This window comes from uncultured Sulfitobacter sp. (assembly GCF_947497275.1).
Taxonomy (GTDB): domain Bacteria; phylum Pseudomonadota; class Alphaproteobacteria; order Rhodobacterales; family Rhodobacteraceae; genus Sulfitobacter.
Genome location: NZ_CANMFS010000004.1, coordinates 226073 through 281573, shown reverse-complemented (window position 1 = coordinate 281573; position 55501 = coordinate 226073). Strand labels below are relative to the sequence as shown.

Annotated in this window: 60 protein-coding genes and 1 pseudogene (2 of these 61 cut by a window edge); 30 read left to right on the top strand and 31 right to left on the bottom strand. The window is 58.5% G+C overall.

Going from position 1 to position 55501, the window contains the following annotated elements:
* Both Q1A06_RS10725 and arfB read left to right on the top strand, forming a co-directional pair.
* Positions 1–507 (top strand): annotated as a pseudogene (locus Q1A06_RS10725) (hypothetical protein); its annotated part reaches 12 nt to the left of the window's first position; the annotation flags it as partial.
* A 63-nt stretch (positions 508–570) separates the two neighbouring features.
* The gene (gene arfB / locus Q1A06_RS10720) at positions 571–990 is read left to right on the top strand and encodes an alternative ribosome rescue aminoacyl-tRNA hydrolase ArfB (protein ID WP_299563307.1); all 420 of its coding nucleotides are present in this window, start codon (positions 571–573) and stop codon (positions 988–990) included.
* Positions 991–1050: 60 nt separating this feature from the next.
* Here the strand turns inward: arfB and Q1A06_RS10715 are convergent, their stop codons facing one another.
* Positions 1051–2175: a precorrin-3B synthase gene (locus Q1A06_RS10715; protein ID WP_299562853.1), complete on the bottom strand. Its 1125-nt coding sequence runs from the start codon at positions 2173–2175 to the stop codon at positions 1051–1053.
* 108 nt (positions 2176–2283) lie between these two features.
* Here Q1A06_RS10715 and Q1A06_RS10710 point away from each other — a divergent pair, with 108 nt between their 5' ends.
* Positions 2284–2610, top strand: a complete 327-nt coding sequence (locus Q1A06_RS10710) for a hypothetical protein (RefSeq protein WP_299562851.1) — start codon at positions 2284–2286, stop codon at positions 2608–2610.
* Here the strand turns inward: Q1A06_RS10710 and Q1A06_RS10705 are convergent.
* Positions 2607–3008, bottom strand: a complete 402-nt coding sequence (locus tag Q1A06_RS10705) for a Fur family transcriptional regulator (protein WP_299562848.1) — start codon at positions 3006–3008, stop codon at positions 2607–2609. The two genes, Q1A06_RS10710 and Q1A06_RS10705, sit on opposite strands and share 4 nt — an antisense overlap.
* A 147-nt stretch (positions 3009–3155) precedes the next feature.
* On the opposite strand from Q1A06_RS10705, the gene Q1A06_RS10700 reads away from it, so the two are divergent.
* From Q1A06_RS10700 to Q1A06_RS10685, 4 genes are read left to right on the top strand one after another with little or no spacing between them, the layout of a single operon-like run.
* The gene (locus tag Q1A06_RS10700) at positions 3156–4055 is read left to right on the top strand and encodes a metal ABC transporter substrate-binding protein (RefSeq protein ID WP_299562845.1); all 900 of its coding nucleotides are present in this window, start codon (positions 3156–3158) and stop codon (positions 4053–4055) included.
* Positions 4052–4912, top strand: a complete 861-nt coding sequence (locus tag Q1A06_RS10695; RefSeq protein WP_299562842.1) for a manganese/iron ABC transporter ATP-binding protein — start codon at positions 4052–4054, stop codon at positions 4910–4912. The genes Q1A06_RS10700 and Q1A06_RS10695 overlap by 4 nt, the downstream gene beginning before the upstream one ends.
* A complete protein-coding gene (locus tag Q1A06_RS10690; RefSeq protein WP_299562839.1) occupies positions 4909–5766 on the top strand; it encodes a metal ABC transporter permease in 858 nt (285 codons plus the stop codon). Before Q1A06_RS10695 ends, Q1A06_RS10690 begins: the two co-directional genes overlap by 4 nt.
* The gene (locus Q1A06_RS10685; protein ID WP_299562835.1) at positions 5766–6596 is read left to right on the top strand and encodes a metal ABC transporter permease; all 831 of its coding nucleotides are present in this window, start codon (positions 5766–5768) and stop codon (positions 6594–6596) included. The genes Q1A06_RS10690 and Q1A06_RS10685 overlap by 1 nt, the downstream gene beginning before the upstream one ends.
* Positions 6597–6602: 6 nt before the next feature.
* Here Q1A06_RS10685 and pncB read toward each other — a convergent pair whose 3' ends face one another.
* A complete protein-coding gene (gene pncB / locus Q1A06_RS10680) occupies positions 6603–7895 on the bottom strand; it encodes a nicotinate phosphoribosyltransferase (protein ID WP_299562832.1) in 1293 nt (430 codons plus the stop codon).
* Between the two features lie 54 nt (positions 7896–7949).
* Positions 7950–8543, bottom strand: coding sequence for a bifunctional nicotinamidase/pyrazinamidase (gene pncA, locus Q1A06_RS10675; protein ID WP_299562829.1), 594 nt, complete (start codon positions 8541–8543; stop codon positions 7950–7952).
* A 93-nt stretch (positions 8544–8636) separates the two neighbouring features.
* Between pncA and Q1A06_RS10670 the strand changes: the two genes are divergently transcribed.
* The gene (locus Q1A06_RS10670; protein WP_299562826.1) at positions 8637–9527 is read left to right on the top strand and encodes a rhodanese-related sulfurtransferase; all 891 of its coding nucleotides are present in this window, start codon (positions 8637–8639) and stop codon (positions 9525–9527) included.
* Positions 9528–9530: 3 nt separating this feature from the next.
* On the opposite strand, the gene Q1A06_RS10665 is transcribed toward Q1A06_RS10670, so the two are convergent.
* Positions 9531–10754 (bottom strand): MFS transporter, encoded by a 1224-nt coding sequence (locus Q1A06_RS10665; protein ID WP_299562823.1) that lies wholly within the window; start codon positions 10752–10754, stop codon positions 9531–9533.
* A gap of 129 nt (positions 10755–10883) precedes the next feature.
* Here Q1A06_RS10665 and Q1A06_RS10660 point away from each other — a divergent pair, with 129 nt between their 5' ends.
* The 5 genes from Q1A06_RS10660 (at position 10884) to Q1A06_RS10640 (ending at position 16775) form a co-directional block, all read left to right on the top strand.
* Positions 10884–11729, top strand: a complete 846-nt coding sequence (locus tag Q1A06_RS10660) for a flagellar motor protein MotB (RefSeq protein ID WP_299562820.1) — start codon at positions 10884–10886, stop codon at positions 11727–11729.
* A 118-nt stretch (positions 11730–11847) separates the two neighbouring features.
* Positions 11848–13149 carry a flagellar hook-basal body complex protein gene (locus tag Q1A06_RS10655; RefSeq protein WP_299562817.1) on the top strand — a complete coding sequence of 434 codons (1302 nt, stop codon included), beginning with the start codon at positions 11848–11850 and terminating at the stop codon, positions 13147–13149.
* A gap of 58 nt (positions 13150–13207) precedes the next feature.
* Positions 13208–14647, top strand: a complete 1440-nt coding sequence (gene flgK, locus Q1A06_RS10650; protein ID WP_299562814.1) for a flagellar hook-associated protein FlgK — start codon at positions 13208–13210, stop codon at positions 14645–14647.
* 44 nt (positions 14648–14691) lie between these two features.
* Complete coding sequence (locus tag Q1A06_RS10645; protein ID WP_366523517.1) at positions 14692–15654, top strand: flagellin; 963 nt, start codon at positions 14692–14694, stop codon at positions 15652–15654.
* A gap of 50 nt (positions 15655–15704) precedes the next feature.
* A complete protein-coding gene (locus tag Q1A06_RS10640; protein WP_299563304.1) occupies positions 15705–16775 on the top strand; it encodes a flagellar basal body P-ring protein FlgI in 1071 nt (356 codons plus the stop codon).
* Positions 16776–16822: 47 nt separating this feature from the next.
* Here Q1A06_RS10640 and Q1A06_RS10635 read toward each other — a convergent pair whose 3' ends face one another.
* The 5 genes from Q1A06_RS10635 to fliF all read right to left on the bottom strand — a co-directional run bounded on the left by Q1A06_RS10635 (position 16823) and on the right by fliF (position 20862).
* Entirely contained in the window at positions 16823–17494 is a 672-nt protein-coding gene (locus tag Q1A06_RS10635; RefSeq protein ID WP_299562808.1) for a hypothetical protein, read from the bottom strand.
* 126 nt (positions 17495–17620) lie between these two features.
* Positions 17621–18355 (bottom strand): flagellar type III secretion system pore protein FliP, encoded by a 735-nt coding sequence (gene fliP, locus Q1A06_RS10630; protein WP_299562805.1) that lies wholly within the window; start codon positions 18353–18355, stop codon positions 17621–17623.
* Entirely contained in the window at positions 18355–18639 is a 285-nt protein-coding gene (locus Q1A06_RS10625; protein WP_299562802.1) for a FliM/FliN family flagellar motor C-terminal domain-containing protein, read from the bottom strand. Before Q1A06_RS10625 ends, fliP begins: the two co-directional genes overlap by 1 nt.
* The gene (locus Q1A06_RS10620; RefSeq protein WP_299562799.1) at positions 18632–19237 is read right to left on the bottom strand and encodes a hypothetical protein; all 606 of its coding nucleotides are present in this window, start codon (positions 19235–19237) and stop codon (positions 18632–18634) included. The genes Q1A06_RS10625 and Q1A06_RS10620 overlap by 8 nt, the downstream gene beginning before the upstream one ends.
* On the bottom strand, positions 19234–20862 hold the full coding sequence (gene fliF, locus Q1A06_RS10615; protein WP_299562796.1) for a flagellar basal-body MS-ring/collar protein FliF: 1629 nt from the start codon (positions 20860–20862) through the stop codon (positions 19234–19236). Before fliF ends, Q1A06_RS10620 begins: the two co-directional genes overlap by 4 nt.
* A 120-nt stretch (positions 20863–20982) precedes the next feature.
* On the opposite strand from fliF, the gene Q1A06_RS10610 reads away from it, so the two are divergent.
* The 9 genes from Q1A06_RS10610 (at position 20983) to Q1A06_RS10570 (ending at position 30701) form a co-directional block, all read left to right on the top strand.
* A complete protein-coding gene (locus Q1A06_RS10610) occupies positions 20983–21477 on the top strand; it encodes a flagellar basal body-associated FliL family protein (RefSeq protein ID WP_299562793.1) in 495 nt (164 codons plus the stop codon).
* Between the two features lie 12 nt (positions 21478–21489).
* Entirely contained in the window at positions 21490–21915 is a 426-nt protein-coding gene (locus tag Q1A06_RS10605) for a hypothetical protein (protein WP_299562790.1), read from the top strand.
* On the top strand, positions 21912–22589 hold the full coding sequence (locus tag Q1A06_RS10600) for a hypothetical protein (protein WP_299562787.1): 678 nt from the start codon (positions 21912–21914) through the stop codon (positions 22587–22589). Before Q1A06_RS10605 ends, Q1A06_RS10600 begins: the two co-directional genes overlap by 4 nt.
* A gap of 66 nt (positions 22590–22655) precedes the next feature.
* Positions 22656–23525 (top strand): flagellar motor stator protein MotA, encoded by an 870-nt coding sequence (gene motA, locus Q1A06_RS10595; protein WP_299562784.1) that lies wholly within the window; start codon positions 22656–22658, stop codon positions 23523–23525.
* Positions 23522–25810, top strand: coding sequence for a hypothetical protein (locus Q1A06_RS10590; protein WP_299562781.1), 2289 nt, complete (start codon positions 23522–23524; stop codon positions 25808–25810). Before motA ends, Q1A06_RS10590 begins: the two co-directional genes overlap by 4 nt.
* 556 nt (positions 25811–26366) lie before the next feature.
* Positions 26367–28445: a flagellar biosynthesis protein FlhA gene (gene flhA, locus Q1A06_RS10585; RefSeq protein WP_299562778.1), complete on the top strand. Its 2079-nt coding sequence runs from the start codon at positions 26367–26369 to the stop codon at positions 28443–28445.
* A complete protein-coding gene (locus tag Q1A06_RS10580) occupies positions 28442–29215 on the top strand; it encodes a flagellar biosynthetic protein FliR (protein WP_299562775.1) in 774 nt (257 codons plus the stop codon). The genes flhA and Q1A06_RS10580 overlap by 4 nt, the downstream gene beginning before the upstream one ends.
* Positions 29212–30297 (top strand): flagellar type III secretion system protein FlhB, encoded by a 1086-nt coding sequence (locus Q1A06_RS10575; RefSeq protein ID WP_299562773.1) that lies wholly within the window; start codon positions 29212–29214, stop codon positions 30295–30297. Before Q1A06_RS10580 ends, Q1A06_RS10575 begins: the two co-directional genes overlap by 4 nt.
* Complete coding sequence (locus Q1A06_RS10570) at positions 30294–30701, top strand: hypothetical protein (RefSeq protein ID WP_299562770.1); 408 nt, start codon at positions 30294–30296, stop codon at positions 30699–30701. The genes Q1A06_RS10575 and Q1A06_RS10570 overlap by 4 nt, the downstream gene beginning before the upstream one ends.
* Before the next feature lie 5 nt (positions 30702–30706).
* Here the strand turns inward: Q1A06_RS10570 and Q1A06_RS10565 are convergent, their stop codons facing one another.
* The 9 genes from Q1A06_RS10565 to Q1A06_RS10525 are packed head-to-tail and all read right to left on the bottom strand — an operon-like array spanning position 30707 to position 35337.
* Positions 30707–31267 (bottom strand): flagellar basal body-associated FliL family protein, encoded by a 561-nt coding sequence (locus Q1A06_RS10565; RefSeq protein ID WP_299562767.1) that lies wholly within the window; start codon positions 31265–31267, stop codon positions 30707–30709.
* 12 nt (positions 31268–31279) lie between these two features.
* On the bottom strand, positions 31280–32014 hold the full coding sequence (flgH, locus tag Q1A06_RS10560; RefSeq protein ID WP_299562764.1) for a flagellar basal body L-ring protein FlgH: 735 nt from the start codon (positions 32012–32014) through the stop codon (positions 31280–31282).
* Between the two features lie 3 nt (positions 32015–32017).
* Positions 32018–32437: a flagellar basal body P-ring formation chaperone FlgA gene (gene flgA / locus Q1A06_RS10555; RefSeq protein ID WP_299562761.1), complete on the bottom strand. Its 420-nt coding sequence runs from the start codon at positions 32435–32437 to the stop codon at positions 32018–32020.
* Complete coding sequence (gene flgG / locus Q1A06_RS10550; protein WP_299562758.1) at positions 32437–33222, bottom strand: flagellar basal-body rod protein FlgG; 786 nt, start codon at positions 33220–33222, stop codon at positions 32437–32439. Before flgG ends, flgA begins: the two co-directional genes overlap by 1 nt.
* Positions 33223–33244: 22 nt before the next feature.
* Complete coding sequence (locus tag Q1A06_RS10545) at positions 33245–33961, bottom strand: flagellar hook-basal body complex protein (protein WP_299562755.1); 717 nt, start codon at positions 33959–33961, stop codon at positions 33245–33247.
* A gap of 2 nt (positions 33962–33963) precedes the next feature.
* Positions 33964–34233, bottom strand: a complete 270-nt coding sequence (locus Q1A06_RS10540; protein ID WP_299562752.1) for a flagellar biosynthetic protein FliQ — start codon at positions 34231–34233, stop codon at positions 33964–33966.
* On the bottom strand, positions 34233–34523 hold the full coding sequence (gene fliE / locus Q1A06_RS10535; RefSeq protein WP_299562749.1) for a flagellar hook-basal body complex protein FliE: 291 nt from the start codon (positions 34521–34523) through the stop codon (positions 34233–34235). Before fliE ends, Q1A06_RS10540 begins: the two co-directional genes overlap by 1 nt.
* Positions 34524–34551: 28 nt before the next feature.
* Positions 34552–34944, bottom strand: coding sequence for a flagellar basal body rod protein FlgC (flgC, locus tag Q1A06_RS10530; protein ID WP_299562746.1), 393 nt, complete (start codon positions 34942–34944; stop codon positions 34552–34554).
* 9 nt (positions 34945–34953) lie between these two features.
* Entirely contained in the window at positions 34954–35337 is a 384-nt protein-coding gene (locus Q1A06_RS10525) for a FlgB family protein (protein ID WP_299562743.1), read from the bottom strand.
* Positions 35338–35418: 81 nt separating this feature from the next.
* Here Q1A06_RS10525 and Q1A06_RS10520 point away from each other — a divergent pair, with 81 nt between their 5' ends.
* Positions 35419–36756, top strand: a complete 1338-nt coding sequence (locus Q1A06_RS10520) for a FliI/YscN family ATPase (RefSeq protein ID WP_299562740.1) — start codon at positions 35419–35421, stop codon at positions 36754–36756.
* Here Q1A06_RS10520 and Q1A06_RS10515 read toward each other — a convergent pair.
* From Q1A06_RS10515 to Q1A06_RS10490, 6 genes are all read right to left on the bottom strand, one after another.
* On the bottom strand, positions 36753–37541 hold the full coding sequence (locus tag Q1A06_RS10515) for a DUF1217 domain-containing protein (RefSeq protein WP_299562737.1): 789 nt from the start codon (positions 37539–37541) through the stop codon (positions 36753–36755). The two genes, Q1A06_RS10520 and Q1A06_RS10515, sit on opposite strands and share 4 nt — an antisense overlap.
* Positions 37541–37945, bottom strand: a complete 405-nt coding sequence (flbT, locus tag Q1A06_RS10510) for a flagellar biosynthesis repressor FlbT (RefSeq protein WP_299562734.1) — start codon at positions 37943–37945, stop codon at positions 37541–37543. Before flbT ends, Q1A06_RS10515 begins: the two co-directional genes overlap by 1 nt.
* Positions 37946–37960: 15 nt before the next feature.
* Positions 37961–38314, bottom strand: coding sequence for a flagellar biosynthesis regulator FlaF (gene flaF, locus Q1A06_RS10505; RefSeq protein ID WP_299562731.1), 354 nt, complete (start codon positions 38312–38314; stop codon positions 37961–37963).
* A gap of 74 nt (positions 38315–38388) precedes the next feature.
* Positions 38389–39231 carry a flagellin gene (locus tag Q1A06_RS10500; protein ID WP_299562729.1) on the bottom strand — a complete coding sequence of 281 codons (843 nt, stop codon included), beginning with the start codon at positions 39229–39231 and terminating at the stop codon, positions 38389–38391.
* A 228-nt stretch (positions 39232–39459) separates the two neighbouring features.
* Positions 39460–39813, bottom strand: coding sequence for a flagellar biosynthesis protein FlgN (locus tag Q1A06_RS10495; protein WP_299562726.1), 354 nt, complete (start codon positions 39811–39813; stop codon positions 39460–39462).
* Positions 39806–40021 carry a rod-binding protein gene (locus Q1A06_RS10490; protein ID WP_299563302.1) on the bottom strand — a complete coding sequence of 72 codons (216 nt, stop codon included), beginning with the start codon at positions 40019–40021 and terminating at the stop codon, positions 39806–39808. Before Q1A06_RS10490 ends, Q1A06_RS10495 begins: the two co-directional genes overlap by 8 nt.
* Positions 40022–40541: 520 nt before the next feature.
* Between Q1A06_RS10490 and Q1A06_RS10485 the strand changes: the two genes are divergently transcribed.
* Positions 40542–42074 (top strand): flagellar hook-length control protein FliK, encoded by a 1533-nt coding sequence (locus tag Q1A06_RS10485; RefSeq protein ID WP_299562721.1) that lies wholly within the window; start codon positions 40542–40544, stop codon positions 42072–42074.
* 12 nt (positions 42075–42086) lie between these two features.
* Positions 42087–42761 (top strand): flagellar hook capping FlgD N-terminal domain-containing protein, encoded by a 675-nt coding sequence (locus Q1A06_RS10480; RefSeq protein WP_299562718.1) that lies wholly within the window; start codon positions 42087–42089, stop codon positions 42759–42761.
* On the opposite strand, the gene Q1A06_RS10475 is transcribed toward Q1A06_RS10480, so the two are convergent.
* The 5 genes from Q1A06_RS10475 to Q1A06_RS10455 all read right to left on the bottom strand — a co-directional run bounded on the left by Q1A06_RS10475 (position 42758) and on the right by Q1A06_RS10455 (position 48123).
* Entirely contained in the window at positions 42758–44089 is a 1332-nt protein-coding gene (locus Q1A06_RS10475; protein WP_299562715.1) for an FAD-binding oxidoreductase, read from the bottom strand. The two genes, Q1A06_RS10480 and Q1A06_RS10475, sit on opposite strands and share 4 nt — an antisense overlap.
* A complete protein-coding gene (locus tag Q1A06_RS10470) occupies positions 44086–44904 on the bottom strand; it encodes an ABC transporter permease subunit (RefSeq protein ID WP_299562712.1) in 819 nt (272 codons plus the stop codon). Before Q1A06_RS10470 ends, Q1A06_RS10475 begins: the two co-directional genes overlap by 4 nt.
* Positions 44901–45776: an ABC transporter permease subunit gene (locus Q1A06_RS10465; RefSeq protein ID WP_299562709.1), complete on the bottom strand. Its 876-nt coding sequence runs from the start codon at positions 45774–45776 to the stop codon at positions 44901–44903. The genes Q1A06_RS10470 and Q1A06_RS10465 overlap by 4 nt, the downstream gene beginning before the upstream one ends.
* 61 nt (positions 45777–45837) lie before the next feature.
* Positions 45838–46965 (bottom strand): ABC transporter ATP-binding protein, encoded by a 1128-nt coding sequence (locus tag Q1A06_RS10460; RefSeq protein WP_299563300.1) that lies wholly within the window; start codon positions 46963–46965, stop codon positions 45838–45840.
* 72 nt (positions 46966–47037) lie between these two features.
* Positions 47038–48123, bottom strand: coding sequence for a polyamine ABC transporter substrate-binding protein (locus Q1A06_RS10455; RefSeq protein ID WP_299562706.1), 1086 nt, complete (start codon positions 48121–48123; stop codon positions 47038–47040).
* Between the two features lie 250 nt (positions 48124–48373).
* On the opposite strand from Q1A06_RS10455, the gene Q1A06_RS10450 reads away from it, so the two are divergent.
* From Q1A06_RS10450 to Q1A06_RS10430, 5 genes are all read left to right on the top strand, one after another.
* Positions 48374–49771, top strand: a complete 1398-nt coding sequence (locus tag Q1A06_RS10450; RefSeq protein ID WP_299562703.1) for an aspartate aminotransferase family protein — start codon at positions 48374–48376, stop codon at positions 49769–49771.
* A 203-nt stretch (positions 49772–49974) separates the two neighbouring features.
* Entirely contained in the window at positions 49975–51075 is a 1101-nt protein-coding gene (locus Q1A06_RS10445) for an ABC transporter ATP-binding protein (protein WP_299562700.1), read from the top strand.
* Positions 51076–51198: 123 nt separating this feature from the next.
* Positions 51199–52305, top strand: a complete 1107-nt coding sequence (locus Q1A06_RS10440; RefSeq protein WP_299562697.1) for an extracellular solute-binding protein — start codon at positions 51199–51201, stop codon at positions 52303–52305.
* Positions 52306–52468: 163 nt separating this feature from the next.
* Complete coding sequence (locus Q1A06_RS10435) at positions 52469–54112, top strand: ABC transporter permease (protein WP_299563296.1); 1644 nt, start codon at positions 52469–52471, stop codon at positions 54110–54112.
* Positions 54113–54123: 11 nt separating this feature from the next.
* Positions 54124–55302 (top strand): ABC transporter permease, encoded by a 1179-nt coding sequence (locus Q1A06_RS10430; RefSeq protein ID WP_299562694.1) that lies wholly within the window; start codon positions 54124–54126, stop codon positions 55300–55302.
* On the opposite strand, the gene Q1A06_RS10425 is transcribed toward Q1A06_RS10430, so the two are convergent.
* On the bottom strand, positions 55299–55501 hold the 3' portion of the coding sequence (locus tag Q1A06_RS10425) for a lytic murein transglycosylase (RefSeq protein ID WP_299562691.1). Its footprint extends 1033 nt past the window's final position; 203 of the gene's 1236 nt are visible here — the last part of the coding sequence; the start codon falls outside the window, past its right edge; its stop codon occupies positions 55299–55301. The genes Q1A06_RS10430 and Q1A06_RS10425 overlap by 4 nt on opposite strands.

Genomic DNA, 55501 nt, shown 5'->3' with positions numbered 1-55501 from the left:
CTCTCGGAATTGAGCCAAGAACGCGGCATCAATCCCAAGACAGTCGCCAAGTGGCGCAAGCGCCGGGCGGTTTGGGATCAGAAGACCGGTCCAAAGGAGCCGCGCTCAACGGCTTAACGAGGAAGAGGACGCCACGATCGTGGGGTTCCGACAGCACACGCTCTTACCGCTGGACAGCTGTCTCTATGCCCTTCGACCGTCGATCCGCCATCTGACCCGGTCGGTACTACATCGGTGCTTTCAAAGGCATGGCATCTCTCGCTTGCCAGATGTCGATGGTCCCTCTCACACATGCAGGCACGTGTTGCCGGGCAGTGGACTAGCCGAAGCGACAGAAGTTCAAGCGGTACCCCATGCACGCACCTCACCGACTTCATGGACGCATACAACTTCGCACGCAGGCCAAAGACCCTCAACGGTCTCACGCCCTACGAATACATCTGGAAAATCTGGACTTCACAGCCAGATCGATCCATCCTGAATCCGATCCACCAAATGCCGGGACTGATCATCTGCGGTGAAAGGCAAACGTCTCTTCACCTCACGCGGTTCCGCGCTATGATTTCATCCATGTTGCACATCAACGACAAGATCATCATTCAGGGTTGGGAGCTGACCGAAAGCTTCATGCGCGCTTCGGGCCCCGGTGGCCAGAACGTAAACAAGGTATCCTCGGCCGTCGAACTGAGATTTGAGGCAGCGACCTCACCGTCGCTGCCGCCTCCGGTCAAGACCCGGCTGAAGCGGTTGGCGGGACGTCGTTGGACCAATGACGGTGCCCTGATCCTGCAGTGTGACGAGACGCGCAGCCAGGCCCGTAACCGCGACATCGTGCGCGACCGGCTCAAGGATCTGATAATATCGGCTCTGACCCCGCCCAAGCGCCGCATCGCTACCCGTCCGACGCTCGGCTCGAAAAAGCGGCGACTGAAACAGAAGAAGGTGCGTGGCGAAGTGAAGGCTCTCCGCGGGCGCGTGGACCCGGATTGATCATTGCTGTCGGTTTACCGTCGCACTGTCCAGCCTTGGATCGTGCAAGCCCGGAAACGTTCAGATGGCGTTGTTCAAATCCGATGGAGAAAGCCCGGTTCGCACAGGCGTGTCAGCAGCCGTACCGTTTTTGATCATATCATATCCGGTTTTCGTCGCCGTGATGGTCACCGGCGCAGGACCGGGATGCGCGCAACCCAACGCGCAACCGGAAATGTGAACCGTCTGGATCGACCCCAGATCCGGTGCGAGGCGATGGCCAACGCTTCGTGTCTCATTCAGCGCCCGCGGGCAATGCGGTGCGCCCGCACAGGCGGTGATGCGCAGAAGAGGGTGCGACGGATCACTGATCAAACCATCGATTTGCGGCAGTTGTCGCGCGCTCTCTACAAGGATCAGCCGCCACGGCGTGAACCGCAGACCGCCGTGTTTCGCAAGACTCGACAGGGTATCGACCCCCATCTGTCCGAATGCCAGTCCGAGAAGCGCGCCGTTGGGTGTCCCGCCGGGGGCGGGCACATAGTCGCTGGTTTGGCGCGGCACGAAGTGTCCCTGTGGCGCCGTCCCCGCACCGATGAGCGATTTCATCTTGGGAGCCCGCCCGCGGTTGTCGGCAAACCAGCGCGCCAACGCCATCGCCTCGGATACCGCCGTTTTTTCGGAGACCGGCTTGCCCGTTGTCATCCCATCAGCCACCAGAACAAGACCACCGCCCGCATCGCATTCCAGCCGTATATCGGCGTCGGCGCTTTGCAGGACGGGCTTGCGGCCCGTATCGACGGCAAAACCGAACGCGTCCGGCAGATCGGGCGCGTCGTCATTGACAAGTGCGTGGGTAAGTTCCGCCGCCAGCGCCTCGGTTTCGTCGCCGGGCTGCCAGAACGGCATGACAAGGATATTGCGCAGCCGTTCGATGCGGGGCGTGGCGTCCACCAGCCCCATTGCGCGCAATCCTTCGATCAAGCCGCGATAGCTCTGTTCCCGCACGCCTCTGATCTGAAGGTGCCCACCACTGGACAGATCGAGAAAACCATTGCCATGAGCGGCGGCAAGCGAAGCGATGCCGTCGGCCTGCGCGCGGCGCAGCCTCCCGTTGTAGGGGCGCAGGCGAACGACCAATCCATCGCCAGAAACCATCGGGTGCAGTGCACCGGGGTATCTTTCACTTGCGTCAGACCCGCTCATTCCGCCGCTTCCCTTGCCGTTAAAGTTCGTATCACACCACAGCGTGCGGCGAAATGATCGCGCGCACCCCTCAGCGGCATTCAAGCCGTTCGCTGCGATAATAGACACATGCGCACCGCTGTTGCGCGTGGTATCGAGTTCATGCGCGAACGTCCGTCGCGCCAGCTATGCGATAGCGGCAGGAATGTCGAGATACCATCCCCACCTGATGATCGCGTCGGCGCGCTGGCGCTGGTCATTGCGTCAGTCTGCGCTCATGATGCGGCATTATGGATCATGGCGATGGGCGGTTTCGGTATCCCGCTTGCGTTCGTCCTGGGATGGTTCTTCTACGACGAAGCGCCCTGGTCCGAATTGTTCCCCGGCGCTCTTTTAATCATCGCCAGCGGTCTGATCATAGTCTGGCGCGAGCGGCGGCTGCGGGCCGTTCGCTAGGAGCCTTTGCGCTTGCGGCAATATAGTTCGAGCCGGTGATGCACGACTTCATATCCCAGTTCACGCGCGATCTCGTCCTGAAGCTGTTCAATCTTGTCTGATTGAAACTCGATGACCTCACCGCTGTCGACATCCAGAATATGATCATGATGTTCCTCGTGCGTCGTCTCGAACCGGGCGCCGCCGCCCTCGAAACTGTGACGGTGCACCACGCCTTCGCTTTCCAGAACCGACAGGGTTCGGTACACCGTAGCCAGCGAAACCGAAGGTTCGACCGCACGCGCACGATCATGTAGTTCGACCGCATCCGGATGATCATCGGCGTCGGCGAGCACACCCAAAAGCGCGATGCGCTGTCGGGTGACACGTATTCCCGCCTTGCGCAGTGCTGCGCTCATCTTTTCGGTCCTGTCACTCTCGCCGCCCATAATCCGCGCCCTATATTCTCATCGACAGTTTATCTTTGAGAATCGTTATCATTCTTATTTACAGTTGTGAATGGTTCTCATAAGCATTTTCAATCTGCACTTCACGAGGAAACCGACATGTTCCGTTTTGCGACCAGCGCAAGAACCCTGATCATCGCAGCCAGCCTTGCCGCAACGGGCGCCGCCGCGACGGCGCAGGAAAAGTTCAAGGCGATTACAACGTTCACCGTGATCGCGGACATGGCCCAGAACGTGGCGGGTGATGCGGCCATCGTGCAAAGCATCACAAAGCCGGGCGCGGAAATACACGGATACGCGCCCACTCCGCGCGACATCATTCGCGCGCAGGATGCGGATCTGATACTGTGGAACGGTCTTAACCTCGAACTGTGGTTCGAACAGTTTTTCGGCAATCTCAGCGACATTCCGTCTGTCACCTTGAGCGAGGGCATCGACCCGATCAGCATTTCGGGGGGCGAGTATGACGGCAAGCCGAACCCCCACGCATGGATGAGCCTGAGCTCCGCGCTGATCTATGTCGACAACATCCGCGATGCGTTTGTGACCCATGATCCCGCGAACGCCGACATCTATGCCGCCAATGCCGAAGCCTACAAACAGCGGATTGCCGAGACGATTGAACCGTTGCGCGCGCAGATTCAGGCGGTGCCGGAGGCACAACGATGGCTGGTGTCCTGCGAAGGGGCGTTCGGATACCTCACCCGCGATTTCGGGATGAAGGAATTGTACCTCTGGCCTACCAACGCCGACAGCCAGGGTACGCCGCAGCAGGTGCGCCGCGTGATCGACACGGTACGCGAGAACGAGGTGCCGGTGGTCTTCTGCGAATCCACCGTCAATCAGGCGCCGGCAAAACAGGTCGCGCGCGAGACTGGCGCCGCCTATGGCGGAATGCTGTACGTCGACAGTCTGACAGAAGCGGACGGGCCGGTGCCCACCTATCTCGACCTGTTGCGCGTCACCACGCAAACCGTCGCTGCCGGATTGACCCGATGAACACCGCGTCGGGCATTTCAGCGCGTGACGTCACTGTCACATATCGCAACGGGCATACGGCGCTACGCGATGCCAGCTTTGAGGTGCCGCAGGGCACCATCACGGCGCTTGTCGGGGTAAACGGCGCCGGGAAATCGACCCTGTTCAAGGCGATCATGGGGTTTGTTCCGGCTGCGCGCGGCGAGATCACCGTGATGGGAATGCCGGTAAAGGAAGCCTTGGCCAAGAACATTGTGGCCTACGTTCCGCAGTCCGAAGAGGTGGATTGGTCTTTTCCGGTACTGGTGGAAGACGTGGTAATGATGGGCCGCTACGGCCACATGGGCTTTTTCCGCCACCCCAAGAAGGCCGACCACGATGCGGTGACCGAGGCACTGAGCCGGGTCAACATGCTGGAGTTTCGCCACCGTCAGATTGGCGAGCTTTCCGGTGGGCAGCGCAAGCGGGTGTTCCTCGCCCGGGCGCTGGCACAGGAGGGGCAAGTGATTTTGCTCGACGAGCCCTTTACCGGCGTCGATGTGCAGACCGAGGATGCGATTATCGATTTGCTGCGTGAAATGCGCGATGAGGGTCGCGTGATGCTGGTTTCTACACATAACCTCGGTTCGGTACCGGAATTCTGCGACCGCACGGTTCTGGTGAAGGAAACCGTGCTTGCCTATGGCCCGACCGAAACGACGTTTACCCATGACAACCTCGAAGTCGCGTTTGGCGGCGTCCTCCGACACTTTGTTCTTGGCGGAGCGGATCTGCACGATGATGACGATTCGCGGCTGATCAGGGTGATCACCGACGACGAGCGCCCTTTCGTCGTGTACGGCGAAGAATCGCAGAAAGAAAAGGAAAAGGAAAAGTGATCGACACGCTGCTTTTGCCGTTTTCCTACGGTTACATGTTCAACGCGATGTGGGTCAGCGCACTTGTCGGCGCCGTATGTGCATTTCTGTCGGCGTATCTGATGCTCAAGGGTTGGTCACTGATCGGCGACGCGTTGAGCCATTCCATCGTGCCGGGCGTCGCGGGGGCTTATATGTTAGGGTTGCCGTTCGCGTTGGGGGCCTTTGCCGCCGGTGGACTGGCGGCCGGTGCGATGCTGTTTCTCAACCAGCGATCGGGGCTGAAGGAAGACACGATCATCGGTCTGATCTTTACCTCGTTCTTCGGGCTGGGGTTGTTCATGGTGTCGTTGTCGCCCACGTCCGTTTCTGTGCAGACGATCACGATGGGCAATATCCTTGCCATCACACCGGAGGACACACTGCAGCTGGCGATCATCGGTTTCGTGACACTGGCCGTGCTGATGGCCAAGTGGAAAGACCTGATGGTCACCTTCTTTGATGAAAACCACGCGCGTTCCATTGGGCTGCGGCCCGATCTTCTGAAAGTCGTGTTCTTTACGCTGTTGTCGGCGTCCTGCGTTGCGGCGCTCCAAACGGTCGGCGCGTTTCTGGTTATCGCGATGGTCGTAACACCGGGCGCTACGGCCTATCTGCTGACCGACCGTTTCCCGCGTCTACTGATGCTGAGCGTTGCGATCGGTTCGCTCACCAGCTTTTTCGGCGCGTATCTCAGCTTTTTCGTCGACGGTGCAACGGGCGGATTGATCGTCTCGCTCCAGACCGCGATCTTCCTTGCCGTGTTCTTCTTCGCACCCAAACATGGGTATCTCGCCGCGCGCCGCAAGGCCGCTGCCGCGCTGGAGGGCCGCTGATGGATACGCTGCTTCAACCGTTCCAGTTCGCGTTCATGAACAACGCCTTTTTAATGATGGCGATCCTGGCGGTCCCGACGAGCCTGCTGTCATGCTATCTGGTGCTCAAGGGCTGGTCGCTGATGGGCGACGCCATTAGTCACGCCGTCCTTCCGGGGGTCGTGCTAGCCTACCTGATGGGGTTTCCGTTGATCGTCGGGGCGTTTTGCGCAGGCATGTTCTGTGCGCTGAGCACTGGATTTCTCTCTGAAAACAGCCGCATCAAACAGGATACCGTGATGGGGATCGTATTTTCCGGCATGTTCGGTTTCGGCATCGTGCTTTATACCAAGATCTCGACGGACGTTCACCTTGATCATATCCTCTTCGGCAATATGCTGGGCGTCGGTGCGGGCGACCTGTGGACGGCGGGGCTGATCGCACTGCTTGTGGCTGTGGTCGTGCTGACAAAGCGGCGCGATTTGATGCTGCACGCGTTCGATCCGGTGCAGGCACAGGCGGTCGGGCTTCGGGTCGGCTGGTTGCATTACGGATTGCTCGCGATGATTTCGCTTACCATCGTCGCGACCCTGTCGGCGGTGGGCATCATCCTGTCCATCGGCCTGTTGATCGCGCCGGGGGCGATCGCGTTCCTGCTTACCCGTCAATTTTCCCAGATGTTGCCGGTGGCAGTGGGAGTGACGATGCTGTCGGGGTTCTTGGGGGTCTACGTCAGCTTTTATATCGACAGCGCGCCGGCGCCGACGATTATCCTGATCCTCACCGCGATCTTCATCGCGGCCTTCACACGGACCAGCATCCAGACGCGCCGCAGGTCCGCGGCGCGGTGAACCGGATCAGACGATGACCTTCTGCGCCACCTGATCGCCCACATCAAACACGCGCTTATAGCGGGCGATCTCGTCTGCCGGGCCCATCGCCTTGTTCGGGTTGTCCGACAGCTTGACCGTCGGTCGTCCGTTCGCGCTTACGGCCTTGCAGACAAGGCTGAACGGCGCCAGCGCGTCATTCGGCACCAGACCGCGGAAATCATTGGTCAAAAGTGTGCCCCAACCGAATGAGATCGGCACCTTGCCCGCGAACTGACCATGCAGTTCCTTGATCTTGGCAACGTCCAGACCATCGCTGAAGATAATCCGTTTTTTCGATGGATCCTCACCGCGCGCTTTCCACCAGTCGATGGCGTTTTGCGCGGCTGTTGCCGGATCGCCACTGTCGATACGGATGCCGGTCCAACCGGCAAGCCAATCGGGCGCGCTGTCGAGGAAGCCCTGGGTGCCGTAGGTATCGGGCAAAATGATCCGCAAATTCCCCTCGTGCTCCTCGTGCCAGTCTTCGAGAACCTTGTAGGGTGCCTGAAACAGCTCTTCGTCCGTCTCGGCCAGTGCCGCATAGACCATGGGCAATTCGTGCGCATTGGTGCCGATCGCCTCAAGTTCGCGCTTCATCGCGATCTTGCAGTTGGAGGTGCCGGTGAATTTGTCGCCCAGCCCCTCGTGCATGGCCTGCACACACCAATCCTGCCACAGAAAACTGTGCCGCCGTCGCGTGCCGAAATCCGCGATGGAGACATCGGGGATCTCTCGCAGGGCTTCGATCTTTTCCCAAACGCGGGTCATCGCACGGGCGTAAAGCACCTGAAGCTCGAATTTGCCCATCGGGTTGAGCACCGCACGCCCACGCAGTTCCATCAGAATGGCCAGCGCCGGAATTTCCCACAGCATGACCTCGTGCCACTTGCCCTCGAACGTCAATTCGTACTGATCGCCCTTGCGCTCAAGATGGTAGGGGGGCAGGCGCATCTTTTCGAACCACTCCATAAAATCGGGGCGGAACATCTGGCGCTTGCCGTAGAAGGTGTTACCGCGCAGCCAAGTGGATTCGCCCCGGCTCAGGCTCAACGTGCGGCAATAATCCAGCTGCTCGCGCAACTCGGCTTCGTCGATCAGATCGGCCAGCGGAACGTCTTTCGAGCGGTTGATCAGGCTGAACGTGACCTGTGTGTCCGGTTTGTTGCGAAAGATCGACTGGCACATCAGCAGCTTGTAGAAGTCGGTGTCGATGAGCGACCGCACAATGGGGTCGATCTTCCATTTGTGGTTCCAGACGCGGGTGGCGATATCAACCATGTACGTTATTCCTGTCGTCGTGCGCCGCTGCGGCGAGCAGTGTTCCGGTGCATTTCATTCAAACTTCACTCCCGCACCGGTCATCGCCTTTTCTGCCTCGTCCAGCGATCCGTTCAGGTCGATAGCACGGCTCAGGTCGCGGCGCACATGAGCCTTGAAGCCCAGCTGCGCGGCGTCCACCGCAGAAAAATTGACGCAGAAATCAAGCGCGAGGCCCACCAGCGTCACTTCGGATATGCCGCGCGTGCGGAAATAGCCTTCGAGTCCCGTGGGCGTTTCGTGGTCATTCTCGAAGAACGCCGAGTAGCTGTCGATCGCAGGGTTGTACCCCTTGCGGATGATCAGATCGGCGCGGTCGGTATGCAGCAACCGGTGGAACGCGGCCCCCTCACTGCCTTGCACGCAATGATCGGGCCACAGCACTTGCGCGCCGTAGGGCATGTCGATCATGTCATAGGGCTCTTTGCCGTCGTGAACGGAGGCGAATGATGAATGATCGCCGGGATGCCAGTCCTGGGTAAGTACAACGGCATCGAAATGCCCCATCTGCGCGTTAATGCCTGCGACGATCTCGTCACCGCCCGTCACGGCGAGCGCACCACCGGGGCAGAAATCGTTCTGTACGTCGATGACCAAAAGCGCGTGCATGGCAAATCCTCGTTTCCGCAAAAGCTTCGTTCCGTCGGTTTTAGCTTACGCGCCTCTTGCGCAACAGCCCCTCACGGTCCTATTTGCTCCTGCATGTATACTATCGCCGCCCTGTACCATTTTGCGCGCTTCCCCGATCCGGAAGCCCTCAAGCCGCCGCTGGTGGCATTGTGCCGTGCGCACGGGATCACCGGATCTCTTCTGCTCGCGCGCGAAGGTGTCAACGGCACCATCGCCGGGCCGTCGGCAGCAGCCGTCGAGGCCGTTGTCGCGCATCTGCGTACTCTGCCCGGCTGCGCCGACCTGGAATGGAAAACATCGCACAGTGAGGGGCCGCCTTTCGGCAAAATGAAAGTCCGGCTGAAGCGCGAGATCGTGACGATGGGACAACCAGACGTCGATCCGCTTGCCGGGACGGGGCATTATGTCGATGCACAGGATTGGAACGCTTTGATCGCACAGGACGACGTTGCCGTGATCGACACCCGCAACGATTATGAAGTCGCCATCGGGACATTCGATGGTGCCATTGATCCGCAAACCAGCAGTTTCGGCGAATTTCCGGCGTGGTGGGAGGCGAACCGGCACCGTTTCCACAACAAGCGAATCGCGATGTTCTGCACCGGCGGGATTCGCTGTGAGAAATCAACAAATTACTTGCTCGGGCAGGGGGTCGAGGATGTCTACCACCTCAAGGGCGGAATTCTGAAATATCTCGAAGAAGTGCCGCAAGATCAGAGCAGCTGGACCGGTGCATGTTTCGTGTTCGACAACCGTGTCAGCGTTGAACACGGGTTGAAACCCGGTCCGCATCTTCTGTGCCACGGCTGCCGCCGTCCGATCCTGCCCGAAGATACCACGCGCGACGGGTATGAGGCTGGCGTGAGCTGTCACAACTGCGTGGATGAAACGTCGGAAGACGACAAGAACCGCTTTCGCGAGCGGCAAAAACAGATGGCGCTGGCGAAGCGGCGCAAGTGGTAGAACTCAGGCCGTCGCGGGCACCATGACACCGGGGCGCGGGCGGCTGCGCGACCAGAGCCACAGGATGATTGCGACGTTCATCGCATTCCAGACGATTCCGTTGATGAAGGCCAGCCGGTAAGATCCGCTGAGGTCATAGATAAGACCAGAGAGCCAACCGCCCAGCGCCATGCCTAGAATGGTCGCCATCATTACGAAGCCGACGCGCGCACCGGCTTCGCGGGCGGGCATGTATTCGCGCACGATCAAAGCATAACTCGGCACAATCCCGCCTTGGCTCAGTCCGAATACGAGGCTTACCAGATAGAGCGAGACGACCCCGCCTGCCGGAAGATAGAGAAACAGCGCAATCGTCTGCAGGACTGATCCGATGAGCAATGTGCGCACCCCACCCAGCCTGTCGGCGAGCAGCCCCGATACTACCCGCGAGCCGACACCACCCAACAACATCAGCGCCAGCATCTGTGCGCCGACGGCAGGGCCGAACCCGAGGCCGACACAAAGTGCCACGATATGAACCTGCGGCATCGACATTGCGACACAGCAGCCGATTCCGGCGATGCCGAGCAGGTATTGAAGAGCGCGCGGCGAAAGTCCGGCGGATTTCGCGTTGAGGGTCGAAGCTATATGTGCGGCCTCCTGGGCCTCTGCCGGCACCCTGCGCCGCAGCGTGACCGCGAGCGGGATCACAACGCCCAGCGTCACCGCCGCCATTACCAGATAGACCATCCGCCAACCGCTGTCCTGCAGCACGTTGGCCAGCAGGATGGGCCAAATCGCGCCTGACAGATAGTTGCCCGACGCGGTGATCGCTACGGCGATGCCACGCCGGCGGACAAACCAGTGGGAGATGTCGGCGATGAGCGGCCCAAAGCCCACCGCCGAAGCCAGGCCGACGATCAGCTGCGCGAACGATAGCATGATGAGGGAGGAAGACAGCGTCGCAAGCCCGTAACCTGCCGCTGTGACCACAGCCGCGAAGATCAAAGATGTTGTCATGCCGAAGCGGTCAACCGCCCGGCCCAAGAGGTAATTGCCAAGGGCAAACCCGATCATCGTCAGTGTATAGGGCAACGCCGACATCGCGCGCGTTGCCGCAAACTCTGATTCAACGGCAGGCATGATTACGATGATTGCCCACATACCGGCATTGATCACCGTCGCCACCAACAGCGTAAGGCCAAGGCGGATCCATGAGTATCGGCTGTCTGTGATCTGCTGCTCCATGGCTCGTTCTCGTCCCAAACAAGAGATGAATGCAAGCTTAACCTTCTGCTCACCACGTCTGTACACGTTAGCGGTTTGCTAAGATGCGCCGCGATAAAGATGGTGTCGGGTGAATAAGAGGTGGTGGATATGAGTGCGCATGCAAATGCCGCGCCAGTCATCATTCGACGGAAGAAAATAATCAAGGGCGGCGGGCACCACGGTGGTGCCTGGAAAGTCGCCTATGCGGATTTCGTAACCGCGATGATGGCTTTTTTCATGTTGATGTGGCTATTGAACGCGACGACTGAACAACAACGCAAAGGACTCGCGGATTATTTTTCGCCGACGATCCCGATCAACCGCATCTCGGGCGGAGGCAGCGGTGCGTTGGGCGGTGAGACTATTTTCTCGGAAATGACGCTACCCAAGAGCGGCACCGGTGCGTCGGCAAACCGCGCCGCGGCTGAAGACAAGGCGCGCGGCAGTACCGGCAGCGATCCTTCGGCGGAAGAAAGACTGGCCGAGGATCAGGCGTTTGAAAGCCTAGACGCCATGTTGCAGGGGTTCGGTGGGGAATCTCAGGTCCTGGAAAACGCCCTTAAGCATATCAATACCCGCATTACCGACGAAGGACTGGTGATCGAGGTGTTCTCTATAGACGGGTTGCCGATATTCGAGGGAAATACGGAAACGCCGACCCAAGTGCTCAAGGATCTGGCCATCCTGATTTCGGGTATGAGCAAGACAGTCACGAATCCGATCGCGGTCGGCGGGCATGTACGCGCACAACCGTTGGTGTTGATCGACAATCCGGTGTGGTCGCTATCACAGACACGCGCAACGCAAATGCGTGTCTTGCTCGAAGATCGCGGGATCGGGGCCAAAAGGATCGAGCGCGTTACCGGCCATGCCGACCGCGAGCCGATCAACCGTGATCCGATGGCTTTGCGTAATGACAGACTGGAGATCATATTGCTGCGCGATACCTCCTGAATGGCTGCGGACAACGAGAAAGAGAACTAGAACGCATTTTATCTGTTAGCCCGACATTAAACGATGTCGCGGTATTGCCTGTCCCAAGATCCAAACGGCAGAGCAGAAAGGCGTGTCTATGACAATCTCATCCTCGTTAAATGCGGGCGTTGCAGGGCTTACGGCCAACGCAACACGGTTGGCGACCATTTCCGACAATATCGCGAACTCCTCTACCTTCGGGTACAAGCGCGTACAGACCGATTTCGAATCAATGGTCATTTCATCGACAGGTGGGAATTATTCCGCAGGCGGCGTGCGCGCCAACTCGCACCGGCAGATCGATCTGGCAGGATCGCTTGTCGCGACCTCGAACGCGACCGACCTTGCCGTGCGCGGGCGTGGCATGCTGCCCGTCGCCAAAACCACCGATCTGCAGGTCGGCAACGGCGAAACCAACATGCTGCTGACGACGACCGGATCTTTCCGTACTGATGCCGACGGGTATCTGACAACCGAATCGGGTCTTGTGCTGCTCGGTTGGCCCGCACAACCGGACGGGACGATCCCGACGTTCTCGCGCGATACGGACGAGGGGTTGGAGCCGATCCAGATCAACGTCAACCAGCTTACCGGCGAACCGACAACCCGCATGACGCTGGGCGTGAACCTTCCGGCGACCGAAACCGTCGCCGGTTCCGCCGGTGAGGCACAGGAGCTTGCCGTCGAGTATTTTGGCAATCTGGGCACCTCGGAGAGCATCAACGTCACCTTCACGCCAACAGTCCCGGCTACCGGTGCGTCAAACGAATGGACGGTGACGATGACGGATTCGGTCGATCCAACGGTGACCATCGGGGAGTACGTTCTGACATTTGACGACAGCCGCACCGCTGGCGGCACGCTGGCATCGGTCACGACGGTTTCGGGCGGGGCCTATGACCCGGCGACCGGAAACCTGATCGTGGATGTGGCAGGTGGCCCAATCGAAATTGACATCGGTGTCGTCGGTCAAAGTGACGCGCTGACACAACTGTCGGACACCTTTGCCCCAGTCTCCATTAACAAGGACGGCTCTCCCGTCGGCAACATGACCAGTGTCGAGGTTGACGGCAACGGCTATGTTCACGCGACATTCGACACCGGCGTGACCCGGACGATCTATCAGGTGCCGCTGGTCGATCTGCCGAATCCGAATGGCATGGTTGCCCTGGACGGGCAAACCTATCAGCCCTCGGTCGACAGTGGATCATACTTCATGTGGGACGCCGGTGACGGACCCACCGGCGATATCGTCGCGTTCGCGCGCGAAGAATCAAGCACCGATGTCGCCAGCGAGTTGACAGACATGATCCAGACGCAGCGGGCCTATTCCTCGAACGCCAAAGTAATTCAGACCGTTGACGAGATGTTGCAGGAAACCACCAACATCAAACGTTGATTTAGCATTTGCCGGACGGGGCGCACCGCTCCTTCCGGGATGATTCAAGGGGAACATCATGTCCATTTCCGGAGCCATGAACGCGGCGATCACCGGCCTGCGCGCCGCCGCACGCGGATCAGAGCTTGTCTCGAACAATATCGCCAATGCGCTGACGCCCACCTACGGACGACGCGAGCTGGAGCTTTCGTCGCTGACCAGTGGCTCGGGCGGCGTGCGTATCGACGCGGTGTCGCGCCATATGAACGAGGGGATCGTTGCGGACAGGCGCATCGCCGACGCCGAGCAGCGCGAGTCGCAGGCCGCAGTCGATTTTTTCAGGCAAGTGGAGGATATCGTCGGCATACCGGGAAGTGAAACGGGGCTGAACAGCCGGCTTGCAGCGTTTGAATCCAGCCTCATCAGCGCCGCCAGCCATCCGGATTCGACCGAACGGCTAGCAGAAGCCACCTCTGATGCCCGTCGTTTGGCCGAAGGCATACAACAGGCCTCGGCAAGTGTGCAGCACATGCGGAGCGAGGCCGATATTCAAATTGGCCGCGATGTCGAAACGCTGAACACCGCACTTGGTCAGGTTGAAAAACTGAATGCCCAGATCGCCGTGAGCCTTGTACGCACTGGTGACGCGGGTGCGCTTCTGGATCAGCGGCAAGCGGTACTTGATACAATCGGGTCGATCGTTCCGATCAGGGTCTTACCGCGCGATGGCGGGAACATCGCCATATATTCCGAGGGTGGTGCGATCCTGCTCGACGGAACTGCGGCAGAAATCGGATTTTCGCAGCAGAATACAGTGACAGCGTATCAAACTCGTGAGGCGGGTACGTTGTCGGGGTTGGCCATGAACGGTCAGGAAATACGGCTGGACGCGCTCGCGGGCGGGAGCCTTGGCGCATCTTTCGCGGTGCGCGACGATTATGGCGTCGAAGTGCAGAGCAAACTCGACGCGCTCGCCCGCGACATGGTCGAGCGGTTTCAGGATGCGAGTGTCGATGCCACACGCGCCGCCGGTGATCCGGGCCTTTTCACAGATCAAGGGACTGCATTCGATCCTACGAACGAGGTTGGGATCGCAAGTAGAATCCAATTGAACACGGGCGTTGATCCGAATGCCGGCGGTGCCGTCTGGCGCCTGCGCGATGGATTGGGCGCTGCGCTACCCGGTGCCGCTGGAGATGCAGGTCTGATCAATGATCTAAGGTCCGCACTGCAGGCGCCGCGCGACATTTCGACGGGCCCGTTCGGACCTGGCCGCTACGCCGCCAACGATCTGTTATCGACATTCGGAGGTGCTCTTGCAGCATCGCGCAGCAACGCGGAGGCCGAACTCAGCTTCGCTTCGGCCCGTTTCACAGAGCTGACGGAGTTGCAGCTTTCCCAGGGCGTCGACACGGACCAGGAGCTGCAAAACCTTCTTGTGCTTGAACAGGCCTATGCCGCGAACGCCCGCGTTATACAGGCCGCCGACGACATGCTTGAAACACTGATGAGGATCTGAACGTGCAAATTGGCTCCATAAGCGACTTGTCGCAATCCTATTCCATGCAAACCCGCAACTCCAAACTCAAGACCGAGATTCAGCGGCTTACGCAAGAACTTGGGTCCGGTCAGGTTGCAGATGTGCGTACATCGCTGAACGGCAGCATGGCGTATGTCAACGATCTGGAACGGAGTCTGGAGCGAAATCAAAGCTACGCGAAAGTAGCGGTCGAAGTTCAACAGTTCGCAGGCAACATGCAAATCGCTCTGGAGCATGTAGGCACAGTGGGCACCGCGCTCAGCGACACCTTGCTCACTTCGATGACCGCAGTGTCCGGCACTATGCCGGACCTGGTCGCGGGTGAAGCTAGAGGCGGGCTGGACTCGATGATTGCAGCGTTGAACACATCCGTTGGTGGGCGCAGTCTTTTTGGTGGAACCGCCACAGACAGGCCTCCTTTGGTGCAAGCGGACGCGCTGATGTCGGCGCTGTCGGGTGCTGTGGCCGGTGCTGGGTCCGTGGATGACATTATTGCGGCTGCCGAGGCTTGGTTTGATGATCCTGCGGGGTTTGCCGCCGTAGCGTATCAAGGTTCGAACACATCGCTGGCAGCGGTTGCAATATCGGATTTCGAGAAGGCGCAGTTCGATGTCCGCGCCGACGATCCAGCATTGCGTGATATGTTGCGTACGGTTGCGTTGGTTGCCATCGCCGATGATCCTGCTCTTGGCCTCAGCGGGGCCGAACGAAAAGATCTCTATCAGAAATCCACAGCACCCATCCTCGGCGCGCAGGCCAGCGTAATTGATCTGCAGGCCCGAACCGGAATAGCGGAGCGCCTAGTCGAAACTGTCTCGGCGCGCAACAGCGCAGAACATAGCGCGCTCGAACTCGCTCGCAACAGCCTTATGGCCGCAGATCCCTATCAAGCTGCAACAGAACTGGAGGCAGTCCAATTTCAACTGCAAAGCATCTACGCCATCACATCCCGCATGTCCCAGCTGTCGCTGGTAAACTTCCTATGAGCGCTCTGGCTCGGTTCGCAACCCGCCTATCGCTTTGGCTTTTCAGCCTCATGCTTGTGGCTCAAACGGCCTCCGCTACGCCTGTGCGCATCAAGGACCTTGTGGATTTCGACGGGGTTCGCGGAAATGATCTGGTGGGATACGGTCTCGTCGTCGGGCTTGACGGTTCGGGAGACGGGCTGCGCAATGCGCCTTTTACCGAAGACATCATGACCAACATCCTCGAACGTCTGGGTGTCAATGTGACGGGTGAGCAGTTTCGACCGAAAAACGTTGCGGCGGTTCTGGTTACCGCGACGCTACCTGCGTTCGCACGCGCAGGAGGCCAGATAGATGTGACCGTTTCCGCCATCGGAGATGCCAAAAGCCTGTTGGGCGGAACATTGGTTATGACCCCGTTGAACGCTGCCGATGGTGAGATCTATGCCGTCGCCCAGGGAACGATTATCGCAGGCGGTGCCACGGCGGAGGGTGACGGCGGACAGGTCACGCAGGGTGTGCCGACATCCGGCACCATTCCCTCCGGCGCGCGGGTGGAACGGGAAATCGAATTCCAGCTTGCATCCCTCACTGATCTGCGTCTGGCCCTGAGGGAAGCGGACTTCACCACTGCCGGACGGATCGAGCAGGCGATCAACAGTGATTTCGGGCGTGGCGTTGCCGTTATGCTCGACAGCGGGACTGTCCTTCTTGATGTGGCGGCTACCCGTATGAGATCGGTCGCGCACGCATTGGGGCGCATCGAGAACATCGAGGTAGAACCAGAGCGAAAGGCGCGTGTTGTCGTGGATCAACGCTCCGGTACGATCGTGATGGGCGAGGATGTGCGCATTTCCCGGGTCGCTGTCTCGCAGGGCAATCTCACTTTGCGTATTCAGGAGGAACCGCTTGTCGTTCAACCTAATCCGTTTGCCGAAGGTCAAACTGTCGTCGTGCCGCGTACCCGCGCAGCGGTCGAGGAGGAGCCGGGCATTGGTCTGGCGGAAGTTCCATCCGGCACCTCGCTGTCTGAAGTCATCGCCGGTCTCAACGCTTTGGGCGTGTCGCCCCGTGACATGATTGATATTCTCAAGAGCATCAAGGCAGCCGGCGCACTGCATGCGGAGTTTGTCGTGCGCTGATGTACCGCCCCTGTCGCGGGACGCGAATCGGTCTTTGGCGGGGGCCGTTAGAATAGTTTGATCTCCTTGTTAAGTAACGCAGTCAATCCGGGCCATATCCCGCACTGTGTTAGAAGCGCAGCGCATATTGCCGCCTGCGCCAGCTGCGCCGCCGCCAGGGTTTGAGCAAGGGAAACCGCGTCGCTTTCACCGACCGCACCTACGCAGGCGATATAGAAAACTGCCACGACACCATGCAACAAGTCGTCGAACGTACCTCGATCCACGACGCGCATGAGCAATGTGGTCGCACCGAAGAAAACTGGCGCCGCTTGACCGATCATCAGCCAAAGCAGAATGTCGCGAAAGAGCTTATCAGATGCCAGGAGAAGGTTTACTAATTGTGGCACGACGGCGAAAACCATGAGCGCCATTGCCGCGCAAATCATCATACAACCCAAGTTTGTCCGCGCAGCGACCGCCTGGAAGTGGGAGTGAGGTACCGCATCGACAAGCAGTACCAACTGTCGCTGAGCCTGTCTGCCCAACAGCATCAGCGCAAACGGAATCACGAGGCTCGACCCTCGGGCGACTGCATATATGGCGAGCATCCGTAGGTCGACAAGCCACGGCACAACGAAAAAATCGCAGTAACGTGCAGCACTTCGGAAAATACCTGCAAATTCACTACCCGTGAAAACTCGTAAAATCCGGCGTACCAGTTTGATCCGTGGTCGCATCGTCGTTCTCCCACCCGATGCCACCCCTGACATCCTAGAGAGATGATACGTGATAGAAGATGTGCCGAGCCTTAACCGCAGCGCGCTGTTTTCTGCGGAATTATCTCATCTTAGAAACGATATGTCCTAAAAATAGCTTCTCACCAGACTTCCGGCGATCAGGGCCCAACCATCCGCCACAACGAAAAACGCCAGTTTGAACGGAAGGGAAACGACTGCCGGCGGAACCATCATCATCCCCATCGACATCAGGATTGCCGCCACGACCAGGTCGATAATGAGAAACGGCAAGTAAATCAGAAACCCAATCTGAAACGCTCGGGAAATTTCCGACAACAGGAAACTCGGCACCAGCACCGACAGCGGTGCGTCCGCGTTCGCGGTTGACCCAGCAGTGGCGGGCCGTAGTTCCGCCATCGCAGCATATGTATCCGGATCCAGACGCGCCGCCATGAAGCCGCGAAAAGGTTCCAACGTACGGGTGAAAGCTTCCTCCACGGCAATTTCTTCGCGCGTCAGCGGACCTATACCATCTGTCCAGGCAGCTGTGAAAACCGGCTCCATGATGAAATACGTAAGAAACAACGCAAGGCTGATGATCAACATATTTGGCGGGGATTGCTGCAAGCCGATCGCTTGTCGAAGAATCGATAACACCGTAACGAGGAAAGGAAAGCAGGTCACCATGATTGCGAGACCCGGCGCGAGGCTTAGAACAGTAACCAATACGAACAACTGAATCGTTCGTGCAGAAATAGACCCGTCATCGACCAAGGAAAAAGATAGATCCTGCGCGCCGGCCAGCGTTGGAACCGTCAACAGTGCCGCACCACACAGGCACGCCAAGAACTGGCGGTGCATCAGATACCCTTTTGCATGTCGACGACTTCGGTCAGGCGCACCAGAAGTTGACCGCTTGTGTCGCCTTCCGCTTCCTCGAGGGTGCCGCGAGCGATCAATTTGTCACCGACGTAGAGTTCGACAGGATCATCGACACGTCGATCCAGTGTCAGAACGGCATTTTCGCCTAGCATCACAAGATCGCGCACAAGAGGACGTGCCTTACCGACGCATACCGTCACCTCTATCGGCACGGAGGTGAACGGATTTGAGGTGTCGGACGCCAGTTTTGTCTGATCAGTCATGGGCTTTCTCCGCATGATTTTGGAAGTTGAACGCATTCATCGCTGCGATGATCTCTGTTTGAACAGCATCGAGATTGATCTCACGCTCAAGCGTTTCGAGTTGGAGAAAAACCTGATTGGCTGTCAGCGTTTCATCAGCGCGGAGGGATACGGCCAGGTGCGGCTCGACCTCGTCCAAAAGATCCTCGAACAGAGCAAAGTCTTCTTCCGAGACGCGCAACCCGATTATTCCCGCTGTTTGAGTCCCTGCGATCTGCATCAACTGCTCGACCACGTGGGCACGCAGCATTGGCGCCGCTGTTTGCGGCAGCAGGGTCGTCATCATTTGCTCGAACATGGGCTTGAGCCCCTTGTTCAACCGGGAGAGCGCCTCCTGATAGGTGAAGGCGAGATCATGCAGTGTGTGTACAATCTCGGCGCCCAAGCTCTTCCGCTCTTCGGTGTGGTTTTTTTCCGCATCTGTCCATCCGGCCTGGTAACCTTCTTCGAAAGCCTGCAATTTCTGCTCTTCGGAGTGATCCGTTGCAACCACTCCCTCCCCGGACCCATCTGGCCCGAGGCTGCTGAAATCAGCGTATCTATGTGCTATCGAGCTCACACGCGCTCCTCCTTCTCTTCAAGCCAGCCACGAAGGATCTCGACGGTTTCATCCTGCCTCTCTCCGATCAGGCTGCGCAATCGCTCCACCGGATCTGCCGTCTGACCCGGAAGGCCAAGCGGCTGGGACAGATCGCCTTCCGCGTCGAAGGTCCCCGAAGCATCCGGCGGTCCCATATCTTCGGCCTCAATCACGGATGGCAGATTGCTCCGCTCCGTTCCCGGTACTTTCGGCGTCGGTCCATCGGCTTCCTGTGGCGCAGAGAGCGCCGGGGTGGTCTGCGGCTGTCGCGTGAAAACTGGGCGAATGACAAAAAGCCCAAGGATCAAGGTCACGACAGCCAATACCAGCATCTGGATGGCCGAAAGGAGATCGACGTCAAAGCCGTCCAGCAGGGATGTACCTGCCACCGTGCCCGACGGCGCGACGCTTTGCAGAGCCATGGACTTGATCGTGATGATGTCGCCACGCTCCGCGTCGAAACCGACAGCGGACGAGACGAGCTCGCGCAGTGCTTCAAGCTCTTCGGCGGCGCGGGGCTGCGTGATCGCTTCGCCCGCGTCGGTGATCACGGCAGTTTCATTGACGAGCACCGCGACAGACAGGCGCTTGATGGCGCCGGGCGCGCGAATGACTTCGCGCTCTGTCTCCGACACTTCATAGTTGATCCGCTCGCGTGTTTCGCTGTTTTGGGAAGACGACCTGTTTGTATCATCGCCTCCTTCCTGATCGGGAAGATTGCTTGCCACGGTCACATCACCGCCGCCGATGCCTTCCGCCGTTCTTGTGCTTTCCTCGGTATCGCTGCTGATGGCGACCCGTCCATCGGGGTCAAATCTACGCTCCCGGATCGCCTCACTTTCCGTAACGGTGTCAACGCTGACCTCGACGACAGCGTTTCCGAAGCCGACCCGTGCCTCTAGAAGACGCTGCACGCGATCGCGCAAGACCTGTGCCTTGTCATCGCCTCCGACCGTCGGCGCGGTATCTTCGGTCGCGCCGATCAATGCGCCGTTCGCATCGATGACAGCAACGTCTTCGGGGGCCAATCCAGCCACAGCAGACGCCACCAGGTAGCGCACCGCCTTGGCCTGTGCGGGCGAGATAGTATCACCATAAGGAGTGACGGATACCGATGCCTTCGGCGTGATTCCGCGTTGAAACGGATTGGATCCGGTGCTGGCGATATGCACGCGCGCCATCGAGATCTGGGGATTGGCCACGATCGTGCGCGCAAGCTCGCCCTCTTTCGCACGCCAGTAAGCGGCATCGAACATTTGACTGGTCGTGCCGAAACCAGTCAATTGATCGAGCAATTCGTACCCGCGGTTGCCATTCGACGGAAGCCCTTCGCTGGCGAGTGTCAGGCGCAGCTGATCGCGTTCCTTGCTGTCGACGAAAATTGAGCCGCCGCGGACGTCGAAAGCTACGCCGCGCTGTTCGAGAGAACGCACCACATCGCCAGCCGCGCTGCTTTCAAGACCCGCATAGAGCAGTGTCATGCTTGGTGCGGTGGTCATACGTGCCATTGCGAGTATCGCGAAAAACATCGCACCCGTTGCTGCGATTACGATGATCTGCCGCTTGATTCCAAGCTGCCTCCAGACTTTCAGATACTGCTGCACAATGGCCTCCGTCCTGCCGCACGTTCTGTCCGGCTTTGGAGCGAAAATGACTCATCGGGCTTAACAATCGGTTAGTGCAATCAAGTCTATACCGGTTCCAACGCATTGAATGGAGCAGTTATGGCGCAAGAGGATACCGTACCGGATGAAGGCGCCGCGAAAGCGTCGAAATTTCCAATGATCCTTGGACTTGCGCTTGCGATTGCGGGTGCAGGTGCCGGGTTTTACGCAGCGTGGTCAGGTATGATTCTAGGCTCCGGGGAGGCAGAGCATCATGCCGGCACCAGGCCGGAGGATGAGGTTGCACCGTTGGGTGATATCGCCTTTGTCCCGGTCGAACCAATGGTGATCTCAGTCGATTCGCGGCCCACGGCACGGCTGTTGCGGTTCCGCGCGCAGCTCGAAGTGCCAAGTAACCATGCCGAGGATGTCACCGTATTGCTGCCGCGTGTTGTTGATGTGCTCAACAGTTACCTTCGCGCACTTGAAGTTTCTGATCTCGAGGATCAGGCGGCGCTCACTCGCTTACGATCCCAGATGCTGAGACGCATTCAGGTCGTGACTGGTCCGGGTCGGGTGAATGACCTTCTAATCATGGAATTTGTACTTACTTAAAGGAGCGATATCATGGATCTTATCGCAGACATACTATTGGTGGCCGGCGCGATCGGAGCGGGCATATACTGTTTCGTACTGGGCCGCCGCCTGAACCGGTTCAACGATCTGGAAAAGGGTGTCGGTGGCGCGGTCGCCGTGTTGTCAGCGCAGGTCGACGATCTGACGCGTACCTTGAATGCTGCTCGCCAGACGGCGACTGTTTCGGCTGAAACGCTGACAGATCTGACGCGACGCGCGGAAGATATATCGCGCCGCCTGGAGCTTCAAATGGCGTCCCTTCACGACATTCCACAACAAGGAACCTTGGCCCAAGAGCGCGATGTGGAAGCCAAGGCACCCTCTCCGCCAAAGGCCGCGCCCAAATCCGGACCGACCGCGCCCATGTTCGCGCGGCGGAACCACTCTTTCGATACAGCCTCAGGAGAATCCGTATGAGCCGCCGAAAGCAATCGCGTTCGATCCAATCCGCCGGACGCGGCTCAGTTCTGGTTATTACCATGCTTTTGCTCAGCTCGGCAGGTCTGCGTGTCGTCACCGGAGCAGGCAGCGCCTTGGCCGAAGGAAACCAGCTGCCGAACAAACAGATGCCAGCAACTGCACAAGGTGCGCATGCACCTACAACCGCAGAGAAAACTCCAGATCATGACGATCCCCTTGGCCAGCCGGAGAATCGAAAATCTTCGTTCGCAGGCGTAAACCGAACGGAGATGGGAAATCTGATCACCGCCCTCACTGAGCGCGAAGCCCAGGTTCTTGAGCGCGAGAAGCAGCTGGAAATGCGAATGCGTGCCCTGTCTGTCGCAGACGCCGAAATCGAAAAGCGGCTCGCGTCGCTATCACAGACCGAAAGCGCCCTGCGTGCGACACTTTCTCTTGCGGATGAGGCCTCTGAAAAGGACATCATGAGACTGGTCTCGGTCTACGAGAATATGAAACCAAAGGGTGCGGCGGCGCTATTCGAAGAAATGGAGCCGGGTTTCGCTGCCGGATTCCTGGGCCGAATGCGCCCGGACACAGCAGCCGAAGTGCTGGCCGGCATGTCGCCTCAGACAGCTTACTCGATCAGCGTTATCTTGGCGGGTCGCAATGCAAACGTTCCTAAAACCTGATGCCGTGCTGAGGCTTCTTTAACTAACGCCTGCGACAGTAGCGCAATTATACAACCGGGGACTGACATGATCGGCATTATCGGCATCATCACTATCTTCGCCATGGTTTTTGGCGGCTATCTGGCAGCTGGCGGGAAGATGGGAATCATTCTGAAATCCCTTCCCTTCGAGATGATGATGATCGGAGGTGCTGCGACAGGAGCGTTCCTGATCAGCAATGATATGTCCGCGATCAAACACACGATCAAGGACATTGGTAAGGTCTTCAAGGGGCCTAAATGGAAGCATGAAGACTACCGGGATCTTTTGTGCCTGTTGTTCGAACTGATCCGCCTTGCGCGGCAGAATCCCGTCGCCATCGAAGAGCATATCGAAGCCCCCGAAGACTCGAGCATATTTTCCAAGTACCCGAAAATTCTGGAAGACAAGGAAGCGGTTGCGCTGATCTGTGACACATTGCGATCCGCGTCTATGAACTATGATGATCCGCATCAGGTCGAAGAGGTGCTTGAAAAGCGCATGGATGCAAATATGGAGCATGCCTTGCATTCCAGCCGCGCTTTGCAAACGATGGCCGACGGGCTTCCCGCCCTGGGAATCGTTGCTGCGGTACTTGGCGTCATCAAAACAATGGCTTCGATTGATCAACCGCCCGAAGTTCTCGGCAAGCTCATCGGGGGCGCGTTGGTTGGTACCTTTTTGGGCGTCTTTCTTGCCTACGGTCTGGTAGGCCCGTTCGCCGCTAAGGTCGCAGACGTAACAAAGGATGAATCGCATTTTTATCAACTGATCCGCGAGGTACTGGTCGCGAATTTGCACAATCATGCCACCAACATCTGTATTGAAGTGGGCCGCCAGAATACGCCTTCGCATTGCCGCCCGAGCTATGGCGATCTGGAAGAAGCGCTCAAAGCTCTGAAGCAGAGCGCAGCATGAGCCGTCTTGGACTACTTCTTGCCGCTTTTCTCGCCCTTTCGACCGGCGCAGCGGCGCAGGAACGATCGGTCCGTTCCGGAAATCACCCCAATTTTGCGCGCTTCACTTTACCTCTGGGCGCGCAAGAGACGTGGACCGCCACGCGCACCGATGACGGGGTAGTTATTGCAATTACAGATCATACGGGCGGATACGACGTCTCGGACGTATTCACGCGCGTTCCAAAAGATCGTGTAAATCAGATCGATGCGGGCCGCGATATGCTTACCTTTGTTCTGGCCTGCAATTGCGGTGCCACGGCATTTCGTAGCGGTGCTCTTTTGGTCATCGACGTAGTGGATCCTGGTTTTCCCCTCAAAGGGCCGTCGATCCGACGCGGTGCACCCGCGCCCCCCCCCCTCGCGCGCTCGGCGCCGTGGCAACCTGGCGGGTCGGTACTGCCGTGGCTCGGAAGGAGGCCCCCGCAAACTGGCGATGGCTACAGAACCGGCCAACTCAGTGCGGGCCAGGAGGCGGGGGACACAAGTTCGGACGAGGATGCAGTGGTGCAGCAGATGCAGGAAACCCTGGCCGCAGAGTTCGCGGCAGCCGCAAGCATGGGGCTGCTCAACAGCAGCTACGAAGCACCGTATACGATAAAGTCTCTTCCTAGAGACACCGCGCAGGCAAACCCGGTTGAACGCGCACCGCTTCCCGATGCTCTTGCAGTGCCAAAAAACAACATGCGGATCACCAGCAGTATCGACAAACCCTTCGGACCGCACACCAACGGCACCTTCGCAACCAGTACCGGCGTCGCCTGTCCTGCGGACGGCTTTGCATCGGTGGGAGAGTGGGGCGATGAAAGTGGCTTTGCCGTTCAGATCGGCCCCGCCCGAAACGCGTTGGTAGACGTACGGGATCGCATTGATCCAGCAGCAGTGGTCAATCTGGCAAAGCTCTATATGTACTTTGGCTTCGGTGCAGAAGCTCTCGATGTTCTGCTTCTCGAGCCTTCGTTAATCGAAAAGCATGCTCATCTGGGTGCCATAGCGACTATATTGGAACGGGGTGCGATCAGCGGCGCAAACCCCCTTGAACCGTATACAGACTGCGGTTCTGACGTTGCTCTTTGGGCCAGTCTGAGCTTTGAAGATATTCCGGGCAAGGCGATAATTGATGTAAAAGCAACCCTGCGCGCCCTCAACAAACTTCCCCGTCATCTCCGTCAAATCGTCGCCCCGGAGCTCAGTGAACGGTTGCTGCAGTACGAAGAACCGCAGGCGGCTGCAGCGGCCTTGCGCAGTGTAGAACGGCTGCCCGATCAAATGACGCCTGACGGTATAATGGTCCAAGCGGCATTGGCCATAAAGACCGGCACACCGGCAGATGACAAACTCGAAAAAGTTATCGATGGGAATACTGAAGAATCTCCCGCCGCCTTGATTGCTCTGGTCGAGACGAAGGTAGCCCGCGACAAACCGATCTCCTATGAGACCACAACATTGGTCGAAGCTTACGCACAAGAGCTGCGCGGTACCGATATGGGAAACCGGTTATTGCAAACGCAGATAATAGCATTGAGCCAGGCTGCTCAGTTTGACGAAGCTTTCGACGCTCTCGGCATTTTGGCACCTGCAATATCGACGCAGCAATCCCGGAATCTACATCGAACTGTTGTCGAACAACTTACTAAGAATGCGAACGATATGGTCTTTCTGGATCATTTCTTCCGTCAGGATACCGAAGTCGTTGCCTCTCTCGGCACAAGCCTGAAACTGGCGGTTGCTGAACGGTTGATGGATCTGGGTTTTGTGACGGAGGTTCAGGGCCTGCTGGACACCGTACCCGACCGCCCCCTACATCGCGCACGGCAGCTGACCTCCGCGCGCGCGGCGATTGCACTGCGGCAGCCTTATAGGGCGCAGGCAGCCTTGGTTGGCCTTGATGATCCGGAAGCATCAAGGCTCTTGGCGCAGGCGAAAGAGATGGCAGGTTCTTACGCCGAGGCCGCTCAGATCTTCACCGATCTTGACGCGCCGGAGCGGGCGGCGGAAGCTGCTTGGCTGTCCGAAGACTGGCCAGGCCCGATCCGTCCCGGCAGCCCCGCATTCGGAGCAATTGCTGCCCGCGTCGGTGCAGACATAGGCGATCTAAGTCCGGCCGAAGGCCCCCTGGGGCGGGCAGATTCGGCATTAAAGGAAAGCCGCGCGCTCCGCGAGGCGCTGAAAGACCTGCTTACGGCACCGGCATTGCAGATAACCGAGGACCCTGATGCAATTTCGGATGTTGGTGACGGAATTTAAACGACCTGCCTCTAGCCTGACCAAGATCCGCAGAACGCGGAGCGAATGAGGTGTAGAATGGTATCGAGGCTGTGGATGCAGAATGGTTGGTATTCCATCATTCTTTTGGTTGCCCAAGCAAAGCCGGCGGCGTTACCAGACGCCGCAGCCCATTTTTGTCACGCCAGAAACCGCGTCATACCGATGCAGAATGCGAGCGTTCTGCCGCGCAATCGACCTTGCTTTGCTGGAACGACAGGACATTTTTCAGCGCGCTTTCAGCGTCGGAACTGGGCCCCTCTCACGGATTTACAATGGCAAACATTTCTTACAGCGAGAACGCTTTCAATCCTGTTCAATGCGATGATTTATTTTAATCACTGCTTACGAAACGCGAGATACTTCGCCTGGCTATCCGCATTGGACACTTTTTCGTCCCGATCGGGCGGCTCGCGGCACCGGACAGGAGCATTATTATGTCAGGTTCGTATGGCAACGCGCAATAGATTACGACCTGCTTCGTGGTCGTTCGAAGTCTACCGTTCCACCGCCACCTGCAAACAAAGCGGGAATTGAAATGAACCTCAGCATTCGTGCACTTTATCAACCGACAATCCTTCTTGCGGTGGCATTGATGGCGATCATCGTCATGATGATCTTACCGATGCCTGCATGGATTCTCGACACAGGCCTTGCCGCGTCTTTTGCGCTGGCCATTCTGATCTTTACGGTCACTTTGTTCATAGAGCGGCCACTTGATTTTTCCGCGTTCCCGACAGTCCTGCTTGCCTCGCTGATGCTTCGCCTGTCGCTGAACGTGTCATCGACCAAGCTCATCATTGGTCAGGGTCATACCGGCACCGGTGCCGCTGGTGACGTTATCGAAGGCTTTGCGCAGTTCGTTATGGGCGGATCGGTCTTCCTTGGTCTCGTTGTATTCTGCGTTCTCCTGATTGTCAATTTCATGGTCATCAACAAGGGTGCAACCCGCATGGCCGAAGTTGGTGCGCGTTTTGCGCTTGATGGCATGCCCGGCAAGCAGATGGCGATCGACAGCGATATGTCAGCCGGTGCGATTACTCATGAAGAAGCGCGCGAGCGACGCGCGCGCGAACAACAGGAAACGACGTTCTTCGGATCCCTCGACGGCGCTTCCAAATTTGTAAAAGGCGACGCGATCGCCGGCTTGTTGATCACTCTGCTAAATCTGGTCGCAGGCCTTATAATGGGGACCCTAGTTCACGGTATGCCTCTTGGCTCCGCCTTCGAGACCTATGCGATCCTGACAGTAGGAGACGGGCTTGTGTCGCAAATCCCGGCGGTCATCATCTCGATTGCCTCCGCGCTGCTGCTGGCCCGGGGTGGGGCACAGGGATCCACTGACCTTGCTGTTTTCGCGCAGCTGGGCAGACATCCCGCCGCGATTGGTACGGTTTCCGCTTTGATGGTCCTCTTTGCGCTGGTGCCGGGCATGCCGTTCCTGCCGTTTATCACCGGCGGTCTGTTGCTTGGATATCTGGCCTATCGTATCCACCGCAAAGCACAACGCACACCAGCCGGCGTTACAAACGACGACGCCGTTGAGCCGCCGCGAGAAAAACCTATCGGTGACGTACTCGAACTCGATGATATCCACATCGAATTCGCGCCCGATCTGGTCGGGATGGTGCTGGACCCCGGTACCGGGTTGGACGCGCGCATTGTCAATATGCGGACCCACGTGGCAAGTGTCTTCGGAGTGATCCTGCCGGAAATCAGACTCACCGACAATTCAGGCCTCTCGCCGGGCACTTACCTTTTACGCATACAAGGCGTGGAACAGGCCCGCGCCGAACTGAATGCGCATCAGATCCTTGCACTGGCCCCCCCAGATGCAAGCGTATTACCCGCCGGAGTTGATACGGTCGAACCGGTCTACGGCGCACCTGCCAGATGGATCCTGGCCCGCGATCAGGAGGAAGCCTCGCTTGCAGGTATCACGCTTGTAACTCCTGCCGAGGTGCTGGCAACACATCTGCTGGAAGTGGTCAAACGCAACTTCTCCCGACTGCTTACCTTGAAATCCCTGCGTCGCCTGCTCGAAGAGATGGTGAACGTTTCGTCGCCAGCGCGTGCAGAGGCGAACCGGAAACTACTGGATGAGTTGATCCCGGATAAGGTCCCAGTGGATGTTCTGCATACCGTACTGCGCCTGCTTCTGGACGAACAGGTCTCGATCCGCAATCTTCCATTGATCCTTGAAGCCACAGCCGAAGCGCGTGGCCAAAATGCGCAGGCAGAAGCAATCTGCGAACTGGTGCGCCAGCGACTGGGGTTCCAGCTGGTCGCCGAAATGCGCCGGCCCGACGGCACACTGCCCCTTGTTCAGCTTGCGCCCGAATGGGAAGAGACGTTCACCGCTTATCAGGTCGACGCCGATCGCGGCCTCGACATTGCATTGCCGCCCGACCTTTTCAATCAGCTGGCAAGCGGAGTTTCCGAGAAAATCAACGATGCCAACCAGAATGGTATCTATCCCGCCGTGGTGACGAACACGCGGCGGCGGCGGTTCGTCCACACAGTCATGCGCGCCAAGGGGGTCAATTCGCCCGTTTTGTCGTTCGAAGAAATCGGTTTGGACGCGCGGCCGTCTCTTGTCGGGGTCGTGCCCGCGTGACGCAGGCTCTCGCAGAGCTTCTGGAGCTGTCGAATGCGATGCTCTGGCAGGCCTTTGCGGTATTCTTACGAGTCGCCGCGCTTGCAAGCCTCCTGCCGGCTTTCGGTGAACAGACAGTCCCCGCGCGCATCAAGCTCGGCATCGCGTTTGCTTTCACGATGATCATCGCGCCCGCTGTAGAAGCGCCCGCGCAATCGGTGGGGATCGATGCGATCATGTGGCTATCCCTAACGGAAATCGCCGCCGGGTTACTGTTAGGGATCGGGTTACGCCTGTTTGTTCTTGCGCTACAAACAGCGGGTTCCATCGCCGCACAATCGACATCCCTTGCGCAAATCCTCGGCGGGGCGGTGGCGGAACCCGTTCCTGCAATGGGCCAAATTCTCGTTATGGCGGGACTCGCGTTAGCCGTGATGTCAGGCTTGCACGTCAAGGTGGCCGAAATGATCATCCTGTCCTATCAGATGCTGCCAATGGGCACGTTGCCACAGGGTACAGACGTCTCCGAATGGGGGGTGGACCAGATTCGCCGTGCATTTTCTCTGGCGTTTACGCTCGCGGCTCCATTCGTCATTCTTTCGGTCCTCTACAACATCGCGATCGGTGTAATCAACAAAGCGATGCCACAGCTGATGGTTGCATTTGTCGGTGCGCCGGTGATCACGGCGGGTGGTTTGATCCTGTTGTGCCTCGCATCACCCCTATTGCTGACCACTTGGATCGACGCACTTGATGGGTTCATCGCCAATCCACTGGAACCTGTACCATGAGCGGCACCGACGACGAGAGCGACAAGACGTTCGATGCCACGCCGCAAAAGCTTCTTGAGGCGCGAAAGAAAGGCGACATTGCAAAATCCACAGATCTGCTGACTGCCGCTGCCTATCTCGGCCTTCTTGTGGCTTTGCTCACGGCAGGTACCCACGGGTTAAACCAGATGGGGACCGCGCTGATGGTAATGATCGATCAATCATCAGACCTTGCACCGCTGATCCTCAGTGGTGCAGCGGGTTCTCCGGTTGCCGACCTAATGCGGACAATCGGATGGAGCCTGGCGCCGATTTTCGCCTTGCCTGCCCTCGGCGTCATTTTCGCGCTTGTGGCGCAACGTGGTCTGGTGTTCGCCCCCAGCAAACTTGAACCGAAACTCAACCGTATTTCGGTCATTGCAAACGCGAAGAACAAGTTCGGTCGAACGGGTCTATTCGAATTTGCAAAGAGCTTTGCTAAACTGCTGATTTTTTCTGCCTGCCTCGCAGCTTTCATTCGAAGTTGGCTACCGCAAATGATCGGAGTTTTGCAAACCAATCCACAGACCAGTATTCAGCTGCTGACGAAGATCTGCATCTCGTTCCTCATGGTTGCCGTGATCGTGTCCGGAATGATCGGCGGCATCGATGCAATTTGGCAGCATTTTGATCACCTGCGAAAAAACAGGATGTCGCGCAAGGAGATCACCGACGAGAACAAGGATAGCGAAGGGGACCCGCACCTCAAGCAAGAGCGTCGCCAGCGGGCCGTGGCCGCGTCGCAAAACAAGATGATGCAGGATGTGCCGAGCGCAGACGTCATTATCGTGAATCCGACACATTATGCCGTCGCCCTCAAGTGGAGCCGCCTTCCGGGTGAAGCGCCCGTTTGCGTTGCCAAGGGTGTCGACGAGATCGCGGGCACGATCCGACGCCTCGCGGCGGAGTCAAAAGTCCCGATCCATTCCGATCCACCGACCGCCCGCGCCTTGTTTGCTGCCATCGAGATCGGCCAACAGATCCGCCAGGAAGATTTCGCGCCTGTCGCAGCCGCGATCAGGTTCGCCGAAGACATGCGCAAGCGCGCGAAAGGCTTTCGATGAAGACCCTGGATCAGTACCGGCAAATGGCGCAAGTTGTTGAAGTTCAATATCGCCAGCAGCAGAAGAGCTTTCAGCGGCTGGTCGCGGAGGAAGGCCGACTGCGTGGTGCGCTGTGGCAACTGGACGAGCACGTCCGGAAAAGCCGTACGTCGGAAGACGCGAGCCTGCGCGCAATCGGCGCCGATGTGGTTTGGCAGGGGTGGGCGGGCCGAAAAAAGCAGGAATTGAACATGCAGCTCGCCCAAGTGCTCGCGATCAAGGAACATCACATCGCACAGGTCAGACGGGCCTACGGCAAAGTTCTTGCCGTGCAGGAGCTTTGCACACAGGAAAGAGCGGCGCGCAAACAGAGAACGGCGCAAACCCTGTTGGATCGCGCCGTCACTTCATATCTTTATCGGTGATAATCTCAGTAATCCTGTCGAGCAATCTCCACGATCAGAATATCACGCGCGACATCCCTACCCAGATCCTTCTCCGCCACTTCGCGCAAGGCGGTGCGTAACCGCCCTAGTACCTCAGCACTGGTGAAGGCGCCGTCGAACCCCCCCATATTCGCGTGATCGAACAGAACTTGCAGGAAACTGTCTCGCAGCTTGGGTTCACGGCGGAACACGATGTCGCTCATGCCGCTCGGCACTTCGATGCTCAGCGCCAGAACGACCATCGCCGCAACCCTGTCATCCGCGACGATCGGAACAACGAACTGATTGTTCATCTTAACGTATTCGCTTTGGGCACCTTCACTGGCGGCGGTCTTGGTATCGCTGTGCTCCGGCTTCACGGCCTTTGCATCCGCCTCGTCAGCGGCCCCAAGTTCGATGTCTTCTTGTTTCAAAGCCTGTTCCGGGGCACCACCATCTATTGCGTCGTCGGAGTCGGACACTGCGGGCCGCAGGAACACACCGGCACCGACGCCGGCACCGGTGCCGACCAGCAAAAGAACGAGCGGAAAGATCTTCTTGAGCATTGCGGTATTCCCCTAAAACGGCAGCACAGCGTCAAGGACCTGCTGGCCGAGGCGCGGTTGCTGTACATCGCTGATCTGACCACGCCCGCCATATGACACGCGAGCCGACGCAATCTTGTCATAAGTAATCTCGTTCTGGCGGGAGATGTCCGCAGGGCGGACATAGCCAGTTACCAAAAGCTCGCGCAGCTCGAAATTAACGCGTAGCTCCTGCGTGCCGGAAATTGCCAGAACGCCATTCGGTAAAACATCGACGACCGTCGCAGCAACCCGCAGTTCGAGCTTTTCCTTCCGCTTCACCGATCCATCACCGGACGAATTACTTTGCGAATCTATACCGACAAGCTCGGCCGCAGACGCCCCTTCGGGCAGGCGCTGATCCAACCGCTGCGGTAGGCCGGCAAGACCGGCAATACCCAGCGTTTCAGATCCGGACCGGCTGCGGTCGGAGGAGTTCGAAATCTCGGCCTTCTCGTCGATTTCGATCACAACTGTCATGATGTCGCCCCGCACCATTGCCCGCCGATCACCCAACAGGGACGCGCGCGCAGGAGACCAAAGCGAGGCACCGTCCGAGACGCGTTCCTCGATGATGCTTATCGGCAGGCCTGGATCAACCATCGCGCGTACTTCGGGCGCGTTCTGCGTTGGCGTAAAACTTGGCGGATTACCGATGTGATCGGCCCGTGCGCAGGCGAACGTCAGTCCAAGGACCGCAAAAGACGCGCATTTCAAAGCGATGTTCATAATTCAGTTTCCTACGTCGATTGTGCCGTCTGTAAGTATCCGGCCAAACAGCGTGGCCCGTGATCCCAGGTTCATAATTCGGATCCGATCTCCGATCGCGCCGCGTTCCAACGCCCGCCCTTCGGTGCTGATGGTGATCCCGTTCGCGTGGTAGCGCAGCAAAACAAGCTGGTTTCGGTCGACCACCGCAGGGGGGCCGATGTCGCCCAAAAGGATGGGCCGTCCCGCATAAAGCGCTACGCGCGCCTCTTGCCCTATGACGTCCGACAGACGCGCGTAACCGTTCGACAGATCCGCGTTCGCAAAGGTGACATCCATTTCGGTGATCAGCTGGTTGGGCCGGATCGTCCGCGCGGACACGACGGTTTCGGCGAGAACCGGACAAGCCAGCAGGGACGCGGTCACTATGGCTACAATTCTCATCAGCGCACCTGCGTCGTTGCGCCCATCATCTGATCTACGGCAGAGATGACCTTGGCATTCATTTCATATCCGCGCTGCGCTTCGATCAGTTCGGTGATTTCGCGCACCGCATCCACGGAGCTGTCTTCAAGATAACCTTGGCGCAGGGTGCCCAAGCCGTCCTGCCCCGGGGTAGAAACGAGGGCGGGCCCGGAGGCTTCGGTTTCGACGAACAAGTTGCTCCCGATGGCCTCCAGCCCTTTCGAATTCGTGAAACCCGTCAAAGTGAACTGCCCCAAGAGCTGGCCCGCAGCGGCTTCGTCGAAGTAGGCATAGACCTCTCCATCGGCGTTGATCGAGATGGAGCGCGCGTCATCGGGGATCACGACTTCCGGCGCGACTGGAAAGCCATCGGACGTCACGATCAGCCCTTCACCGGTGCGTTTCAATCCACCATCGCGGGTGTAACCGGTCTGCCCACTGGGCAAGGTCACTTCAAGGTATCCAAGCCCGTCGATGGCCACGTCAAGATCCCCTTGCGTCGCCGACAGCGAGCCTTGCTGCATGTGCAGACTGACCGCGGCGGGACGCACGCCGAGACCCAATTGAACACCGGTCGGTAGCACCGTCCCGTCAGAGGCGTTTACCGACCCGGCCCGCGCCATCTGTTGGTAGTGCAAATCCGCGAATTCAGCGCGGCGGGCGTTATAGCCTGTCGTGCTCATGTTCGCGAGGTTGTTGGAAATCGTCTCTACCCGCATTTGCTGGGCGCTCATTCCGGTCGCGGCGATTTTCAGGGCGCGCATGTGTGGCCTCCTTTTGGTTCGTTCATGTTTCAGTAAGGGTTTTGACAGCCGCGCGGATACGCTCGTCCTCGCTTTGCAAAAAGCTCTGCCCCATTTCATAGGCGCGCTGCACATCGATCATCCGCGCCATTTCCAACAGCGGATTTACGTTCGAGCTTTCGACAAAGCCCTGAAGCACACGGGCGCTTTCGGCAGGTTCGTCGCCCGCGTCCGCACGAAACATCACGCCGTCTTCACGGATCATTTCAAGCGGAGCGATTGGTTTGACCACCGCCATCTGGCCAATGGGCGCACCGTCCGCGCTGACCGTGCCGTCTGCGGAAACGGCGATCGCTTCGCCGCCGGTCGGCACAAAGACAGGCGCGCGGCCCGCGTCCAGTACCGGGTAGCCGTCCGGTGTAACAAGTTGCCCTTCCGCGCTTGGTGTGAAAGCACCGGCCCGGGTCAGCCGATCCCCAAGAGGGGTCTGCACGACAAAGTACCCGTCACCTTCGATTGCGAAGTCAAACGTGCCCCTTGTTTGGGTCAGACCGCCCTGTTCAAGGGACGTCTTGCCGATATTGCCTTGTCCCATGGAAAGGGACGGACCCTGGTCGACGGATTTGACGTATTCCGAGAAAACGACACCCTCTGCTCGAAATCCTGTGGTCGCCATATTTGCGATGTTGTTTGCGACAACCTGCATTTCACGCTGCAGGCCGGATTGACGCGACAATGTGATGTATCCGGTGCTGTCCATGGTTAACCTCCGATGATGAGCAGTATGATCCGGTCCTGGAAGAACGCGACGAGCGTATTGGTCATGAACCCCATCGATATCCAGAACACGATGACGATGGCGCCCAGTTTGGGCACGAAAGTAAGGGTCATTTCCTGCACGGAGGTCAGCGCCTGGATCAGTCCGATCGCCACGCCCGTCACAAGTGCGACAACGAGGATCGGAAGCGAAATGACGAACGCGATCCAGAGACCCTGCCGCAACGTGTCGAAAAACAACACCTCGTCGGTCATCAGACTGGCATCCGCAGAATTTCCTGATAAGCCTCGACCACACGGTTACGCACGCTCACCGCCGTCTCGACGGCCAGCTCGGTCTGCGCCAACGCTTCGACCAACGCGTGCGGGTCGGCCTTGCCCATCATCGTCGCCTGTGCGGTTTGCTCGGAATGCGCAAGCGTCGCCGCGAAATCCATCGCAGCGCCTCTGAGCAAAGCGCCCGCGCCGTCGGTGCCCTCTGCCGGGGTGGTTGCCGGTTTGGCAGAGGTGTAATTCTGGATCGCGGAAAGTGAATTCAATTCCATTCTGGAACTCCTTTTTGATTCATTTGGTTTAGCGGCGCAGCAACTGCATCAGGCTGCTCGACATCTTGCGCGCCTGATCGAACATCTTGAGGTTCGCCTCGTACGAACGCTGCGCCTCGCGGGCGTCTGCCAGTTCGAGCATCAGGTTTACGTTGGACCCCTCGTAATGGCCGGTTTCGTCCGCGAGCGGGTGCGATGGATCAAAGATCGCCTCCAGCTCGGTCTGATCGAGACGCACGTGGCTGACGTTCACGTTCGCAACAGCATCGGCCGCACCGAAAGCGGTTTCAAACGACACCGTCTTGCGGCGGTAACCGGGGGTATCCGCGTTCGAGATATTCTCTGACAGATGTCTGAGGCGTTGCGCCTGCGCTGACATACCGCTTGACGAGACAGACCGTGCGCTGGAAAAATCACTCATGTTGTTATCCTATTTGCCGATTGTCGCGCGCAGCACGTCGAGCGCGGATTTATAGATCGTAAGGGCGCGGTCATGGTGGCTTTTGACCTCTGCCGATTTGAGAAGCTCGGTTTCAAGGGAGATGCCATTACCATTGGGGCTGTCGCCGCCGCGCATCTCCCGGGACGCCATCCCTGTCCCCTGAATCGCGCCGTTCAGGTGCTGCGCGCGTGTCGCACGCTGCACGCCTGCGGTGTCGGCGCTTGCATAAAGAGATGCGAATGGGGGCATCTCGCTGCCCTTGAATCCGGGCGTGTCCGCATTGGCCACATTTTGCGAGATAAGCGCCTGGCGTTGTCCCGCGTGGCGGGCCATGGCGGATGACATCCTGAAGACATCTAGATTTTCGAACATCGGGATTCTCCCTGCTGCGATTTCAATGAAGGCTTAAGGGTGATTCCTTTAGAAACAGTGAGCAGCAACAAAAGGACGACCATGACAGATGTTTCCCCCTTCGCCGGTCTGCGCGCCCATATCGCAGCGCAACAGCCGGTGCGCCCGGTCGGACGTGTGATCCGCGCAGATGCCGGCGTGCTGCACATCAGCGGTCTGGCCGATGCCGCATCTATCGGTTCGGAACTCAAGGTGTACCGCAAGCGCGGAGCCACCCTGCGGGGCGAGGTTGTGCAGATCACCGGTGATACCCTTGTGATGCTGTGCGAAGAGCCGCCTGACGGCATCGCGCTGAACGATCGCGCGGTGCATCTGTCTCCGGCAGAGATCGCGCCTACTGACGCCTGGCTTGGACGGATGATCGATCCGTCGGGCGCACCGATAGACGGCAAACCGCTCCTGCGCGGTGCCATTGCGCGCCCCTTGCAAACATCCCCACCCAAAGCCGCCGAACGGCGCAGTTTTGGGACACGGCTCGGCACGGGCCTTGCCGTAACCAACACGATGCTGCCTTTGGTACAGGGGCAACGTGTCGGTCTGTTCGCGGGATCGGGCGTCGGGAAGTCGACGATGCTTGGTCAATTATCACGCTATGTCACAGCCGATGTTGTTGTCATCGCAATGGTGGGCGAGCGCGGGCGAGAGCTGCGACATTTCGTCGAGGATGTGCTTGGCAATGAAGGTCTGGCGCGCACTGTCGTGGTTGCGGCGACGTCTGACCAATCCCCGCTGCTGCGCCGTCGATGTGCGTGGACAGCCATGGCTGTCGCCGAGCACTTTCGAGATGCTGGAAAATCCGTTCTGTTTCTTGCGGATTCAATCACACGTTTTGCCGAGGCACACCGCGAAGTCGCAGTTGCGGCGGGCGAAGCCCCGGTATTACGAGGGTTTCCTCCTTCGACCGCACATATGATCACAGCCCTGTGCGAACGCGCGGGGCCGGGCAGCGGCCCGCAAGGTGACATCACTGCGCTGTTCAGTGTCCTCGTCGCCGGGTCTGATATGGACGAGCCGATTGCCGACATTCTTCGCGGCGTGCTTGACGGGCATATCGTACTGGACCGGAGCATCGCCGAGCGGGGGCGCTTTCCGGCGGTGGACGTCCTGCGGTCCGTCTCGCGCAGTCTGCCCGCAGCGGCAAGCACGCGTGAGAATGCCCTATTGGCGCAAACCCGCAAGATGCTTGGTCTTTACGATACGAATGCAATGATGATCCGCGCAGGGTTATACGCTCACGGCAGCGATCCGGACATCGACAGGGCGATCCAGCTCTTTCCGGAGATTGAGGCGTTTTTGGCGAAAGTTGAGCCGGATGATCCGCAGCGCAGCTTCAGTCAGCTTGAGCTGATCCTGCGGCGCGCCGGGCTCGGCGTGCCCTAACCGCGCAAAAGAGTTAGCGCAATTGCATTGGAAGAGTAGTTCATACTGAATGAATTAATCTGCTCGCGCACGATGTACTTTGTAATCAGATCCTGAACCTTTTGAGGGTCGGAAAACTGATTGACGTCTTCGCTGCCGAACACTTGCTTCGCCCGTTTCTTGAACACAGTCAATTGCTGGTCGATGTCGATCTGGCCAAAGGCCGACGGCAGGTTCAAAGCCGTCTCGAAAAGTTTGCGCAATGGTGGCTCGCCCATGATGGTATACCACTTTGCATTGTTGGAGTTGTCTTCCGCAGCGAGCGGCCCCAAGGCCCGCTCGGCGTAAAGAGCAAAACGCATACTTTCGTTTTGCTGTCCGGTTGCGACCTCGAAAGAAATCGACTCAAAACGGTCAATGATCGCTTCTACGAACGTCCGGTCGCCAACCTTTAGGTATTCATCAGGGCCAAAACCAAACGCGTCAGACAGTTCCGCGTACCGCTTGTCAGTGAACCGGTTTGCCAGCGCATCTTCATTGGTTGTGCCTTCTTCAAGAATTTTCCGAATGAAATAGCGGTTGTTGATGTCCGATTCCAAACCGAAAGCGCCCAGCGCCACCGTTAACAGGCGGCGATCCGCTACGAACTGCTCGGGCGTCTCGATATCACCGATGTTCTCTCGGAAATAATCCGTGTCACGCTGCAGTTGGGCACTTTCGGTAAAAACTTTGAACTGGCTGTCATAGGTTTCCTGTAGAAACCGCCAGCCACCCAAACCGCCGAAAGGAACGACCGGCTGAAACATCAGCTTGGCCGCACGGCCATCAACCGTTCCTCCCGGGGCAGAAGGTTGCGCAGTGCTTTCAGCGTACGGTAATGCTGCCGTTCGATCACAGCCTGGCTAGCCTCTGCCAGCATCGTGCGGCTATCCGGATCCGTGAAGACCTGGCTCAGCTCCTCGACCTGCCGTAACAACGGCATATGTGCTGATTCCGCGTCGCGGTCCCCTGAAAGAACCATTTGAACGGCAAATAACGCGCGCCGTACCGGCGTGTTGGCGTCTTCGGGATGGATTGCATCGCGCAATCGCAGGATATTGGCATCGGGCGTCATGATGGATAGCCGGCTTCGGCGATCCCCGTTTTCGATGACCGCCCCATTGATCAAGACCCGTTCCTTGGGCCCGAGTTTCAGAACAAGTCCACTCATTTCAGGCATTCCTTCTTATTTCAGGCCACGTAGGATGGCTGTGTTTACCTCGACGAGTGGCATCGCAGACGCCTCGCGGCGGAGTGCTTTGCGAGTGTGTTCATCAGTGAACCTGGCCAGATACATCAGACGCGCGCGCAGTTCATCGGGCAGCAGATTGTCTGGATCGGCAACACTTTGTCCGAGTTTGCGCCAAAGCGTCCGGTTCTCGTGCATTGCCTGAATTGTTCTGTTGAAATCCTTCGCTTCGAGCGCGGATTTGAGCCTGTACGTTATGCGCGCGATGACGTCGTACTCCATCTTGCGCCCTGATTTCAGGGTACCTGACGTTGGTGCGTATCCACGCTGTGCAAGTATTGAGGCGTTCACTGGTGTCCCTACTCGTTATTGGTTGTTTCAGGGGGCGCGCGGACGCGCCCCCAATTCTTGATTGGACAGCCGGATTACCGGAACAGAGACAAGATCGTCTGTGGCGCCTGGTTGGCGATCGACAGTGCCTGAACACCCAGCTGCTGCTGCGTCTGGAGTGCCTGGAGTTTCGCGGATGCGGCCTCCATGTCCGTATCGACAAGTGCGCCGATACCGGATGTCAGCGAGTCGGACAGCTTTGATACGAACTCGGACTGGTCTTCGAGCCGTTTGGCCGAAGTACCCAGACTCGCAGCACCGGCAACCGCAGCGTTCAGCATGGTTGTCAACTCACCGTAGGTCGTTGCGGCGTCGGCCGTGTCCGCTGTGCCGGTCAGAGTGATATCCGTAACCGAAGCCTCGAGGTCCGCCGTGCCCACGTCGATTTGGACAGCGGTGGCAGTGCCGGAACCCACGCGGTTGATGGAGCCGACCACTGCCAAGCCGGTCGCGCCGTTGCCATCGGTGTCTGTCGCCAGCAAGTTCACGCCGTTGAATTGCGAGCCTGCGACGATCGAATCAAGCTGCTCTTTCTTCGCGGCCATTTCCGCATCGATTTGGGTAAAGTTCGCGCCTTCCGACTGAGCCGAAATCGCCAGCTGTTGCATATCCTTGATCGTTTCAACGATCAGTTCGGCACCTGCACTTGCAACAGCAACCGCGGATTGACCGACGGACAGACTGTCCGAGACCGCGTCGAGACCGGAGACATCGGATTCCATCGTTTTGGAGATCGCCCAGACCGAAGCGTTATCCTTCGCTGTCGCGACCTCTTTGCCTGTGGAGATCGCATTTTGCGTATCCGTCAGATTGGAGTTGATTGATTTCAGAGTTTGCAGCGCAACCATTGCGCCATTGTTTGTAAGAATGCTCGACATGAGGCACGTTCCTTTTTCGCTTCGACGCTTTGCGCCGTATGGTTCCCGCTTGATCGCGGAACAAAAGGTTTCTTCTGAAACAAACAGTCATCTGGCCATTCAGATCCTGTGCCATCCGGGTTCGGATGCATCGCCTTTCTGACCCTTTTCCTCTTAACGAACCCCTAAACCGGGACCGCACTGTGCCATGCATTTTATTCAACTCACGCTGGCTGTCGTCGATCGCGATCAGGCCCGCTTTTCCAACGTGCCGTGTTTTGACGTTTCGACCGTCTGGCGGCGGCCTTGTGCATCGTAGGTATCAAGCGCCGATCTTACCTGCCTGAGCGCAGCAAGACGCGCGGCGACTGCACGGATTCCATCCAGCGCCCCGTCCAGCAACAATTGGTTGCGCTGCAATTTCCGCTCGATAGGTGCCACTGCATCACGGCTCAACAGGCTTTCATTCAGCAGATCTTCAATGATGGCTTCTTTCTGCGGCAGCAGTTTCCCCAATCCCTCAAGATTCCCTTCGAGCAGTAGTGCCCGCTCCTGCTCCAGCAGCTGATCCAATGTGTCGAGTTTGATGACTTGGTCAGTCATTTGAACGCTCCTTCAATGCGTCGAACAATGTTTGCGCCAGCCCTATGCCACCGCCTTTCACGATATGCAGCGCCTGTTCCTGAATGAGAAAAGAGCTGAACTGGTCTTCGCCCGCACCGCCGCCGAAGCTTTCGCTGGTCTTGCCAAGGCCGGCGCTTTGCAACATCTCGGCCAGGAACGACGCTTCGAGCTTTAGCGCCACGTCCATCAGCGGAGGATCTGGGGAAACTGCAGGAACCGGCGATGCCAAAAGGGGGGGGATCATGGGTAAACTCCTAAAATATGCGCGATTTTTGGGAGCATTGCCTGAAAGCGGTAAACAACCGGTAAGGAAGAACGGCGATAAGTGAGCATCATCGCGGCAGAATCCCGAAAGGCTCATCATGCATCCCACCTCCTCGGCGGCGACTGGATCCGTATCGATTGCACCTGCACCACCGCTGAAAGGTGCACCGCCCACCACCGCCTCCGCCACGAAAGCAGGACAGGGGGCAACATCTGACTTCGCCACTTTGCTAAGCGCCTTGCCAGCGTCCGGCGCAGCGGTTGCTGCATCGGGTCAAGCCGGAAACCAGACACGGTCCGCCAGCGGGCCAGAGGCATCCGACACTCCCTCGGAACAGGATTCCGCCGCGTCCACCGGAGTTCAGGACAAAGATGGGGGGGAGACAGAATCGGACGCGCGCGTAGATCCGGAAAAAAAGCCCGTCTTGGACGATCATGGAGCTTTGTCATCGCAAACGCATACGGAAGATGACGCGCCCACCGTGATGGATGCGGACCTCGAGATTGGCCGCGAATCGATCACGACATTACCTGGGAATGCCGCTCTCCGGCGAAACGGACCGCAAGACGCAGCGGATCGCACCCGTGTGTCGTCCGGATTGCACGCGACGACTGGCATTACACATGCCACGTCTGGCACAGCGCACATCGGTATGCACCGGGACCCCATCGCCCAGCAGGATCCGTCCAACGCGCTGACCGCAGATGCCACCGGTCTGCGTTTGCACAATTCTCCCTCGGGGCCAACAATCGGTCAATCTGTGACAACGGCCATTTATTCCGGCACCCTGCCAGCATCGCTTCGGCAAGAACCGCAGCAGGATGGTACGGGAGATCTCGCCCTTGCGCAGGTACGGCGCACCGTCGCACCGATGTCCGGTGCAGAGACGGCGATGCACAAAACCCCGGCGGGCTCCTTCGGGACCAGTCATCAGTCAGCCAGCATCGGTTCCGGCAGCATAGTTCCCGACAGCCGGGCTCGGTCTGGTCGGCAGGGCGGCTTGGTACTCACGGGGCACGTCGCCAACTCCAAGTCGGGTCCGCAAATCGACCGCGCCCTTGAAGCTCCTGTGCGATCTGCCGAAACGTTGCAAAGCGCGACGCCGTCTGCCCCGCCGCCTTCAGGCGTCCGGTCCGATACGGGTGCGCAGTCGCTGGTGACAGGAATTGAACGGCAGAGCAACGGAGCCGCTTCTGGACCTTCGGAAAGCGGTCGCGTTTCGGTCCAGCAAGGCGCGGCCTATACGATCACTAAAGAAAATGCCGACTTGTCGCGTGCGGTGTCGCCGCGCGTGCGGGATGCCATCGGCCAGGCCCGAATAGCATCCGCAGCGGAGACTGGACCCAGCCGCACCCAAGACCCACAGGGGCTCTCCGCCCAGGGGCTGCAGATCGCCGCGATGCATACCAACGGGCCGCAAAGCATGACAACTCTTTCCATGTCCGACCCATCCGATCTCGATGCCGTACGATCACTTATCCAGGGTGCCGAGCCCGAATCCGCATTCACGCTGGAGACTGGACGACTTGCGCAAACGACCGCGACAACGTCATTGCGAAGCGATCTTGCCCCGCATGTCGCGCGACAGATCGTAGAAGCTGTCCACCATACACCGAACCGCCCGATCGAGATTGCGCTTGCCCCTCAGGAATTGGGCCGAGTACGCGTCTCTATCAAAACCGACGATAAAAGCATCGTTGTCAATATTCTGGCCGAGCGCGGAGAAACGATGGATCTTATGCGCCGCCATATCGACCAGCTTGGCCAGACGTTCCGCAGCATCGGGTATGAAAACGTCAGCTTTTCGTTCGGGCAAGGCGCTTCAGATAACCGGCAACTGACTGATCACGGCGCGCAATCCCGATTAGGAGCGCAAGAAGAAGCCGAGCCGGCAAGGGCCGAACCTGCGTCATCGGACGTTCCCCTTCAATCACCTCTCAAAACCGCCTCGGGCGGTGTCGACATTCGTCTTTAAGGAGACCACGCCATGATTACCCCCATACCAGGCAACGCGACTGCCGCAACATCCGCAACCGTGGCCAGCGACGCACCGCAGGCGGATGCGGTGCTGTCGTCTGACTTCGAAACCTTCATCAAGATGCTGACGACGCAAGCGAAGTATCAGGATCCGATGGAGCCAATTGACAACTCGGAGTATGCGGCACAACTTGCCCAGTTTTCAATGGTTGAGCAGCAGGTGCAATCGAACGATTTGCTGAAGGCATTGGCAACACAGCTGGGGTCGGGCGGCATCGGTCAACTGGCAGGATGGATCGGGATGGAAGCACGCACGACCGGGCCGGTTCCGTTCGACGGCTCGCCGATCACAGTCTTGCCGACGCCGCCCGCCAACGCAACCGCGATGGAGCTTGTTGTCTTCGACGCCCAAGGACGGGAGGTGGACCGTAACCCGCTTCCGGTCTCCGACGACCCCGTGCTTTGGGCGGGCGTTCAACAAAGCGGCAAGCCTTTTGCGGCTGGTCAGTACAGTTTTTCGGTTGAGGGAGAGGCGGCGGACGGCAGCACGCTGCCGTCGAAAGCGGCGGCAACCTACGCCCGGATCACCGAAGTACAGACAAACGGGACCGACCCGCAGGTGGTTTTCAACGGCGGAGCACAGGTTTCGGCCAGCAGCATCACGGCACTGCGTGAAGGCGCCTAGCGGTCAGCGAAGGCATAAGCGGCATAGGCCGCAGGCATCAGCAAGCGGCGGAGCGGGCCAAGCTCGAAACGCCGCAACGGGGTCTTCATCGCATCCGGAAAGGGCATATCGGGTGGTTTGCCCTGTGCGAGCGCGGCAAGTAAAGCTCCGGAATAGGTGCCCATTGCGACGCCGTTGCCATGATAGCACAGACCGGCAAACATCCCTTTCTGCCCGGGCACCGCGCCGACAAATGGCATCAGGTCGCGTGCAAGGCACACCATCCCGGACCAAGCATGAGCCGATTCCACATCGCGCCACGCCGGAAACATCGATTCGAAATCCGCGCGTACCCTGCGCCGCGCGCGGATTTCGGCGGCAGGACCGCTAAGTAGTCCGCCTCGCATTCCGAACAAAAACCGCCGGTCCGGCAACAGGCGGAAATAGTGCAGCAGATTGCGGGTGTCGTAACACATCTGGTCTGTCGTCCAGCCCTGCGCCTCCAACTCTGAAGTGGTCAACGGACGCGTGACAAGAACGTTGGATTGCCCCGGCATAAATCGACCCCTGAGCCAGTCGGGAATGTCCTCGGAAGAGTAGCCGTTGGTGGCGACGATAACGCGATCTGCGCACAGCGTGACCCCGTTGATGTCCAGATGCCAGCGGTGGCCGGGCGCCGGTGTGATCCGGTCAACACCGCTTTGGCCGAAGATTGTTGCACCTGCAGCCTCGGCCGCATCAGCCAGTCCCCCGACGTATTTTCGCGGGTTGAGGCCGAAACCGGCCGGAATGGTCAGACCGCCGTGGAAGAACCGCCCAAAGCCACCGGCGGCGAGCGAATCTTTCTCAATGACTACCGGATCAAAGCCATAGTTCTCCGAGACTGTGGCCGCTCGCACGCGCATCGCATCCGCGTCACTGGCGCGGTGCGCCAACATGGTTTCTCCGGCGGAATGCCGGTCAACGTCGAGCGACAACTCGTCGACCAAACGCTCCACCAAGCGGACCGCTTCAAGCTCGCTTCGGCGGTAGGCAAGCCGTCCAGCCCTGCCAAACCGACTTTCGATCCCGGCATCGTCGGCCTTGCTGCCACCCAGGCAGCAAAACCCGCCGTTGCGCCCCGAAGCACCCCAACCCACATCGTTCGCGTCGACGACGGTCGCGCCGACCCCCGCGCGCGCCAGATGCAGGGCAGCGCTCAGCCCGGTGACACCCGCACCAACGATCGCCACATCTGTTTGCGTGTCAGTGCCAAGGGGACCGCGCGGCAAGATCGTGCAGGTTTCGTCCCACCAGCACCCATTTCTGGGGCCATCGCCATAGGCGAAAGTACCGAAAATGCGTTTCATTCCGCGCGCTCTGCCGCCTGCGCATCCCGCTGCGCCGCTACGGCGTTTCGCTTTGAAATCAGCGAGGCGGTGATCACTCCCACGGTGACGACCGCAATCATGATCGTCGACAGCGCGTTGATCTCGGGCGTCACACCAAGGCGCACGGCGCTCCAGATCTTGATCGGCAACGTCGTGGAGGACGGGCCCGCCACAAAAGACGCGATGACCAGATCGTCCAAGCTGAGCGTGAAGGCCAGAAGCCATCCGGAGATGACTGCCGGCGCAATGATGGGAAGGGTGACCAGCCGGAACGCATCGAACCGATTGCATCCCAGATCAAGCGCCGCCTCTTCGAGGGCACGGTCAAAGCTGATCAACCGTGAGGAGACCACGACGGAGACGTAGCACATCGAAAACGTCGTATGGGCCAATACGATGGTCAGAATACCCCGGTCCAGCCCGATGCCGATGAACAACAGTAACAGCGAAAGGCCCGTGATGACTTCGGGCATGACCAGCGGTGCATATATCATGCCCGAAAACAGGGTACGTCCGAAGAAGCGCCCGAAATTCACGAGCACATAAGCCGCCATTGTCCCAAGGACCGTCGCGATTGTTGAAGATATCACGGCGACTTGAAGCGTGACCCAAGCCGCGTCCAAAAACGCTTCGTCGCGCAAAAGTTCGCCGTACCATTGTGTAGAAAATCCCGCCCAGACCGTGACCAGCTTGGACGCGTTGAAGCTGTAGATTACCAACAGGATCATCGGAAGATAAAGGAATGCGAACCCGAGCGTCAGCGCGGTGATGTTGAAAGCGGACAGACGCTTCATTGCTCTGCCTCCGCCTGCTTTTGCTGGTTGCGCTGGAACAGCACGATCGGCACGATCAGGATAAGAAGCAGGATCACTGCGACCGCGCTTGCCACCGGCCAATCACGGTTGTTGAAGAACTCTTCGAACAGGACTTTGCCGATCATCAGCGTGCCGGACCCTCCGAGAAGCGAGGGGATAACAAATTCGCCCAGCGCCGGGATGAACACGAGAAAGCAGCCCGCGACAATGCCGTTTTTGGACAGCGGCACCGTCACCAGCCAGAAGGCGGTCAGGCGTGAACAGCCGAGATCCTCGGCGGCTTCGATAAGGCTGTCATCCATCCGGTCGAGCGCGGCATAGATCGGCAGGATCATGAACGGAAGATAGGTATAGACGATTCCGATATAGACCGCCGTGTTTGTATTGAGGATCGTCAGCGGTTCATTGATCACACCGACCCAGAGCAGAAGCTGGTTCAGCAGCCCTTCGTTGCTGAGGATTCCGACCCATGCGTACACGCGGATCAGGAACGACGTCCAGAACGGCAGGATCACCAGCATCATCAGCGTCGCGCGCCATTCCTCGGGCGCGCGGGCCATGCCATAGGCCATCGGATACCCAACGAGCAGCGTCAGAAACGTCGACAGAAGTGCGATCTGCAGACTGCTGAGATAGGCCTTGTAATAAAGATCGTCCGTCGTCAGAAACCAGAAATTCTCAAGATCGAGGCCATCGATCAGTGCACCGAAACCGTCCTTGAGCGTCGGCGTATAGGGCGGAATCGCGAGCGCCGTGTCGGAGAGCGAAACCTTGAACACGATCAGGAACGGGATCAAGAACAGGGCCAGCAGCCACGCATAGGGTACGGCGATCAGGGCAAATTTGCGCATTATGTCCGACCTCCGTTAGAACGGTACATCGGGGAGGTTGATGATAGGCACGACAGCGAGATCATTGCTCCAACAGCACCCCAGCGGTCGCGTTCCAGCGGATCCAGACCGGATCCTCCCATGTGATGCCCCGGTTGGAAATGCGGCGGGTGTTCGCGGTTTGCGCCTTGATGACCTGACCGCCGGGCAGCTCCACGTGATAGGTCGACAGATTACCCAGATACGCGATATCCAGCACTTTGCCCTGCACCGCGTTCTCGGTGTCTTCCGGTTTGTCCTTGGCGATGGTGATCTTTTCGGGCCGGATTGCCAGATGGCAGGTCTGTCCCTCGCTGAACGAATTCTGTGACGTCGCGACGATCGGGGCCTGATTGGGTGCCCAGTCGATATGGTACCGATCCGCGCCCGCCGGTTTCGTGGTACCGCTGATGATGTTCACGTCGCCGATGAAATCAGCGACATAGACGGAATTCGGCGTTTCGTAGATGTTGGCGGGTGTGGCGACCTGAATGATGCGGCCCTCGTCCATCACCGCAACGCGGGAGGCCACGGTCATCGCCTCTTCCTGATCGTGGGTAACGATGACAAAAGTGGTGCCGGTGCCCTCCTGAATGTCCATAAGCTCGAACTGGGTTTCCTGACGCAGCTTCTTGTCCAACGCGCCCAGCGGCTCGTCCAGCAAAAGCAGCTTCGGCGCCTTTGCCAAGGATCGTGCAAGCGCCACACGCTGCCGCTGACCCCCCGAAATCTGGTGCGGCTTGCGGCGCGCGAATTTCTCGAGCCGGGTGAGCTTCAGCATCTCCGCTACGCGGGCCTCGATCTGATCTTTGGGCATCTTGTCGCGGCGTAGACCAAACGCGATGTTGTCCCAGACGCTCAGATGCGGAAACAGGGCGTAGGATTGGAACATCATGTTCACCGCGCGCTGGTTCGGCGCTACCTGTGCAATGTCGCTTCCCGAAAGCAGGATGCGGCCCTCTGTCACCGTCTCGAAACCGGCCAGCATCCGCATCATCGTCGTCTTGCCACAGCCCGACGGACCCAGTAGCGCAAAGAACTCCTGTGCATAGATGTCGATTGTCAGATCGTCGATGGCGGTAAAGGTTCCGAACCTCTTGGTAACATTCTCGAACCGGATGAGGGGCTTTTCATTTGGGTCGTCCCAAGGGGCGAAAACAGGGCTGCTCACGTTGCTTTGTTCCTTGAGATCGAGGGCGTCGAGAAGCGGCACCGCACAGCGCCGCCTCCTTTGTCTATCGGCTCAGGTGCCGGACTTCACCTTGGTCCAGGCGCGGGTCACAACACGCTGCACTTTTTGTGGGTACGGCGTGGTGGTAAACAGGTTATTAAGCGTTTCCTCGCTTGGATAGATCGCCGGATCATCGATCACGTCCTCGACCAAATACTCCTGGCTCGCCTTGTTGCCATTGGCGTAATAGACATAGTTCGACGCCGCCGCCATGTTCTCGGCATCCATTATGAAGTTCAGGAACGTGTGTGCGGCATCTACGTTTGGCGCGTCGACCGGTATCGCCATCTGGTCAAACCACATCTGCGCACCCTCTTTGGGCGCGTTGTAAACGATTTCGACGCCGTTGTCGGCTTCGGCGGCACGATCACGGGCCTGAAGAATATCGCCGGACCAGCCGACAGCCACGCAGATATCGCCATTCGCCAGTGCGTTGATGTACTCCGAGCTGTGGAATTTCTGGATGTAGGGGCGGATCTGCATCATCGCCTCTTCGGCCTTCGCCAAAACTTCGGGGTCGTGGCTGTCGGGATCCTCGCCAATGTACTTGAGCGCCATCGGCAGCATTTCTGCCGGCGCATCAAGGAAGTGAACGCCGCAGTCGGCCAGCTTGGACATATTGTCCGGATTCATGACCAGTTCGAGCGAATCGAGAGGCGCATCTTCGCCCAAGGCTTCCTTGACCTTTGCGACATTCGCGCCAATGCCCGTGGTGCCCCACATGTAGTTGATCGAATAGGCGTTGTCGGGATCGTACTGTTCTGTCCGCTGCTCGACGACATCCCACATGTTATCGAGGTTCGGCAGCTTGGACGGATCCAGTTTCTGAAACGCGCCTGCGGTGATCTGGCGCTGCAAAAAAGTGCCCGAAGGCACAACAACGTCATACCCAGACCCGCCGGCCAGCATCTTGGTTTCCAGAACTTCGTTGCTGTCGAACACGTCATAGATCAGTTCGATACCGGTTTCTTCTTCAAACTTCGCCAACAGATCTTCGTCAATATAGTCGGACCAGTTGTAAACGCGAACTTCCTGTGCCATCGCGGTGCCCGCCATCAAAGCCAGCACGGCTGTACCTGTGAATAGTGGTTTGAACATGATAAACTCCCTAAAGGTATTGCCGGGTTGGCCCGACATTGGCAATGATATGATCAAATTTCAATCCACTCAGCAAGGCGTTTCCTGCCTCTGCGCGTCCGTCAATCGTGACAGCGCACATATTCAGAGCACGGTGGTTGGCAGTCCTTCACGCCATACCACACCTGCCCTTCGCCTGACAGGTTGATTGACCCTGCAAGAATTTGATCATATTTTGACAGCAACTCATTTCTCTTTCCAAGGTGCTGCCATGTCAATCATCTCGAACAATCTGCCCACCGCCGAATTGCAGGCGCTGGATGCCGCGCATCACATGCATCCGTTCACGACGAACGACGAGCTCAAAGAGCGCGGCGCGCGGGTCATCACCCAGGCCAAGGGCGTGTACCTTCAGGACAGCGAGGGGAACCAGATCCTCGATGCCATGGCGGGCCTGTGGTGCGTGAACGTCGGTTATGGTCGGCAAGAGCTGATCGACGCGGCGACACGCCAAATGCAGGAACTCCCGTTCTACAACACCTTTTTCAACACGACGCATACGCCCGCCATCGCATTGGCGGCGGAATTGGCCAAGCTGGCGCCCGAAGGATTGAACCACGTCTTTTTCGCAGGCTCCGGATCAGAGGCCAACGACACCAACCTGCGGATGGTCCGCACCTATTGGGCCGAAAAGGGCCAGCCGCAGAAAAGTCATGTGATCAGCCGCAAGAATGCCTATCACGGCTCTTCCATGGGGTCGGGGTCGATGGGCGGGATGAGCTACATGCACGCGCAGGGCGGGATGCCGATACCGGGCATTCATCACATCGGACAACCCGATTGGTGGGCCGAAGGCGGCGATCATACACCAGAGGCGTTCGGTCTCACCCGTGCGCAGGAGCTAGAGGCGAAGATCCTCGAACTGGGTGCGGAAAACGTCGCTGCCTTCATTGCCGAGCCGGTGCAGGGCGCCGGTGGTGTGATCGTTCCGCCCAGCACCTATTGGCCGGAGATCCAGCGAATCTGCGACAAATACGATGTGTTGATTATCGCGGACGAAGTGATTTGCGGCTTTGGCCGCACCGGCAACTGGTTCGGCTCCACCACGATGGGGATCAAGCCGCACATCATGACCATCGCCAAGGGGCTCAGCTCCGGCTATGCGCCAATCGGCGGGTCGATCGTGTGCGACGAGATCGCGGAAGTGATCAACGCAGTCGAATTCAACCATGGCTATACCTATTCGGGCCATCCGGTCTGTGCTGCCGTCGCTTTGGCCAACCTGCGGGTTCTGCAGGATGACAACGTTCTTGATCACGTGAGAAACGTCGCGGCTCCCGCGCTCAAAGATGCGCTGGAAAAGCTGGCTGACCATCCGGTGGTCGGCGGGTTGAACCTGTGCGGCATGATGGCATCCCTGCCATTGACGCCGCAGAAGGAAAATCGCGCGAAGTTCGCGATGGACCAAGGCACCGCCGGCTTCATGTGCCGCGAGCGGTGTTTCGCGAACAATCTGGTCATGCGTCACGTTGGCGATAGAATGATCATTTCTCCGCCTCTGGTGATAACCGCAGAAGAGATCGACATCTTTCACACCCGAGCAAAAGCTGCGCTCGACGATACCTACAAGGCACTCAAAGAAGGCGATATGCTCAAAGCTGCCACCTGAGAACCGCCAATCCCCGCGGGGGGATCGGGCGCATACCGCATCCTGGATGGGCGATTTTCCTGAAATGCTGAAAAATTCAGGGAATTCGCCCTGAATCGACCCGATTATGAACAATCTGTCGTTATCCAGTTGCAAACGCGGGGCCGGATGCGCTTAGTTGCTCATCACAAAGCAACAATAAACGTGCACGGGGAGCCAAAACATTGGCCGATGGAACCAACAACGACGCATTCGTCGAATTCGATCGCGTACAAAAAAGCTATGACGGGGAGAATCTGGTCGTCAAGGATTTGAACCTCAGCATGCCGAAAGGCGAGTTTCTGACGATGCTCGGGCCATCGGGTTCTGGCAAGACGACGTGCCTGATGATGCTAGCCGGTTTCGAAACGGCGACGCACGGCGACATCCGCCTTGGTGGCAAGTCGATCAACAATATTCCACCGCATAAGCGGGGCATTGGTATGGTGTTCCAGAACTACGCCCTCTTCCCCCATATGACGGTGGCCGAAAACCTGTCTTTCCCGCTGGAAGTGCGCAAGATGGGCAAATCCACCCGCGAAGAAAAGATCAATCGCGCGCTGGGCATGGTACAGATGAATGATTTCGCCGGACGCCGCCCCGCGCAGCTTTCGGGCGGTCAGCAGCAGCGGATCGCGCTGGCGCGCGCGCTGGTGTTCGAGCCAGAGCTCGTCCTGATGGATGAACCGCTTGGCGCGCTCGACAAGCAGCTGCGCGAAACACTGCAGTTCGAGATCACCAATCTGGCGCATGATCTGGGTATCACCGTAGTCTACGTTACGCACGACCAGACCGAAGCGTTGACCATGTCCGATCGCGTCGCGGTGTTCGAGGATGGCCGCATCCAGCAGCTTGCCCCACCGGACGAGTTGTACGAAGCACCCCAGAACAGTTTTGTCGCGCAGTTCATCGGCGAGAATAACACGCTTGAAGGCGTTGTTCAGGAAATCAAGAACGACACAGCCCTCGTAAAACTCGACAGTGGCGAAGTCATCGCGGCCAAGCCGGTGAACGTGACCAAGGCTGGCGAACGCACGCGCGTCTCCATCCGCCCCGAGCGGGTCGAGTACAACAAGGAGCGGATGCAGGAGGGTGCCTATACCCTCAAGGCGGAAGTTCTGGAATTCATATACATGGGTGATATTTTCCGCACCCGGCTGAAAGTGGCCGGCAAGGATGATTTCATCATCAAGACGCGCAACGCCCCCGATCAGGTCCGGCTCAAACCCGGCACCCAGATCGAGATCGGCTGGTTGCCAGAAGATTGCCGCGCGCTGGACGCCTGACGTTGATTGCGCGCGTCATATCACGCAGCGCACTGAGCTGTGTGATCGAAAAAAGGCTGCGGCCAAACCCGTTGTTGCAGCCTTGAACTATACTGAACGGGAAGAAACTTGGGAGAGTTATCTATGAAACTGACCAATACGCTACTGGCCTCTACCGCCCTTACATTCGCTGCTGGCATGGCCAGCGCAGAGGCGCATATGGCCGACGAAATGACCATCGTTTCCTGGGGCGGCGCATACTCCAACAGCCAACAGAAGGCCTACAGCGAGCCCTATGCCGAGAAGACCGGCGTGAACATCATCAACGATGAATCCTCGGCTGAAGCTGTTGCGAAGCTCCGCGCTATGAACGAAGCGGGCAACATCTCGTGGGATGTGGTCGACGTGACAGCAGCGGATTCGTTCCGTCTGTGCGACGAAGGTCTCGCGATGGAAATCGACTTTGACGAACAGCTGAAAGCCGGCGACGATGGCTCCACACCGACCGACGACTTCGGTGATACGCTGATCAACGATTGCTTCATTCCGCAGATCGTCTTTTCGACCACATTCGGCTATCGCACCGATCTCGTTGGCGACACGCCACCGACTTCCGTTTGCGATATTTTCGACACCGAAGCGTATCCAGGCAAGCGCAGCCTTGAGAAGCGTCCGATCGGCAACATGGAATGGGCTTTGCTGTGTGATGGCGTAGCCAAGGACGAGATCTACGACGTGCTGGAAACGGAAGAAGGTCAAGAGCAGGCTCTGGCCAAGCTCGACACCATCAAGGACAGCGTTGTCTGGTGGTCCGCAGGTGCCGATACGCCACAGCTTCTGGCTGATGGTGAAGTCGTCATGGGCTCCACATACAATGGCCGCCTCTTCTCCGTGATCGAAGAGCAGGACCAGGATGTTGCAATGCTTTGGGACGGTCAGATGTTCGATCTGGACGGCTGGATCATTCCAGCAGGCCTGTCGGACGAGCGTAAGGCCCGTGCGCTGGACTATGTGAAATTCGCGACAGATACCCAACGTCTTGCTGATCAGGCCGCGTATATCTCCTACGGTCCCGCGCGCGCGTCTTCTGCACCATTGGTTGGCCAGCACGCCGAGTTGGGCATCGAAATGGCGCCGCACATGCCAACAGACCCTGCAAACGCCACGAACGTGTTCGTATTCAACTACGAGTTCTGGGCTGACTATCGCGACGACATCGACGCGAAATTCCAGGCATGGCTGGTACAATAAGCTACCGTTGAATTGTTGGAGAGGGCCCTCGCGGCCCTCTCTTTCTACCCTCTATTCGTTAGTCACTTTTCCATATTCGAGCTGAGCCAACGGGGTAAAAATGAGCGATATAAAAGACGCAACAACCGCAGATACCGCACCGACACCCGATGACGCCCTGCGCATGGCGGATGCGGCCGAAAAGAAGGGGCCGGTTCTGGCCGCCGATGGCCGCCCGCTCAAGCAATCGCTCAACCGGGCGCTGCGGTTGCAAAAGCTGCGTGCGCTCGCGCTTGTCGCACCGTTGCTCATTTTCGTGCTCGTCACCTTTATTGCACCCATCGCGGACATGTTGTTCCGCTCTGTCGAAAATGAAATCGTTTCCGAAACATTGCCCAAAACAACCGCCGCGCTCGAAGACTGGGACGCCGAAGGGGATACGATCCCCGACGAGGCCGTTTTCGAGGCACTCTACGACGATATGTTTTTTGCTCAGGAGGCCAAGCTGCACTCGCGCCTTGGCTCGCGTCTCAACTACGAGCAGACCGGCGTATCCTCGCTTTTCCGGAAAACCGGGCGCAGCGTAGAGGACATGGGCGAAGTCTTTCAGGACCAGTTCGAGGATCTCGACGATTTCTGGAAGACCGGCGAAAACTGGACCAGTTTCATGGCCTCGGATGAATGGCTGGCCGATATTCAGGCATGGGACGCCGATTCCGGTGACCGCCAGCCGCGTTTCGAATTGCGCGATGGCATTGACGATATCCTGCCCGCCACCGCCGAAAGCTACACCCGCTTTGCGAATTACGTCCGCACCGAGGATGAAGACAACGTCTACACCGAAGACCCGTGGGCGGTCATCTATTCATCTTTCTATGACGACCTGACGCGCGCCGACGCGGCGGCCATCGCCGCCTATTCCGGCCCGGCCGCGGAACAGATCAAGTCCGCCGCAACAGCGGCTACCGGATTTGAAACCATCGATTATTCCGAAGCCTTCCTGGACATAGACGAGGATTGGCATTCGATCGACGTATGGCGCACGATCAAGATCTACAGCCCAAAGTTCACCAACGGCTATTTTCTCAACGCGATAGACATGCAGAAATCCATCGACGGGCCCGAACTGCGCCCCGAGAACGAGCGGATCTACGGCATCCTGTTCTGGCGCACGATGGTGATGTCGATCACGATCACCCTTTCATGCATTCTACTGGGCTATCCTGTCGCATGGATCCTCGCCAATCTGCCGGCGCGCAACGCAAATCTATTGCTTATTCTCGTGCTTCTGCCGTTCTGGACATCGCTGCTGGTGCGGACGTCCGCATGGAAAGTCATGCTGCAACAGCAAGGTGTCATCAACGACACGCTGGTCTGGCTCGGACTGGTCGCGACCGACGACAGGCTTGTTCTGATCAACAACCAGACGGGTACGATCATCGCGATGACGCACATCCTGCTGCCGTTCATGATCCTGCCGATGTATTCGGTGATGCAGACGATCCAGCCGACATACCTGCGCGCGGCCAAGAGCCTTGGTGCGACGAACTGGACCGCGTTCTGGCGGGTCTACTTCCCCCAGTCCATTCCGGGTATCGGCGCGGGGTCCATTCTCGTGTTCATTCTGGCCATCGGCTATTACATCACGCCGGAAATCGTGGGCGGCACAAGCGGTACGTTCATCTCGAACCGGATCGCCTATCACATCTCCAGCTCGCTCAACTGGGGCCTTGGCGCTGCGCTGGGCGCGATCCTGCTGGCGGCGGTTCTGCTGCTCTACTACGCCTACGACAAGATCGTCGGCATCGATAACGTGAAACTCGGATAAGGAGCGGACTCATGGTTGCACTCACACCAATTTCGCGCACCGCGCCCAGCTTCTATGTGCCGGTCGTCGCCGCTTTCGGCGCCTTTTTCGGCGTGTTCATCGGCACCGGTCAGGGGAGCCTTCTGATCGGTGTCATCGGCGGCGCGGTCATCATGGGTGCGCTTGCCTTTGTCATGACCAAGATCATCAAGAACGAAACAGCCTCCCGCTGGGGCCTTGCCGTTCTCGTTGCACTGGCGGGTTTCCTGCTTGCGGGGATACCCGGACTTGTGATCGGCACGTTCTTCGGCTGGTTCTTCGGGTTCTTGACCTTCTGGCTCTACGAAGGGCGCTACCGCGCCAAGTTGCCGCCGTATCTGACCCCCGGACAGGTACTGTGGCATTTCACGTTCCGCACGATCTGCGGTGCCATCTTCGTTTTCCTGATCACGCCGATCCTCGTGGTCATGCCGCTCAGCTTCAACGCCGAGAACTTCTTTACCTTCACCCCGGAGATGCTCCGGTTTGACCCCGCAGGCTACTCGCTCAAACATTACCGCGACTTCTTTACCAATGATGACTGGCAGAATGCACTGCGCAACTCGGTGCAGATCGCGCCCGTCGCGACGCTCTTGTCGGTGTCATTCGGGACACTGGCAGCCATCGGGCTGAGCCAACCGCATGTGCCCTTCCGCCGCGCCATCATGGCGATCCTGATCTCGCCGATGATCGTACCACTGATCATTTCGGCCGCCGGCATGTACTTCTTCTACAGCCGGGTCGGATTGCAGGGCACTTATATCGGGGTCGTTCTGGCGCACGCCGCCTTGGGCATTCCGTTCGTGATCATTACCGTTACGGCGACGCTGGTCGGCTTTGACCGCTCCCTCACCCGCGCGGCGGCGAACATGGGCGCAAACCCGGTGACGACGTTCTTCCGTGTCCAGATGCCGCTGATCCTGCCCGGTGTGATTTCCGGTGGGCTCTTTGCCTTCATCACGTCGTTCGACGAAGTCGTCGTGGTGCTGTTCGTAGGTTCCGCCGGTCAGAAAACACTGCCTTGGCAGATGTTCATCGGTCTGCGCGAACAGATCAGCCCGACGATCCTCGCGGTTGCAACGATCCTTGTGTTCATCTCGATCTGTCTGTTGACGGTAGTGGAACTGCTGCGCCGCCGATCGGAAAGATTGCGCGGAATGTCTCCGAGTTAACGCACGGCCTCTTCCCGCAGACGCGCAAGCACGCGGGGAGAGGCATACCCATCCGGCACCAACCCCTGCGACAGTTGCCATTGCCGCACCGCATTTACCGTTAGCGGCCCGATTTTCGCATCTATCTTCTGCGTGTCGAACCCTTGGGCTGTCAGCTGCTCCTGCAACTCGATTCGCTCATCGAAAGTCAACGCACGAT

Bases quoted from the DNA above. Each gene is read 5' to 3' on its own strand.
- arfB (WP_299563307.1), top strand. From the start codon at position 571: ATGTTGCACATCAACGACAAGATCATCATTCAGGGTTGGGAGCTGACC.
- Q1A06_RS10715 (WP_299562853.1), bottom strand. From the start codon at position 2,175: ATGAGCGGGTCTGACGCAAGTGAAAGATACCCCGGTGCACTGCACCCG.
- Q1A06_RS10710 (WP_299562851.1), top strand. From the start codon at position 2,284: ATGCGCACCGCTGTTGCGCGTGGTATCGAGTTCATGCGCGAACGTCCG.
- Q1A06_RS10705 (WP_299562848.1), bottom strand. From the start codon at position 3,008: ATGAGCGCAGCACTGCGCAAGGCGGGAATACGTGTCACCCGACAGCGC.
- Q1A06_RS10700 (WP_299562845.1), top strand. From the start codon at position 3,156: ATGTTCCGTTTTGCGACCAGCGCAAGAACCCTGATCATCGCAGCCAGC.
- Q1A06_RS10695 (WP_299562842.1), top strand. From the start codon at position 4,052: ATGAACACCGCGTCGGGCATTTCAGCGCGTGACGTCACTGTCACATAT.
- Q1A06_RS10685 (WP_299562835.1), top strand. From the start codon at position 5,766: ATGGATACGCTGCTTCAACCGTTCCAGTTCGCGTTCATGAACAACGCC.
- pncB (WP_299562832.1), bottom strand. From the start codon at position 7,895: ATGGTTGATATCGCCACCCGCGTCTGGAACCACAAATGGAAGATCGAC.
- pncA (WP_299562829.1), bottom strand. From the start codon at position 8,543: ATGCACGCGCTTTTGGTCATCGACGTACAGAACGATTTCTGCCCCGGT.
- Q1A06_RS10670 (WP_299562826.1), top strand. From the start codon at position 8,637: ATGTATACTATCGCCGCCCTGTACCATTTTGCGCGCTTCCCCGATCCG.
- Q1A06_RS10665 (WP_299562823.1), bottom strand. From the start codon at position 10,754: ATGGAGCAGCAGATCACAGACAGCCGATACTCATGGATCCGCCTTGGC.
- Q1A06_RS10660 (WP_299562820.1), top strand. From the start codon at position 10,884: ATGAGTGCGCATGCAAATGCCGCGCCAGTCATCATTCGACGGAAGAAA.
- Q1A06_RS10655 (WP_299562817.1), top strand. From the start codon at position 11,848: ATGACAATCTCATCCTCGTTAAATGCGGGCGTTGCAGGGCTTACGGCC.
- flgK (WP_299562814.1), top strand. From the start codon at position 13,208: ATGTCCATTTCCGGAGCCATGAACGCGGCGATCACCGGCCTGCGCGCC.
- Q1A06_RS10645 (WP_366523517.1), top strand. From the start codon at position 14,692: ATGCAAACCCGCAACTCCAAACTCAAGACCGAGATTCAGCGGCTTACG.
- Q1A06_RS10640 (WP_299563304.1), top strand. From the start codon at position 15,705: ATGCTTGTGGCTCAAACGGCCTCCGCTACGCCTGTGCGCATCAAGGAC.
- Q1A06_RS10635 (WP_299562808.1), bottom strand. From the start codon at position 17,494: ATGCGACCACGGATCAAACTGGTACGCCGGATTTTACGAGTTTTCACG.
- fliP (WP_299562805.1), bottom strand. From the start codon at position 18,355: ATGCACCGCCAGTTCTTGGCGTGCCTGTGTGGTGCGGCACTGTTGACG.
- Q1A06_RS10625 (WP_299562802.1), bottom strand. From the start codon at position 18,639: ATGACTGATCAGACAAAACTGGCGTCCGACACCTCAAATCCGTTCACC.
- Q1A06_RS10610 (WP_299562793.1), top strand. From the start codon at position 20,983: ATGGCGCAAGAGGATACCGTACCGGATGAAGGCGCCGCGAAAGCGTCG.
- Q1A06_RS10605 (WP_299562790.1), top strand. From the start codon at position 21,490: ATGGATCTTATCGCAGACATACTATTGGTGGCCGGCGCGATCGGAGCG.
- Q1A06_RS10600 (WP_299562787.1), top strand. From the start codon at position 21,912: ATGAGCCGCCGAAAGCAATCGCGTTCGATCCAATCCGCCGGACGCGGC.
- motA (WP_299562784.1), top strand. From the start codon at position 22,656: ATGATCGGCATTATCGGCATCATCACTATCTTCGCCATGGTTTTTGGC.
- Q1A06_RS10590 (WP_299562781.1), top strand. From the start codon at position 23,522: ATGAGCCGTCTTGGACTACTTCTTGCCGCTTTTCTCGCCCTTTCGACC.
- flhA (WP_299562778.1), top strand. From the start codon at position 26,367: ATGAACCTCAGCATTCGTGCACTTTATCAACCGACAATCCTTCTTGCG.
- Q1A06_RS10575 (WP_299562773.1), top strand. From the start codon at position 29,212: ATGAGCGGCACCGACGACGAGAGCGACAAGACGTTCGATGCCACGCCG.
- Q1A06_RS10570 (WP_299562770.1), top strand. From the start codon at position 30,294: ATGAAGACCCTGGATCAGTACCGGCAAATGGCGCAAGTTGTTGAAGTT.
- Q1A06_RS10565 (WP_299562767.1), bottom strand. From the start codon at position 31,267: ATGCTCAAGAAGATCTTTCCGCTCGTTCTTTTGCTGGTCGGCACCGGT.
- flgH (WP_299562764.1), bottom strand. From the start codon at position 32,014: ATGAACATCGCTTTGAAATGCGCGTCTTTTGCGGTCCTTGGACTGACG.
- flgA (WP_299562761.1), bottom strand. From the start codon at position 32,437: ATGAGAATTGTAGCCATAGTGACCGCGTCCCTGCTGGCTTGTCCGGTT.
- flgG (WP_299562758.1), bottom strand. From the start codon at position 33,222: ATGCGCGCCCTGAAAATCGCCGCGACCGGAATGAGCGCCCAGCAAATG.
- Q1A06_RS10545 (WP_299562755.1), bottom strand. From the start codon at position 33,961: ATGGACAGCACCGGATACATCACATTGTCGCGTCAATCCGGCCTGCAG.
- Q1A06_RS10540 (WP_299562752.1), bottom strand. From the start codon at position 34,233: ATGACCGACGAGGTGTTGTTTTTCGACACGTTGCGGCAGGGTCTCTGG.
- fliE (WP_299562749.1), bottom strand. From the start codon at position 34,523: ATGGAATTGAATTCACTTTCCGCGATCCAGAATTACACCTCTGCCAAA.
- flgC (WP_299562746.1), bottom strand. From the start codon at position 34,944: ATGAGTGATTTTTCCAGCGCACGGTCTGTCTCGTCAAGCGGTATGTCA.
- Q1A06_RS10525 (WP_299562743.1), bottom strand. From the start codon at position 35,337: ATGTTCGAAAATCTAGATGTCTTCAGGATGTCATCCGCCATGGCCCGC.
- Q1A06_RS10520 (WP_299562740.1), top strand. From the start codon at position 35,419: ATGACAGATGTTTCCCCCTTCGCCGGTCTGCGCGCCCATATCGCAGCG.
- Q1A06_RS10515 (WP_299562737.1), bottom strand. From the start codon at position 37,541: ATGTTTCAGCCGGTCGTTCCTTTCGGCGGTTTGGGTGGCTGGCGGTTT.
- flbT (WP_299562734.1), bottom strand. From the start codon at position 37,945: ATGAGTGGACTTGTTCTGAAACTCGGGCCCAAGGAACGGGTCTTGATC.
- Q1A06_RS10500 (WP_299562729.1), bottom strand. From the start codon at position 39,231: ATGTCGAGCATTCTTACAAACAATGGCGCAATGGTTGCGCTGCAAACT.
- Q1A06_RS10495 (WP_299562726.1), bottom strand. From the start codon at position 39,813: ATGACTGACCAAGTCATCAAACTCGACACATTGGATCAGCTGCTGGAG.
- Q1A06_RS10490 (WP_299563302.1), bottom strand. From the start codon at position 40,021: ATGGACGTGGCGCTAAAGCTCGAAGCGTCGTTCCTGGCCGAGATGTTG.
- Q1A06_RS10480 (WP_299562718.1), top strand. From the start codon at position 42,087: ATGATTACCCCCATACCAGGCAACGCGACTGCCGCAACATCCGCAACC.
- Q1A06_RS10475 (WP_299562715.1), bottom strand. From the start codon at position 44,089: ATGAAACGCATTTTCGGTACTTTCGCCTATGGCGATGGCCCCAGAAAT.
- Q1A06_RS10470 (WP_299562712.1), bottom strand. From the start codon at position 44,904: ATGAAGCGTCTGTCCGCTTTCAACATCACCGCGCTGACGCTCGGGTTC.
- Q1A06_RS10465 (WP_299562709.1), bottom strand. From the start codon at position 45,776: ATGCGCAAATTTGCCCTGATCGCCGTACCCTATGCGTGGCTGCTGGCC.
- Q1A06_RS10455 (WP_299562706.1), bottom strand. From the start codon at position 48,123: ATGTTCAAACCACTATTCACAGGTACAGCCGTGCTGGCTTTGATGGCG.
- Q1A06_RS10450 (WP_299562703.1), top strand. From the start codon at position 48,374: ATGTCAATCATCTCGAACAATCTGCCCACCGCCGAATTGCAGGCGCTG.
- Q1A06_RS10440 (WP_299562697.1), top strand. From the start codon at position 51,199: ATGAAACTGACCAATACGCTACTGGCCTCTACCGCCCTTACATTCGCT.
- Q1A06_RS10435 (WP_299563296.1), top strand. From the start codon at position 52,469: ATGGCGGATGCGGCCGAAAAGAAGGGGCCGGTTCTGGCCGCCGATGGC.
- Q1A06_RS10430 (WP_299562694.1), top strand. From the start codon at position 54,124: ATGGTTGCACTCACACCAATTTCGCGCACCGCGCCCAGCTTCTATGTG.